The sequence below is a fragment of the Dysosmobacter sp. genome (assembly GCF_034093755.1).
GTDB lineage: Bacteria > Bacillota > Clostridia > Oscillospirales > Oscillospiraceae > Oscillibacter.
The window spans coordinates 1-57,251 of record NZ_JAXEBZ010000070.1; the positions used below are offsets into that span (position 1 = coordinate 1).

The 57,251-nt window shown below is 64.1% G+C and carries 50 protein-coding genes, 1 tRNA gene and 1 riboswitch (1 of these 52 running past the window's edge); of the genes, 16 read left to right on the top strand and 35 right to left on the bottom strand.

Annotated elements, in window-relative coordinates:
- From SOX55_RS09220 to SOX55_RS09225, 3 genes are all read left to right on the top strand, one after another.
- Positions 1-296: hypothetical protein (locus tag SOX55_RS09220; RefSeq protein ID WP_325287153.1), on the top strand; the 296-nt coding region annotated here is incomplete at its 5' end.
- Positions 297-321: 25 nt separating this feature from the next.
- The gene (locus SOX55_RS11110; protein WP_442873620.1) at positions 322-552 is read left to right on the top strand and encodes a helix-turn-helix domain-containing protein; all 231 of its coding nucleotides are present in this window, start codon (positions 322-324) and stop codon (positions 550-552) included.
- Between the two features lie 52 nt (positions 553-604).
- Positions 605-1,738: a tyrosine-type recombinase/integrase gene (locus SOX55_RS09225; RefSeq protein ID WP_325287154.1), complete on the top strand. Its 1,134-nt coding sequence runs from the start codon at positions 605-607 to the stop codon at positions 1,736-1,738.
- Between the two features lie 159 nt (positions 1,739-1,897).
- On the opposite strand, the gene SOX55_RS09230 is transcribed toward SOX55_RS09225, so the two are convergent.
- Together SOX55_RS09230 and thiC are read right to left on the bottom strand one after the other, a co-directional pair.
- Positions 1,898-1,974, bottom strand: a tRNA-Arg gene (locus tag SOX55_RS09230).
- Positions 1,975-2,178: 204 nt separating this feature from the next.
- Positions 2,179-3,429: a phosphomethylpyrimidine synthase ThiC gene (thiC, locus tag SOX55_RS09235; RefSeq protein ID WP_325287155.1), complete on the bottom strand. Its 1,251-nt coding sequence runs from the start codon at positions 3,427-3,429 to the stop codon at positions 2,179-2,181.
- Positions 3,430-3,772: 343 nt separating this feature from the next.
- Positions 3,773-3,880: riboswitch (TPP riboswitch) on the bottom strand.
- Positions 3,881-4,030: 150 nt separating this feature from the next.
- Here thiC and SOX55_RS09240 point away from each other — a divergent pair.
- Positions 4,031-4,636 carry a hypothetical protein gene (locus tag SOX55_RS09240; RefSeq protein WP_325287156.1) on the top strand — a complete coding sequence of 202 codons (606 nt, stop codon included), beginning with the start codon at positions 4,031-4,033 and terminating at the stop codon, positions 4,634-4,636.
- A 116-nt stretch (positions 4,637-4,752) separates the two neighbouring features.
- On the opposite strand, the gene carB is transcribed toward SOX55_RS09240, so the two are convergent.
- The 8 genes from carB to SOX55_RS09280 form a co-directional block, all read right to left on the bottom strand.
- Positions 4,753-7,932, bottom strand: a complete 3,180-nt coding sequence (carB, locus tag SOX55_RS09245) for a carbamoyl-phosphate synthase large subunit (RefSeq protein ID WP_325287157.1) — start codon at positions 7,930-7,932, stop codon at positions 4,753-4,755.
- Positions 7,925-9,019, bottom strand: a complete 1,095-nt coding sequence (gene carA, locus SOX55_RS09250; RefSeq protein WP_325287158.1) for a glutamine-hydrolyzing carbamoyl-phosphate synthase small subunit — start codon at positions 9,017-9,019, stop codon at positions 7,925-7,927. Before carA ends, carB begins: the two co-directional genes overlap by 8 nt.
- 6 nt (positions 9,020-9,025) lie before the next feature.
- Entirely contained in the window at positions 9,026-10,639 is a 1,614-nt protein-coding gene (locus SOX55_RS09255) for a CTP synthase (RefSeq protein ID WP_325287159.1), read from the bottom strand.
- Positions 10,640-10,660: 21 nt separating this feature from the next.
- Positions 10,661-12,187 carry a glutamine-hydrolyzing GMP synthase gene (gene guaA / locus SOX55_RS09260; protein ID WP_325287160.1) on the bottom strand — a complete coding sequence of 509 codons (1,527 nt, stop codon included), beginning with the start codon at positions 12,185-12,187 and terminating at the stop codon, positions 10,661-10,663.
- A gap of 21 nt (positions 12,188-12,208) precedes the next feature.
- Complete coding sequence (purF, locus tag SOX55_RS09265) at positions 12,209-13,669, bottom strand: amidophosphoribosyltransferase (protein WP_325287161.1); 1,461 nt, start codon at positions 13,667-13,669, stop codon at positions 12,209-12,211.
- Positions 13,662-14,378 carry a phosphoribosylaminoimidazolesuccinocarboxamide synthase gene (gene purC, locus SOX55_RS09270; RefSeq protein ID WP_325287162.1) on the bottom strand — a complete coding sequence of 239 codons (717 nt, stop codon included), beginning with the start codon at positions 14,376-14,378 and terminating at the stop codon, positions 13,662-13,664. The genes purF and purC overlap by 8 nt, the downstream gene beginning before the upstream one ends.
- A 49-nt stretch (positions 14,379-14,427) precedes the next feature.
- Positions 14,428-16,011, bottom strand: coding sequence for an asparagine synthase B (gene asnB, locus SOX55_RS09275; protein WP_325287163.1), 1,584 nt, complete (start codon positions 16,009-16,011; stop codon positions 14,428-14,430).
- A gap of 156 nt (positions 16,012-16,167) precedes the next feature.
- Positions 16,168-18,264, bottom strand: coding sequence for a glutamine synthetase III family protein (locus SOX55_RS09280; RefSeq protein ID WP_325287164.1), 2,097 nt, complete (start codon positions 18,262-18,264; stop codon positions 16,168-16,170).
- Between the two features lie 454 nt (positions 18,265-18,718).
- Here SOX55_RS09280 and SOX55_RS09285 point away from each other — a divergent pair, with 454 nt between their 5' ends.
- Both SOX55_RS09285 and SOX55_RS09290 read left to right on the top strand, forming a co-directional pair.
- On the top strand, positions 18,719-19,924 hold the full coding sequence (locus SOX55_RS09285; RefSeq protein WP_325287165.1) for a glutamine synthetase family protein: 1,206 nt from the start codon (positions 18,719-18,721) through the stop codon (positions 19,922-19,924).
- Positions 19,925-19,961: 37 nt separating this feature from the next.
- On the top strand, positions 19,962-20,549 hold the full coding sequence (locus tag SOX55_RS09290; RefSeq protein WP_325287166.1) for an ANTAR domain-containing response regulator: 588 nt from the start codon (positions 19,962-19,964) through the stop codon (positions 20,547-20,549).
- Between the two features lie 109 nt (positions 20,550-20,658).
- On the opposite strand, the gene SOX55_RS09295 is transcribed toward SOX55_RS09290, so the two are convergent.
- From SOX55_RS09295 to SOX55_RS09325, 7 genes are all read right to left on the bottom strand, one after another.
- Positions 20,659-20,970, bottom strand: coding sequence for a hypothetical protein (locus SOX55_RS09295; RefSeq protein ID WP_325287167.1), 312 nt, complete (start codon positions 20,968-20,970; stop codon positions 20,659-20,661).
- 144 nt (positions 20,971-21,114) lie between these two features.
- Positions 21,115-21,753 carry a YigZ family protein gene (locus tag SOX55_RS09300; protein WP_325287168.1) on the bottom strand — a complete coding sequence of 213 codons (639 nt, stop codon included), beginning with the start codon at positions 21,751-21,753 and terminating at the stop codon, positions 21,115-21,117.
- Entirely contained in the window at positions 21,728-22,288 is a 561-nt protein-coding gene (locus SOX55_RS09305; protein ID WP_325287169.1) for a GNAT family N-acetyltransferase, read from the bottom strand. Before SOX55_RS09305 ends, SOX55_RS09300 begins: the two co-directional genes overlap by 26 nt.
- A 17-nt stretch (positions 22,289-22,305) precedes the next feature.
- Entirely contained in the window at positions 22,306-23,577 is a 1,272-nt protein-coding gene (hflX, locus tag SOX55_RS09310) for a GTPase HflX (protein WP_325287170.1), read from the bottom strand.
- Positions 23,578-23,595: 18 nt separating this feature from the next.
- Positions 23,596-24,099 (bottom strand): flavin reductase family protein, encoded by a 504-nt coding sequence (locus SOX55_RS09315; protein ID WP_325287171.1) that lies wholly within the window; start codon positions 24,097-24,099, stop codon positions 23,596-23,598.
- A gap of 137 nt (positions 24,100-24,236) precedes the next feature.
- Positions 24,237-24,440, bottom strand: a complete 204-nt coding sequence (gene rpmE / locus SOX55_RS09320) for a 50S ribosomal protein L31 (RefSeq protein WP_325287172.1) — start codon at positions 24,438-24,440, stop codon at positions 24,237-24,239.
- Positions 24,382-24,660, bottom strand: a complete 279-nt coding sequence (locus SOX55_RS09325) for a hypothetical protein (RefSeq protein WP_325287203.1) — start codon at positions 24,658-24,660, stop codon at positions 24,382-24,384. The genes rpmE and SOX55_RS09325 overlap by 59 nt, the downstream gene beginning before the upstream one ends.
- 120 nt (positions 24,661-24,780) lie before the next feature.
- Between SOX55_RS09325 and SOX55_RS09330 the strand changes: the two genes are divergently transcribed.
- A complete protein-coding gene (locus SOX55_RS09330; RefSeq protein WP_325287173.1) occupies positions 24,781-26,712 on the top strand; it encodes a putative bifunctional diguanylate cyclase/phosphodiesterase in 1,932 nt (643 codons plus the stop codon).
- Between the two features lie 61 nt (positions 26,713-26,773).
- Here the strand turns inward: SOX55_RS09330 and addA are convergent, their stop codons facing one another.
- Positions 26,774-30,346, bottom strand: coding sequence for a helicase-exonuclease AddAB subunit AddA (addA, locus tag SOX55_RS09335; protein WP_325287174.1), 3,573 nt, complete (start codon positions 30,344-30,346; stop codon positions 26,774-26,776).
- Positions 30,339-33,668 (bottom strand): PD-(D/E)XK nuclease family protein, encoded by a 3,330-nt coding sequence (locus tag SOX55_RS09340; RefSeq protein ID WP_325287175.1) that lies wholly within the window; start codon positions 33,666-33,668, stop codon positions 30,339-30,341. Before SOX55_RS09340 ends, addA begins: the two co-directional genes overlap by 8 nt.
- A 152-nt stretch (positions 33,669-33,820) precedes the next feature.
- Here SOX55_RS09340 and SOX55_RS09345 point away from each other — a divergent pair, with 152 nt between their 5' ends.
- Positions 33,821-34,471: a CatA-like O-acetyltransferase gene (locus SOX55_RS09345; protein ID WP_325287176.1), complete on the top strand. Its 651-nt coding sequence runs from the start codon at positions 33,821-33,823 to the stop codon at positions 34,469-34,471.
- Between the two features lie 33 nt (positions 34,472-34,504).
- Here the strand turns inward: SOX55_RS09345 and SOX55_RS09350 are convergent, their stop codons facing one another.
- A complete protein-coding gene (locus SOX55_RS09350) occupies positions 34,505-34,999 on the bottom strand; it encodes a GNAT family N-acetyltransferase (RefSeq protein WP_325287177.1) in 495 nt (164 codons plus the stop codon).
- Between the two features lie 128 nt (positions 35,000-35,127).
- On the opposite strand from SOX55_RS09350, the gene SOX55_RS09355 reads away from it, so the two are divergent.
- Positions 35,128-35,775 carry a DUF1643 domain-containing protein gene (locus SOX55_RS09355; protein WP_325287178.1) on the top strand — a complete coding sequence of 216 codons (648 nt, stop codon included), beginning with the start codon at positions 35,128-35,130 and terminating at the stop codon, positions 35,773-35,775.
- A gap of 18 nt (positions 35,776-35,793) precedes the next feature.
- On the opposite strand, the gene SOX55_RS09360 is transcribed toward SOX55_RS09355, so the two are convergent.
- The 9 genes from SOX55_RS09360 to thrH form a co-directional block, all read right to left on the bottom strand.
- A complete protein-coding gene (locus tag SOX55_RS09360; RefSeq protein WP_325287179.1) occupies positions 35,794-36,243 on the bottom strand; it encodes a GNAT family N-acetyltransferase in 450 nt (149 codons plus the stop codon).
- 109 nt (positions 36,244-36,352) lie between these two features.
- The gene (locus SOX55_RS09365) at positions 36,353-37,309 is read right to left on the bottom strand and encodes a carbohydrate kinase family protein (protein ID WP_325287180.1); all 957 of its coding nucleotides are present in this window, start codon (positions 37,307-37,309) and stop codon (positions 36,353-36,355) included.
- 199 nt (positions 37,310-37,508) lie between these two features.
- Positions 37,509-38,138, bottom strand: coding sequence for a stage II sporulation protein R (gene spoIIR / locus SOX55_RS09370; protein WP_325287181.1), 630 nt, complete (start codon positions 38,136-38,138; stop codon positions 37,509-37,511).
- A 66-nt stretch (positions 38,139-38,204) separates the two neighbouring features.
- Positions 38,205-39,062: a 4-(cytidine 5'-diphospho)-2-C-methyl-D-erythritol kinase gene (ispE, locus tag SOX55_RS09375; RefSeq protein ID WP_325287182.1), complete on the bottom strand. Its 858-nt coding sequence runs from the start codon at positions 39,060-39,062 to the stop codon at positions 38,205-38,207.
- Between the two features lie 10 nt (positions 39,063-39,072).
- On the bottom strand, positions 39,073-39,876 hold the full coding sequence (locus SOX55_RS09380; RefSeq protein WP_325287183.1) for an NYN domain-containing protein: 804 nt from the start codon (positions 39,874-39,876) through the stop codon (positions 39,073-39,075).
- A gap of 124 nt (positions 39,877-40,000) precedes the next feature.
- The gene (locus SOX55_RS09385; protein WP_325287184.1) at positions 40,001-40,153 is read right to left on the bottom strand and encodes a hypothetical protein; all 153 of its coding nucleotides are present in this window, start codon (positions 40,151-40,153) and stop codon (positions 40,001-40,003) included.
- A 142-nt stretch (positions 40,154-40,295) separates the two neighbouring features.
- Positions 40,296-41,573 carry a DUF1015 domain-containing protein gene (locus tag SOX55_RS09390; RefSeq protein WP_325287185.1) on the bottom strand — a complete coding sequence of 426 codons (1,278 nt, stop codon included), beginning with the start codon at positions 41,571-41,573 and terminating at the stop codon, positions 40,296-40,298.
- 22 nt (positions 41,574-41,595) lie between these two features.
- The gene (locus SOX55_RS09395; RefSeq protein WP_325287186.1) at positions 41,596-41,754 is read right to left on the bottom strand and encodes a hypothetical protein; all 159 of its coding nucleotides are present in this window, start codon (positions 41,752-41,754) and stop codon (positions 41,596-41,598) included.
- A 9-nt stretch (positions 41,755-41,763) separates the two neighbouring features.
- On the bottom strand, positions 41,764-42,363 hold the full coding sequence (gene thrH, locus SOX55_RS09400; RefSeq protein ID WP_325287187.1) for a bifunctional phosphoserine phosphatase/homoserine phosphotransferase ThrH: 600 nt from the start codon (positions 42,361-42,363) through the stop codon (positions 41,764-41,766).
- Positions 42,364-42,537: 174 nt separating this feature from the next.
- Here thrH and SOX55_RS09405 point away from each other — a divergent pair, with 174 nt between their 5' ends.
- Positions 42,538-42,762, top strand: coding sequence for a DUF378 domain-containing protein (locus SOX55_RS09405; protein ID WP_325287188.1), 225 nt, complete (start codon positions 42,538-42,540; stop codon positions 42,760-42,762).
- A gap of 44 nt (positions 42,763-42,806) precedes the next feature.
- Here the strand turns inward: SOX55_RS09405 and SOX55_RS09410 are convergent, their stop codons facing one another.
- The 5 genes from SOX55_RS09410 to SOX55_RS09430 all read right to left on the bottom strand — a co-directional run bounded on the left by SOX55_RS09410 (position 42,807) and on the right by SOX55_RS09430 (position 50,255).
- Positions 42,807-44,558: an Rqc2 family fibronectin-binding protein gene (locus SOX55_RS09410; protein ID WP_325287189.1), complete on the bottom strand. Its 1,752-nt coding sequence runs from the start codon at positions 44,556-44,558 to the stop codon at positions 42,807-42,809.
- Between the two features lie 3 nt (positions 44,559-44,561).
- Positions 44,562-44,990 (bottom strand): Mini-ribonuclease 3, encoded by a 429-nt coding sequence (locus SOX55_RS09415; RefSeq protein WP_325287190.1) that lies wholly within the window; start codon positions 44,988-44,990, stop codon positions 44,562-44,564.
- Positions 44,991-45,048: 58 nt separating this feature from the next.
- Positions 45,049-45,726, bottom strand: coding sequence for a response regulator transcription factor (locus SOX55_RS09420; RefSeq protein ID WP_325287191.1), 678 nt, complete (start codon positions 45,724-45,726; stop codon positions 45,049-45,051).
- A gap of 203 nt (positions 45,727-45,929) precedes the next feature.
- Positions 45,930-48,656, bottom strand: a complete 2,727-nt coding sequence (locus SOX55_RS09425) for an S-layer homology domain-containing protein (protein ID WP_325287192.1) — start codon at positions 48,654-48,656, stop codon at positions 45,930-45,932.
- Between the two features lie 321 nt (positions 48,657-48,977).
- Positions 48,978-50,255, bottom strand: a complete 1,278-nt coding sequence (locus SOX55_RS09430) for a DNA glycosylase AlkZ-like family protein (protein ID WP_325287193.1) — start codon at positions 50,253-50,255, stop codon at positions 48,978-48,980.
- 308 nt (positions 50,256-50,563) lie between these two features.
- Between SOX55_RS09430 and SOX55_RS09435 the strand changes: the two genes are divergently transcribed.
- Entirely contained in the window at positions 50,564-51,085 is a 522-nt protein-coding gene (locus SOX55_RS09435; RefSeq protein WP_325287194.1) for a hypothetical protein, read from the top strand.
- A gap of 315 nt (positions 51,086-51,400) precedes the next feature.
- On the opposite strand, the gene SOX55_RS09440 is transcribed toward SOX55_RS09435, so the two are convergent.
- Entirely contained in the window at positions 51,401-51,985 is a 585-nt protein-coding gene (locus SOX55_RS09440; RefSeq protein WP_325287195.1) for a manganese efflux pump MntP, read from the bottom strand.
- A gap of 459 nt (positions 51,986-52,444) precedes the next feature.
- Here SOX55_RS09440 and lpdA point away from each other — a divergent pair, with 459 nt between their 5' ends.
- The 5 genes from lpdA to SOX55_RS09465 all read left to right on the top strand — a co-directional run.
- Positions 52,445-53,869, top strand: a complete 1,425-nt coding sequence (gene lpdA / locus SOX55_RS09445; RefSeq protein WP_325287196.1) for a dihydrolipoyl dehydrogenase — start codon at positions 52,445-52,447, stop codon at positions 53,867-53,869.
- Between the two features lie 4 nt (positions 53,870-53,873).
- Positions 53,874-54,857, top strand: a complete 984-nt coding sequence (locus SOX55_RS09450; protein WP_325287197.1) for a thiamine pyrophosphate-dependent dehydrogenase E1 component subunit alpha — start codon at positions 53,874-53,876, stop codon at positions 54,855-54,857.
- Positions 54,858-54,870: 13 nt separating this feature from the next.
- Positions 54,871-55,863, top strand: coding sequence for an alpha-ketoacid dehydrogenase subunit beta (locus tag SOX55_RS09455; protein WP_325287198.1), 993 nt, complete (start codon positions 54,871-54,873; stop codon positions 55,861-55,863).
- Positions 55,856-57,118: a dihydrolipoamide acetyltransferase family protein gene (locus SOX55_RS09460; RefSeq protein WP_325287199.1), complete on the top strand. Its 1,263-nt coding sequence runs from the start codon at positions 55,856-55,858 to the stop codon at positions 57,116-57,118. The genes SOX55_RS09455 and SOX55_RS09460 overlap by 8 nt, the downstream gene beginning before the upstream one ends.
- 79 nt (positions 57,119-57,197) lie before the next feature.
- Positions 57,198-57,251, top strand: partial view of an AEC family transporter gene (locus SOX55_RS09465; protein WP_325287200.1) — the start only. The gene runs 864 nt beyond the window's last position; 54 of the gene's 918 nt are visible here — the first part of the coding sequence; the start codon lies at positions 57,198-57,200; its stop codon lies beyond the right edge, outside the window.

The window sequence follows — 57,251 nt, forward strand, 5'->3', positions numbered from 1 at the left end:
CTGCTATTCACGAGACGATTGCGGCTCTGCTGGAGGACCCCGACTTTGAATCCGCCATGATCACCTTAGAAAGAGCACGCGATTTTGCAGTTACGGACGGCGAGTCATGGAAGATAAAAAAGCGAATCGATGATATCTTACGCGGCGGTGTCAGTATCAGCACAAACGGAGAATTCGTCATATCAGGAGAAAAGACTGCGAGACTCCTCAGAGACACGATCCGGCGCCACCTCGATGCAGCAGTCGAAACAGTAATAAACAAAAGCACCGCCCCGGCAGAAGAGCCGAAGCGGTGAAAATAGAAAGGAAGGTAATGCCACTGTGGAAAACGTAAAAAACGCCGAAACCTACTATACCGTAAAAGAAGCTGCTGAAATCCTGAAAATCCATCGGGCTACCGTGTATCAACTTGTGAGGACTGGGCGTCTGAGAGCCGTACACCTTGGGCGGGCAATCCGAATACCCGAAAGCTCCTTTGATGCTCTCCTGTCCCCCGCGCCTTCACCGGCACCCGCAAAACCGACTCGCCGTATTATCACCAAGATCGTTTAATCCCCCTGCATCCTTATGTGCGCTTTGGGCGGTGCTGCATAAGGAGGACGCGATGAAAAACACACTATACACAGCAACTGTAAGGTTGCCTGACGGAACACGCAAATGGGTACGCGCCAAAACGAAGGAGGAACTGGAGCAGAAGAAGGCAGAACTGCTCGTTCAAATCGGAGCCGGTCTGGATGTGCTGGATGACTCCACATTCGGTCAGTTCGCGGCGATATGGCTGAACACCTATAAGCGACCCTATCTGCGGGAGAAGTCACTCCAGGCCATCGAGAACGCCTTGAACAACCATATCCTCCCATACCTGGATGCAGTTCCTTTGAAGAAGGTAACGCCGATACAGGTCCAACTCATCACGGCCGCGCTGTCCGGCAAAAGCAAGTCGCTGAACAATCAGGTCATCCAGACTCTGCGGAACGTCTTTGATGCAGCTGTGGATAACAATCTCCTGCTGAAGTCCCCGGTCCCGAACAGTCTCCGTGTCGGCGGTATCCCCGCAAAAGAAAAAACGGCCCTGACTCCTGAGCAGAGCCAGCGCCTCCTCGATGCCGTGAATGGGACGAGAGCATATCTGTTTTGCCTGATCGCCTTGCAGACGGGAATGCGTCGCGGCGAAATCTGCGGCCTGATGTGGTCGGACATCGACTTCCAGAACCGGATCATCCATGTGCGGCATAACGCGATCTTGAAGGACGGGGTAACCACAGTGAGTGAGAACCTGAAAACCGCTTGCGCTGAACGTGACCTCCCGATACCGGACCTGCTATACTCTACACTGAGAGACGTCTACAGGAGCACGAAGAGCGTCTATGTCGTTCCAGGAACAAAGGGAGCGCCGATGACCAAGAGCAGCTTCAAACGGATGATGGACATCATCGACAGCAGGACCGCCACCTCGGCGGATGAACTTGGCACCACGGTACGGAATACCAAGATTGTGCGGACCCTCGACTTCCCGGTTACCGCTCATCAGCTCCGGCACACCTATATCACCCGCCTGTTTGAGAGCGGTCTGGACATCAAGGAGATCCAGTACCTCGCCGGTCATTCCACTGTGGACATGACGCTCCGGGTGTACACGCATTACCAAAAGGAGAGCAGACAGGCAGAAACCGCGAAGAGGGTCACAGCGGCCTTCGGAACCGGTGTCACAGAGGTGCAACAACGGCAGAAAGCATGACATTCTGAACACGAACGGCAAAAAAAGAGCGAACACCTTGTGCCGCAATGGTTTAGCGGAGCCTCTGGATTCTGTTGCACCTGTTGCACCTACTCGCTGTTTGGACAGCATCCGCAAAAAACAAAAACCCCTCAAAGCCTTGCGGCTCTAAGGGATTTTTGGTACGCCGTGAGGGATTCGAACCCCCGGCCTTCTGGTCCGTAGCCAGACGCTCTATCCAGCTGAGCTAACGGCGCATACTGTCATGTCTCTCAGACAGCTTAGTTATAATAGCACGTCTTCCCGGAAATTGCAACCCCTTTTTTCAATTTTTTTGATTTTTTTACAGGCCGCCGGAGACGGGCCGGACGGCTCCGGCGCCGTCCGGCCTGTTCCCGGGAAATTGGTCACAGAATGTCGATGTACTCGCCGTTGAGGGCCTTGTTCATGCTCCGGACGGCTCAGAATTTGCCGCACATGGAGCAGCTGTCCTCCTGCTCCGGCTTCCGGTCGGCCCGGATGCTGCGGGCGGTCTCCGGGTCGATGGCGCACTCCCACTGCTTCTCCCAGTCGAAGGTGCGGCGGGCGTCGGCCATGGCGTCGTCCAGGTCCCGGGCGTGGGGCACCTTCTTGGCGATGTCCGCCGCGTGGGCGGCGATGCGGGAGGCGATGATGCCCTGCTTCACATCGTCCACATTGGGCAGGGCCAGGTGCTCCGCCGGGGTCACGTAGCACAAAAAGGCCGCGCCGGAGGCCGCCGCCACGGCGCCGCCGATGGCGGAGGTGATGTGGTCATAGCCGGGGGCAATGTCGGTGACGATGGGGCCCAGCACGTAGAAAGGCGCGCCCATGCAGATGCTCTGCTGCATCTTCATATTGGCCTCGATCTGGTCCAGGGGCACGTGGCCGGGGCCCTCCACCATCACCTGCACGTCCCTGGCCCAGGCCCGCTTCGTCAGCTCGCCCAGCCGCACCAGCTCCTCGATCTGGCACACGTCGCTGGCGTCCGCCAGGCAGCCGGGCCGGCAGGCGTCGCCCAGGGAGATGGTCACGTCATACTCCCGGCAGATGTCCAGAATTTCGTCAAAGTACTGGTAGAAGGGGTTCTCCTCCCCCGTCATGCTCATCCAGGCGAACACCAGGGAGCCGCCCCGGGAGACGATGTTCATCTTCCGCTTGTGGGTTTTGATCTGGTCGATGGTCTTGCGGGTGATGCCGCAGTGGAGGGTCACGAAGTCCACGCCGTCCTCCGCGTGGAGGCGGACCACGTCGATGAAGTCCCTGGCGGTGAGGGTGGCCAGGTCCCGCTGGTAGTGGATGACGCTGTCATACACCGGCACGGTGCCGATCATGGCGGGGCACTCGCTGGTGAGTTTCCGGCGGAAGGGCTGGGTGTTGCCGTGGGAGGACAGGTCCATAATGGCCTCGGCGCCCATGTCCACGGCGGCCATCACCTTCTGCATTTCAATGTCGTAGTCCTTGCAGTCCCGGGAGACGCCCAGGTTCACGTTGATCTTGGTGCGCAGCATGGAGCCGACGCCGTTGGGGTCCAGGCAGGTGTGGAGCCGGTTGGCGCAGATGGCCACCTGGCCCTTGGCCACCAGCTCCCGGATCTCCTCCGGGGTGCGGTACTCCTTTTTGGCCACGGCCTCCATCTCCGGGGTAATGATGCCGCGGCGGGCGGCATCCATCTGGGTGGTGTAATTTCTCATGTCCGTTCGTTCCTTTCTGTTTTTTTCGGATGGCTCCCGCTTCAGGGAGCGGCGGGTGTGTCTGCCGCGGTCAGCGCGGTGCCGGCTGGGCCCATAGGCGCCCTGTTCAGACAGGGGCCACGGATTCCCGTCATGGCCATCACCCTTGGATGGACACGAGTACCGGCGCCTTCGCCGCGGCCTGCGCGGGCGATGAATAATGCTGTCATGTGGTTGTCTCCTTTCCGGTGTTTCAGCATTATTTTTTGCGAGACGGCAGAGAGTGGTGCCCCCGGTCTGCCGCCGGAGAGCCGAAGCCCTCCCCAATCCAAAAACAGGAGACACCCGGTCCGGGTGTCTCCTGTAAAAAATCTGTCTGACTTCCTACGGCGGCATTATCCGCATCAGGTGTAAGGGTCGAAGCCGTCCGCTTCCTCTCAGCCTGTCTGTCCAAGCTCCCCTGTGTTTGATTGTCAAGGGTATGATACTCCCGGGCGGCGGAAATTGCAAGGGGCGGCAGAAAACTTTTTCCCGCAAAAGCGGCAATTTTCCCGTGAGGCTTGTCAATCCGGCGGTTTTATGGTAAGTTATCCTTGATAATATAGAGAAAGCGGTGGAGCGCATGGACAATCACACCTTCAAAAGCGTCGCCTTCGGCGGCTTTGACAAGCAGGACGTGGCGGCTTATATTGAGAAAATTTCCCAGGAGTATACCGCGCAGGTACAGGAGCTGGAGCGGAGCCGGGCCGCGCTGCAGGAGGACAGCGACACCCTGCGCCGGCAGCTGGAGACCCTGCGGCAGAAGGCGGCGGATCAGGAGCAGCAGATCGCCGGCCTCACCGCCCAGGTCAGTCAGCTCACCGCCCGGGCCGCGGAACTGGAGAACGCCGACAGCCGGGCCGCGGAGCTGGCCGCCCAGGTGGAGTCCCTGCGGCCTGACGCCGAGTCCTACCGCCAGTTCCGGGACCGCGTCGGCGACATTGAGTGCGACGCCCGCCGCCGGGCCGCAGAGCTGGAGAACACCACCAAGTCCCAGCTGCGCCGGTCCGCCGCCGAGTTCCGGGAGCAGTACCGGCTGCTGACCGCCGCCTTTGACACCACCTCCGCCCACGTCAACGAGGAGCTGCGGAAGATTGAGGTGAACCTGACCCAGCTGCCCCGGGCGCTGGACCAGATCGGCGTGCGCCTGCAGGAGCTGGAGGGCGTGCTGAAGGACGGGGAAAAATAAGGAAACCGGCAGCGCAGCAGACAAAAGCGAACCATTGAACACAGCGAGGGCCGCGGGATTCTTCCCGCGGCCCTCGTTTTCTTTGTTTACGGCTCCTCCGCGCCTGTCAGGCAGCCTCAGGAGTCGATGGTGGAGATGCCGATGGTCAACTCCTCCAGCACGTCCAGCAGCACTCGCACGGTGTCCAGAGAGGTGAAAATGGTCACCCGGTTCTCATTGGCACAGCGGCGGATGGCCACGCCGTCCTCATAGTGGACGCCGGACAGGATGGCCCGGGTATTGATGACGTAGCTGACGTAGCCGGCCCGGATGGCGTCCAGAATCTCCGTGCTGCCCTCGCTGAGCTTCCGGCGGACCCGGGTACGGATGCCGTGGGCCTTCAGGAAGTCGGCGGTGCCGATGGTGGCCTCGATGTTGAAGCCCATATCGTAGAACCGCCGCACCAGCGGCAGCGCCTCCTCCTTGTCCTCGTCCGCCAGGGTCACCACCACGGTGCCGTAGTTCTGGAGGGTGATGCCGGAGGCGATGAGGGCCTTGTACATGGCCCGGTGGAGCTTGTCGTCGTAGCCGATGGCCTCGCCGGTGGACTTCATCTCCGGGGAGAGGTAGGAGTCCATGCCCCGCAGCTTGGAGAAGGAGAAGGCCGGGGCCTTCACGTACCAGCGCTTCTTCTCCGGCGGGCACAGCACGGTGATGCCCTGCTCTTTCAGGCTCTTGCCCAGAATCACCAGGGTGGCGATGTCCGCCAGGGAGTAGCCGGTGGCCTTGGACAGGAAGGGCACCGTCCGGGAGGAGCGGGGATTCACCTCGATGATGTAGACGTTTTCATCCTTGTCCACAATGAACTGGATGTTGTACAGGCCCACAATGCCGATGCCCAGACCCAGCTTTTTGGCGTAGTCCAGAATGGTGGCTTTCACCTTGTCGGAGATGCTGAAGGCGGGATAGACGCTCATGGAGTCGCCGGAGTGAACGCCGGTGCGCTCCACCAGCTCCATGATGCCCGGCACAAACACGTCGGTGCCGTCGCAGATGGCGTCCACCTCCACTTCCTTGCCGCAGATGTACTTGTCCACCAGCACGGGCTTGTCCTCGTCGATCTCCACGGCGGTTTTCAGGTAGTGGCGCAGGTGCTCCTCCTTGGCCACGATCTGCATGGCCCGGCCGCCCAGCACGAAGCTGGGACGCACCAGCACGGGGTAGCCGATCTCCTCCGCCGCCGCCACGCCGGCCTCAATGCTGGTGACGGCACGGCCCTTGGGCTGGGGGATGCCCAGCTCGATGAGCAGCTTTTCAAAGGCGTCCCGGTTTTCCGCCCGCTCAATGGCCTGGCAGCCGGTGCCGATGAGCCGCACGCCCCGGTCCTCCAGGGGCTGGGCCAGGTTCACGGCGGTCTGGCCGCCCAGGGAGGCGATGACGCCCTCCGGCTGCTCCAGCCAGAGGATGTTCATTACGTCCTCCACGCACAGCGGCTCGAAATACAGCTTGTCGGAGGTGGTGTAGTCGGTGGAGACGGTCTCCGGGTTGTTGTTGATGATAATGGCCTCGAAGCCGGCGGCCCGGATGGTCTTGACGGCGTGGACGGTGGAGTAGTCGAACTCCACGCCCTGGCCGATGCGGATGGGGCCGGAGCCCAGCACCACGATCTTCCGCTTGTCGGACACCCTGGACTCGTTCTCCTCCTCGTAGGTGGAGTAGAAGTAGGGCACGTAGCTCTCAAACTCCGACGCGCAGGTGTCGATCATCTTGTACACAGGGAAGATCTTCTCCCGCTTGCGCAGCTCGAACACGTCCAGCTCCTTCACCTGCCAGCAGTCCGCCACGGCCCGGTCGGAGAAGCCCATCTTCTTGGCCTGATACAGCGCCTCCGCGTCCATGGGGGCGTCCTTCAGCTTCTGCTCCTCCGCCACAATGTTCTGCAGCTTGCGGATGAAGAAGGGGTCAATTTTCGTTCTGGCGGCCAGCTGCTCCTCCGGCACGCCCCGGCGCAGCAGCTCCGCCATGGCGTAGATGCGGTCATCTGTGCCGATGGCGATGTAGTCCAGCAGCTTCCCGGTGTCCTCGCCGTCGAACTTGGGCATGTGCAGGTGGTACACGCCGATCTCCAGGGAGCGGATGGCCTTCAGCAGGCTCTCCTCCACCGTCCGGCCCACGCTCATCACCTCGCCGGTGGCCTTCATCTGGGTACCCAGGGCGTTGCTGGCGTCGGTGAACTTGTCGAAGGGGAACCGGGGCATCTTGGTGACCACGTAGTCCAGCGCCGGCTCGAAGGAGGCGGGGGTGTTGGCCAGGGGGATTTCGTCCAGGGTCATGCCCACGCTGATCTTGGCGGACACCCGGGCGATGGGATAGCCGCTGGCCTTGGAGGCCAGGGCGGAGGAACGGGACACCCGGGGGTTCACCTCAATGAGGTAGTACTGGAAGGACTTGGGGTCCAGGGCGAACTGGACGTTGCAGCCGCCCTCAATTTTCAGCTCCCGGATGATTTTCAGGGCGCTGTCCCGCAGCATGTGGTATTCCTTGTTGGTGAGGGTCTGGGAGGGGCACACCACAATGGAGTCGCCGGTGTGGATGCCCACAGGGTCCAGGTTCTCCATATTGCAGATGGTGATGGCGGTGTCATTGGCGTCCCGCATCACCTCGTACTCAATCTCCTTGTAGCCCTTGATGCTCTTTTCCACCAGCACCTGGTGGACGGGAGACAGCGCCAGGCCGTTTTTCATCAGCTCCAGCAGCTCCTCCTCGTTGTCGGCGAAGCCGCCGCCGGTGCCGCCCAGGGTGAAGGCGGGGCGCAGCACCACGGGGTAGCCGATCTCCTCCGCCGCGGCCACGCCCTCTTCCAGGGTGTTGGCGATGATGGAGGGCAGCACCGGCTCGCCAAGGCTCTCGCACAGCTCCTTGAACAGCTCCCGGTCCTCTGCCCGCTCGATGCTGCGGCTGTCGGTACCCAGCAGCTCCACCTGGCACTCCCGAAGCACGCCCTTTTTCTCCAGCTGCATGGCCAGGTTCAGGCCCGTCTGGCCGCCGATGCCCGGCAGGATGGCGTCGGGCCGCTCCCGGCGGATGATCTTGGCGATGTATTCCAGGTTCAGAGGCTCCATGTACACTTTATCGGCGATGGAGGTGTCGGTCATGATGGTGGCGGGGTTGGAGTTGCAGAGGATGACCTCGTAGCCCTCCTCCTTCAGCGCAAGACACGCCTGGGTGCCGGCATAGTCGAACTCCGCCGCCTGACCGATGACGATGGGGCCGGAGCCGATGACCAAAATCTTTTTCAGGTCCGTTCTCTTAGGCATGCTTGTTCTCCTCCATCAACGCGAGAAATCGGTCAAACAGATGGCCGCTGTCCTGGGGGCCGGGGGCACTCTCCGGGTGGTACTGCACGCTGAAGATCTTGTCCGCCGCGCAGGCCAGGCCCTCCACCGTGCCGTCCAGCACATTCAGATGGGTGACGGTGAGGGGGGTTCCCTTCAGGCTCTCCAGCTCCACGGCGTAGGAGTGGTTCTGGGAGGTGATCTCAATCTTCCCGGTGGTCAGGTCCCGCACGGGGTGGTTGCCGCCCCGGTGGCCGAATTTCAGCTTGTAGGTCCGGGCGCCGTAGGACAGGGCGATGATCTGGTGGCCCAGGCAGATGCCGAAGATGGGAACCCTGCCCCGCAGCTGGCGCACCAGGTCAATCACCGGCGTCACGTCGGTGGGGTCGCCGGGACCGTTGGAGATGAACAGGCCGTCGGGAGCCATGTCCAGCACCTCCGCCGCCGTAATGTCACAGGGCACCACGGTGACGTCGATGCCCCGGCGGTTCATGGAGCGGACGATGTTCTCCTTCATGCCGCAGTCCACCGCCACCACCCGGTACCTGGGGTCCGCGGCCTTGGACTTGCGGATGGCCTTGGAGGTGACCCGGAACACCGCGTCATGGGGCACCGGAGTCTCCTGAATCCGCTGCAGGCCCTCCTCCAGGGGCACGTCCGCCGGCACGATGATGCCCCGGCGGCTGCCCAGGTCCCGGATGGACCGGGTCAGCTTCCGGGTGTCCACCCCGGAGATGCCGGGGATGCCGTATTCCTCCATCACCTGGCCCAGGGTCCGGTCCGCCCGGAAATTGGAGGGCAGATCGTTGTACTCCCGGACAATGAGGCCGCCGATGGTGGGGGTGGCCGTCTCGTAGTCATCGTCGGCCATGCCGTAGTTGCCGATGAGAGGATAGGTCATGACCACCGCCTGATCAGTGTAGGAGGGGTCCGACAAAATCTCCTGATAGCCCACCATGGAGGTGTTGAACACCACCTCCACTACCCGGCTGATGTTGGCGCCGAAGCCATAGCCCCGGTACTCCGTACCATCCTCCAGAATGAGCTTTCTGTCGAATTGCTTTTCCATGGGAATTTATCCGTTCTCCTTTCCCGCCTGCTCCAGCGCGGCGGAGATGAAGCCCCCGAACAGAGGATGGGGGCGGTTGGGGCGGCTCTTGAACTCCGGGTGGAACTGCACGCCCACAAAGAAGGGCTGGTCCGTCAGTTCCACCGTCTCCACCAGGTTGCCGTCGGGGGACAGGCCGCTGAGGGTCAGTCCCGCGTCGGTGAGCCGCTGGCGGTAGTCGTTATTGAACTCGTAGCGGTGGCGGTGGCGCTCGTGAATCAGCTCCGCGCCGTAGCACCGCTCCATGGTGGTGCCGCTCTGGATGCAGCAGGGATAGCTGCCCAGCCGCAGCGTGCCGCCCTTGTCGATGTCATCGCTCTGGCCGGGCATGAAGTCGATGACCTTGTGGGGGCAGTCGGCGTCAAACTCGCCGGAGTTGGCCTCCGGAAGGCCCGCCATATGCCGGGCGTACTCGATGACGGCGATCTGCATGCCCAGACAGATGCCGAAGTAGGGGATGTTCTTCTCCCGGGCGTACCGGGCCGCCAGAATCATGCCCTCGATGCCGCGGCTGCCGAAGCCGCCGGGGACGATGATGCCGTCCAGGCCCGCCAGGCCCTCGTTCACCGTCTCCTCCGTCAGCGTCTCGGAGTCAATCCAGCGGATGTTCACCACCGCGCTGCGGGCGTAGCCGGCGTGGCGCAGGGCCTCCGCCACGGAGAGGTAGGCGTCGTGCAACTGGACGTACTTGCCCACAAGGCCGATCTCCACCTTGCACTTGCGGTTTTCGATGCGCTCCACCATCTGCTTCCACTCCGTCAGGTCCGGCTCCGGGGTGCTGAGGCCCAGCTCCCGGCACACCACGCCGGAGAAGCCGGAGCGCTCCAGCATCAGCGGCGCCTCGTACAGGTTGCCCAGGGTGATGTTCTCAATGACGCAGTCGGGCTTCACGTTGCAGAACAGGGAGATCTTGCTGAAAATGGAATCCTCCAGCGGCTCGTCGCACCGCAGGACGATGATGTTGGGGTTGATGCCCATGCCCTGCAGCTCCTTGACGGAGTGCTGGGTGGGCTTGGACTTGTGCTCGTCGGAGCCCCGCAGGAAGGGCACCAGGGTCACGTGGATGAACAGGCTGTTCTCCCGGCCCACCTCCAGCGACACCTGACGCACCGCCTCCAGGAAGGGCTGGGACTCAATGTCGCCGATGGTGCCGCCGATTTCGGTGATGACCACGTCGGCCTCCGTCTGCTTGGCCACCCGGTAGACGAAATCCTTGATCTCGTTGGTGACATGGGGGATCACCTGCACCGTGGAGCCCAGGTACTCGCCCCGGCGCTCCTTGTTCAGCACATTCCAGTAGACCTTGCCGGTGGTCAGGTTGGAATAGCGGTTCAGGTCCTCATCGATGAACCGCTCATAGTGGCCCAGGTCCAGGTCCGTCTCGGCGCCGTCCTCGGTGACGTACACCTCGCCGTGCTGGTAGGGGCTCATGGTGCCGGGGTCCACATTGATATAGGGGTCCAGCTTCTGGGCCGCCACCTTCAGTCCCCGGGCCTTCAGCAGCCGGCCCAGGGAGGCGGCGGTAATGCCCTTGCCCAGGCCGGACACCACGCCGCCGGTGACGAAAATATATTTGGTCATGGCTTGTGTCCTCCCCTTGCGTTATTCCCACTCCACCGTGGCGGGGGGTTTGCTGGTGACGTCGTAAACCACCCGGGTGATGCCCTTCACCTCGTTGGTGATGCGGCTGCTGGCCCGGGCCAGCACCTCATAGGGCAGGCGGGTCCAGTCGGCGGTCATGAAATCGTCGGTGGTCACCGCCCGCAGCACCACGGTGCAGCCGTAGGTCCGGGCGTCGCCCATGACGCCCACGCTGCGGCTGTCGGTGAGGACGGCGAAGTACTGGCTGGTGGTCCGGTCCAGACCGGCGGCGGCCATCTCCTCCCGGAAAATGGCGTCCGCCTCCCGCAGGATGTCCAGCTTTTCGGCGGTGATGTCCCCCAGCACGCGGATGGCAAGGCCGGGGCCGGGGAAGGGCTGGCGCCACACCAGGTCGGCGGGGATGCCCAGCTCCAGGCCGGCGGCGCGGACCTCGTCCTTGAACAGCGTCCGCAGCGGCTCGATGATCTCGTCAAAGTCCACCACGGAGGGCAGGCCGCCCACGTTGTGGTGGCTCTTGATGACGGAGGCGTCGCCGGCGCCGGACTCGATGACGTCGGGATAGATGGTGCCCTGCACCAGGTAGTTGACCTTGCCGATCTTCCGGGCCTCCTCCTCAAAGACGCGGATGAACTCCTCGCCGATGATCTTCCGCTTCCGCTCCGGCTCCGTCACGCCGGAGAGCTTGTCCAGGAAGCGCTGCTGGGCGTTGACCCGGATGATCTCCATGTCGAAGCGCTCCCGGAAGGTGCGCTCCACCATGTCGCCCTCGTCCTTGCGCAGCAGGCCGTGGTCCACGAACACACAGGTCAGGTTCTTCCCCACCGCCTTGTGCAGCAGCACCGCCGCCACGGAGGAGTCCACGCCGCCGGACAGGGCGCACAGCACCTTCTTGCCCGTCAGCTGCTCCCGGTACTTTGCGATGGAGTTGGCCACGAAGTCCTCCATGTTCCAGTCGCCGGCGCAGCCGCAGACGTTGAACAGGAAGTTGCGCAGAATCTGCTTGCCGTACTCCGTGTGGGTGACCTCCGGGTGGAACTGGACGCCGTAGAGCTTCCGCTCCGCGTCGCACATGGCGGCGCAGGGGCAGCTGTCGGTGCGGCCCACCACGGTGAAGCCCGCCGGAGCGGTGCGCACATAGTCGGTGTGGCTCATCCAGCAGACGCTCTCTTCGGGGAGTCCCTCAAACAGAGCACAAGCGTCAGCGCGGAAAGTGACCTTTCCGTACTCGCTGACGCTGCCGGCGGAACAGATTTCGCCGCCGGCCATCCAGGCCATCAGCTGATGGCCGTAGCAGATGCCCAGCACGGGCACCCCTTGGTTCAGAATTGCCGGGTCATAATGGGGAGATTTCTCGTCATAGACGCTGTTGGGGCCGCCGGTGAAAATGACGCCGGCGTAATCCCGGATCTCCTCCAGCGGAACCTTGCTGAAAGGCCGTACCTCGGCGTATACGTGATTTTCCCGGACACGGCGGGCGATCAGTTGGTTATACTGGCCGCCGAAATCCAGCACAAGAATCTTTTCCATGATTCTCCTCCTCAATTGGTCTCAGCCGCGGCTGGCGCGGTGGATCTTCTGTTCAAACCGGTCCTTCTCTCCGCTGTTGGGAATGGACGTGGGATACTCCCCGCCGAAGCAGGCGGTGCAGAAGCCCGTGTCCTCCCCCGTCAGGCGCACCAGGTGCTCCACGCTCAGATAGCCCAGGGAGTCCACGCCGATGATGTCCGCGATCTCCTGCACCGTGTGGTGGTTGGCGATCAGGTTCTCGGCGCTGTCAATGTCCGTGCCGTAGAAGCAGGGGGCCACGAAGGGCGGCGCGCTGACCCGCATGTGGATCTCTCTGGCGCCGGCCCGGCGCAGCATGTCGATGGTCCGGCGGCAGGTGGTGCCCCGGACGATGGAGTCATCGATGAGGACCACCCGCTTCCCCTCCACCACCGGGCGGATGGGGTTGAGCTTAATGTCCACGCCGGTCTCCCGCTGGCCCTGGGTGGGGGCGATGAAGGTGCGGCCGATATACTTGTTCTTGGTGAAGCCGATGGCGTAGGGGATGCCGGAGGCCCGGGCATAGCCCAGGGCGGCGTCCAGACCGGAGTCGGGCACGCCCACCACCACATCCGCTTCCACCGGATGCTCCTCCGCCAGAAACTCTCCCGCTCTCTGCCGGGCCAGGCTGACGCTGGCGCCCTCGATGACGGAGTCCGGACGGGAGAAGTAGATATACTCAAACACGCAGAACCGGCGGGGGGCAGTGTTGCAGCGGCGCTTGTCGCTGCGCATGCCGTTTTCGTCCACAATGACGATCTCGCCGGGCAGCACGTCCCGCTCAAAGGCGGCGCCCACCGCGTCCAGCGCGCAGGACTCGGAGGCAAACACAATGCTGCCGTCGCCGCGGCGTCCGATGCACAGGGGCCGGAAGCCGTTGGGGTCCCGGGCGGCGATGAGCTTGGTGGGAGAGGAGATCACCAGGGAGTAGGCGCCCTCGATGCGGTCCATGGCGGCGGCCACCGCCTCCTCAATGGAGCCGCAGCGCAGCCGCTCCTGCACAATGATATAGGCGATGACCTCGGAGTCGGTGGTGGTGTGGAACACGGAGCCCTGTTCCTCCAGCATGTCCCGCAGCTGAAAGGCGTTGGTGAGGTTGCCGTTGTGGGCCAGGGCCATGCGGCCCTTGTGGTGGTTGATCACCAGAGGCTGCAGGTTCCGCTTGTGGTCGGAGCCGGTGGTGGCGTAGCGCACGTGGCCCACCACAATGTTGCCCTCCCCCAAAGTGTTCAGCCGGTCGGTGTCAAACACCTCGTTCACCAGTCCCACTTCCCGGTAAGCGGAGAACAGGCCGTCATCATTCACCACGATGCCGGCGCTCTCCTGCCCCCGGTGCTGCAGGGCATACAGGCCGTAATAGGCCAGGGCGGCCACATCCGTCCGCTCCGGAGCGTACACGCCGAACACGCCGCATTCCTCGTGAATGTGGCGGTCTGCGGAGAGATTCGCCGGGCCGTTACGCATCGTGCTCGGTGAGCCGCTTCATGATCTCGGTATAGGCGTCCTCCACGCCGCCCAGATCCCGGCGGAAACGGTCCTTGTCCAGCTTTTCGCCGGTCTTGGTATCCCACAGGCGGCAGGTATCGGGGCTGATCTCGTCGGCCAGCACGATGGTGCCGTCGGACAGGCGGCCGAACTCCAGCTTGAAGTCCACCAGGGTGACGCCGCACTCCGCCCAGAAGGCCTTCAGGAACTCGTCCACCCGGAAGGCGTAGTCGGTGATGGTGTCGATCTCGGCCTGGGTGGCCAGCTTCAGGGCCAGGGCGTGATAGGTGTTGAGCAGGGGATCGCCCAGCTCGTCGTTCTTGTAGGAGAACTCAATGGTGGGCCGGTCAAACACCACGCCCTCCACCACGCCGTAGCGCTTGGAGAAGGAGCCGGCGGCGATGTTCCGGATAATGACCTCCAGGGGAACGATGGAAACCTTCTTCACCAGAGTCTCCCGCTCGCTCAGTTCCTTCACAAAATGGGTGGGGATGCCGGCCTTCTCCAGCTTCTGCATCAGCCGGTTGCTCATCTGGTTGTTGATGACGCCCTTGCCGCGGATGGTGCCCTTTTTCAGGCCGTTGAACGCCGTGGCGTCATCCTTGTAGTCCACGATCAGCAGTTCCGGATCGTCCGTCGCGTAAACCTTCTTCGCTTTTCCCTCGTAGAGTTGTTCCAGCTTTTCCATGATGATAACCTCCAATTTTTCTATTTGCCGCTGATTGATTGACGGCGATTTATTTGCCGCTGTCGCCGTAGTTGGAAAGCACACGGGCACTGGGGTCATCGACGTCGCAGCCCTCCCACTCCTTGTTGGGCATCCAGAAGCCTGCGATCATCTGGGCCTGGCCGGGGTAATACTTCTCAAAGATCTCCCGGTACAGCAGGGATTCTTTGGTGAAAGGCTGCGCGTAGTCATACTTCGCCTTCTTCGCCTCGAATTCGGCATTAGTATAATACTGTTCGGCGTAATCTTTCAAGTCATCCACCAAAGAATGTCCCACCGCGTCGGAAAATGCCGCCTTCTCACGCCACAGAATGCCGTCCGGCAGATAGCCCAGACCCTCGAAGGCGTGGCGCAGCAGATACTTACCCTTGTTGTAGCGGTTCATCTTCATCTCCGGGTCCACGGACATGACATACTGCACGAAATCCAGGTCGCCGAAGGGCACCCGGGCCTCCAGGGAGTTGACGGAGATGCAGCGGTCCGCCCGCAGCACATCGTACATGTGCAGCTCCCGGATGCGCTTCACCGCCTCCTTCTGGAACTCGGCGGCGGAGGGGGCGAAGTCGGTGTACTTGTAGCCGAACAGCTCGTCGGAGATCTCGCCGGTCAGCAGCACCCGGATGTCCGTGGTCTCATGAATGGCCTTACACACCAGATACATGCCCATGCTGGCCCGGATGGTGGTGATGTCGAAGGTGCCCAGCAGGGCCACCACCGTCTCCAGGGCGTCAATCACGTCCTGCCGGGTGATGATGACCTCCGTATGGTCGCTGCCGATGAACTCGGCGGCCTCCTTGGCGTACTTCAAGTCGATGGCGTCCTCGCTCATGCCGATGGCGAAGGTGCGGATGGGCTTGTCGGACTTCTTCTGGGCGATGGCGCACACCAGGGAGGAGTCCAGGCCGCCGCTGAGCAGGAAGCCCACCTTGGCGTCGGCCACCAGACGCTTTTCCACGCCGGCAATCAGCTTTTCCCGGATGTTGCGGCACACGGTCTCCAGGTCGTCATGGCACACCTGGTCCACGGCGGCGATGTCCCGGTAGCAGATGAACTTGCCGTCTTTATAATAGTGGCCCGGCGGGAAGGGCATCACCCGGCCGCAGATGCCCACCAGGTTCTTGGGCTCGCTGGCGAACACGATGGCGCCGGCCTTGTCATAGCCGTAGTACAGGGGCCGGATGCCGATGGGGTCCCGGGCAGCAAGAAACTCCCCACTCTCTCCGTCAAAGAGAATGAGGGCGTATTCCGCATCCAGCATTCTGAACATTTCCACGCCGTACTCCCGGTACAGCGGCAGCAGGATCTCGCAGTCGGAGTCGCTCTGGAAGGTGTAGCCTTTGGCCCGCAGGTCCCGGCGCAGCGCCTCAAAGCCGTAGATCTCGCCGTTGCAGACCACATAGTCCTTACCCAGTTGGAAGGGCTGCATTCCCTCGGGATGCAGGCCCATGATGGCCAGACGGTGGAAGCCCAGCAGACCCATGCCGGTGTCCACAACGCGGCTGTCGTCAGGCCCCCGGGACACGGTTTGGTCGAAGCCCGCCAGGAACGCCTGTTGGTCCGCGGCGGTGGAGCAATATCCCATAATGGAACACATAACTGTTTCCTCCTTATTCTCTCTTTCCGAAAAGCGCTCCCCTTCCGGAACCGCTCCGCGGTCCGGAAGCGAAGGCGCCGAATATACCGTTCAATACGTCCTCCGCCGCCGGAGGGCGGCAGGGAACGTATTGAAGGAATGCTATCAATTGCAGTGTTACCGGACGCCGAACAGCAGCTCGCCGTAGGTGGGGAAGGGCCAGTAGGACTCGGCGGTGACGGTCTCAGCCTCGTCGCAGACCTCACGCAGCTCCCGCATCTTGGGCAGGATCTCGTCCCGGATGCCGGCGGCCTCGCCGGTGATGTCGCTGACGGCGGACAGCTTCACCATGGCCAGCTCCAGGGCGTCGGTGCGGGCGTCGATCTGCTCCACCAGGGCGGACAGACGGCTGATGACCTTCTGCTCGTAGCTGCTGGACAGGGCGGGGTCCACGGCCTTCTTGGCAGCGGCGGTGGAAGCCACGGCGGTCAGGTAGGACTCCACGGCGGGCAGAATCTCCTTGCGGGCCATGTCCACCATGGTCAGGGCCTCGATGCGGACGGTCTTGCAGTAGTTCTCCAGCTGAATCTCATAGCGGGAACGCAGCTCCACCTCGCTGAACACCTTGTGGGCGGTGAGCATATCCACGTTCTTCTTCTCCATCAGAACGCCCAGGGCGTCGGGAGTGGTCTTCAGGTTCAGCAGGCCCCGCTGCTCGGTGGCCTCCTTGATCCAGGCATCGTCATAGCCATTGCCGTTGAAGATGATGCGCTTGTGGGCGATGATGGTCTCCCGCAGCAGGGCGTGGAGTTCGGCGTCAAAGTCGGCGGCGCCCTCCAGGCGGTCGGCGAACTGGCGCAGGGACTCGGCCACGGCGCTGTTGAGCATGATGTTGGCGCAGGCGATGGAGTCGCTGGAGCCCACCATGCGGAACTCGAACTTGTTGCCGGTGAAGGCGAAGGGGGAGGTGCGGTTGCGGTCGGTGGTGTCCCGGAAGAAGCGGGGCAGGGCGTCCACGCCCAGCTTCATCTTCCTCTTCTCGGTGCCGTTGTAGGGGGCGTCCGTCTCGATGGCGTCCAGCACGGCGGAGATCTCGTCGCCCAGGAACATGGAGATGACGGCGGGAGGAGCCTCGTTGGCGCCCAGACGGTGATCGTTGCCGGCGGTGGCCACGCTCAGCCGCAGCAGGCCCTGATAGTCATCCACAGCCTGAATGACCGCGGTAAGGAACACCAGGAACTGGGCGTTTTCATAGGGGGTCTCGCCGGGGGACAGCAGGTTCACGCCGGTGTCGGTGGCGATGGACCAGTTGTTGTGCTTGCCGGAGCCGTTGACGCCGGCGAAGGGCTTCTCATGCAGCAGGCACACCAGGCCGTGCTTGGAGGCCACCTTCTGCATGATCTCCATGGTCAGCTGGTTGTGGTCGGTGGCGATGTTGGCGGTGGTGTAGATGGGAGCCAGCTCATGCTGGGCGGGGGCCACCTCGTTGTGCTCGGTCTTGGCCAGAATGCCCAGCTTCCACAGCTCGTCGTTCAGGTCCTCCATGAAGGCGGCCACCCGGGGCTTGATGGAGCCGAAGTAATGGTCGTCCAGCTCCTGGCCCTTGGGGGGCTTGGCGCCGAAGAGGGTGCGGCCGGTGTAGATCAGGTCCTTGCGCTTGTCATACATGGCCCGGTCCACCAGGAAGTACTCCTGCTCGGGGCCGACGCTGGCGGTGACCCGGCGGACATCCTCGTTGCCGAACAGTTTCAGAACCCGCAGGGCCTGCCGGTTCAGGGCCTCCATGGACCGCAGCAGGGGGGTCTTCTTGTCCAGCGCCTCGCCGCCGTAGGAGCAGAAGGCGGTGGGGATGCACAGCGTCTTGCCCTTGATGAAGGCGTAGCTGGTGGGGTCCCAGGCGGTGTAGCCGCGGGCCTCAAAGGTGGCGCGCAGGCCGCCGGAGGGGAAGGAGGAGGCGTCGGGTTCGCCCTTGATCAGCTCCTTGCCGGAGAACTCCATAATGACCCGGCCGTCGGGAGAGGGGGTGATAAAGCTGTCATGCTTCTCCGCGGTGACGCCGGTGAGGGGCTGGAACCAGTGGGTGAAGTGGGTGGCGCCCTTTTCCACCGCCCAGTCCCGCATGGCAGCCGCCACGGCGTTGGCCACGGACAGGTCCAGCTTCTTGCCGGTCTCCATGGTTTCCTTCAGGGAAAAATAGACATTGGCGGACAGTCTCGCCTTCATTACGCGGTCGTCAAACACCAAGCTGCCAAAATACTCAGGAACGTTCGTCATTTTTTCTTCACCCTTTCAAAATTATAAACCTCCATGCCCCCGGACCCGGCCGCCGCAGCGGCAGCGGACCCGGCACATGAATTTTTCCATTTCACTTCCGCCCGCCCCGCGGAGACGGGAAAAGATGACCGGAGATTTTACCGTGGTTTTCACGGTAAAAAAAGAGACACTGATGCCCACAGGGTTTTCCCCTGAGACATCAATGTCTCTCAACTGCGCATACTATACCGCGGTAAAGTCCCAATGTCAATGGGCATTTTGCCCAAACTGAGCTTCTTCCCCACCGTCCGCGCAGGACAAACAGCCATTGACAAGGTTCCCTTTCCCGCGTAAAATAGAAAACAGAACGAGGAGGTTCCAGGGGTTTTTGTGCCCATTTTTCAGGAACGCCCCGTTTTTTGCTTTTCCGCGGACCCCCGTCCGCCATCCTGACGAAAGGAAATCAGGTAACGCCATGAAATACTCAGCCGAAGAAGTGATGCAGTATGTCATCGAGGAGGACGTAAAATTCATCCGTCTGGCCTTCTGTGACGTTTACGGACGGCAGAAAAATATCGCCATCATGCCCACCGAGCTGCGCCGCGCCTTCACCTACGGCATCGCCATCGACGCCTCCGCCATCGCCGGCTTCGGCGGCGAGGTGCGCTCCGACCTGCTGCTGCACCCGGACCCCTCCACCCTGGTCCACCTGCCCTGGTGGTCCGAAAGCGGCCGGGTGATCCGGATGTTCTGCGACATCCGCTACCCCGACGGCCGTCCTTTTGAGGCGGACACCCGCTATATTCTGAAGACCGCCGCGGCGGAGGCCGCCGAGGAGGGATTCTCCTTTGCCTTCGGCTCGGAGATGGAGTTCTATCTCTTCCAGACGGACGAAAACGGCGAGCCCACCAGAAAGCCCTATGACCGGGCCGGGTACATGGACATCGCCCCCGACGACCGGGGCGAGCACATCCGCCGGGAAATCTGCATGACGCTGGAGCAGATGGGCATTCAGCCGGAAAGCTCCCACCACGAGAGCGGCCCGGGTCAGAACGAGATCGACTTCCGCTACTCCGATCCCCTCTCCGCCGCCGACAACGCCGTCACCTTCCGGGCGGTGGTGCAGACCATTGTGGCCCGCAACGGCCTGTGCGCCGACTTCTCCCCCAAGCCCCTTTCCGGGGAGGCCGGCAGCGGCCTGCACATCAACATCTCCGCCAAGGGCGGCGGCTTCGACCCCCTTCCCCATGTGATTGCCGGCATTCTGGACAAGGCCCGGGAGATGACCGTGTTCCTGAACCCCTGCGACAACTCCTATGACCGGCTGGGCAGCGACAAGGCCCCCAGCTACGTCACCTGGTCCGGGGAGAACCGGTCCCAGCTGATCCGCATCCCCGCCGCCGTGGGCGAGTACCGCCGGGCGGAGCTGCGGTCCGCCGACCCCACCGCCAACCCCTATCTGGCCTTCTCCCTGCTGATCCGGGCGGGCCTGTACGGCATCCGCAGCCGCATGGAGCTGCCCACCGCCACGGATTTCAACATTTACACCGCCCCCGCCGACGTTCTGGCCCACTATGAGAAGCTGCCCTCCAGCCTGCGGGAGGCCAAGGCCATCGCCGGCGCCAGCGAGTTCATCCAACGGCAGCTTCCCGCCACGGTGATCGCCGCCTACTGCCGGTGAACCGCCGGCCATCCTCAAACGAAGGGAGGGGAGCGCCATGATCTTTCAGGAACGCACGTACAGCGTGCTGCTGGTCTCCGCATCCGACAAGTTCAACAACACCATCATGCCTCTGCTCCCCATGACGGACTACTGGCCCGTCACCACGGTGAAAACGGTGGGAGCGGCCCAGCGCCACATGCTGGAGACGGCCTATGACATTGTGATCATCAACGCGCCGCTGCCGGACGATTTCGGCATGCGGCTGGCCATAGACACCTGCGCCGCCAGCGGCGCCGGCGTGCTGCTGCTGGTGAAAAGCGAGCTGTATGACGAGGTGTACTCCAAGGTGGTGAGCCACGGCGTCATGACCCTGTCCAAGCCCACCAGCCTGCAGATGGTGTCCCAGACCCTGCGGGTGCTGTGCGCCACCCGGGAGCGGCTGCGGCAGGTGGAGGCCAAGCAGGTCACCGTGGAGGAGAAGATCGACGAGATCCGCCTGGTGAACCGAGCCAAGTGGCTGCTGATTGAGTGCCTCAGCATGACGGAGTCCGACGCTCACCGCTACATCGAAAAGCAGGCCATGGATCTGCGGCTTTCCAAGCGGGAAGTGGCGGAGAACATCATCAAAACGTACAAATCGTAAAAAAGGACGGCCTGCCGGATGCCCGGCGGCCGCTGACAGCGCGATCTGATTTTCCGGAACCGGCATGACGGATGTCACGCCGGTTCCGCTTTTTTACCGTTTCCGCCGGTCACCAGTTCCACCATCTTCTGCCGCTCCGCCGGTCCTCGTAGCGCGACCAGACGAAGGAGATCAGGATTGCCAGAACGCCGGCGCCGGAAAACACACGCTCCCAGAGGTCAGGGAAGAACAGCCTGGTGATCAGGAAGAACAGCACATATCCCCCGTTCAGAATCAGGAAGGCCCACTGCCCCGCCGGCAGCCGTTCCCCCTTCCGGAGCCGTCCGGCCAGCGCGGCCGCGCAAAACACCGCAGCCAGCAGGTACAGCCACGCCAGCAGCAGCGGGAGGGTGTGGAACAGGAACTCCATCAGCTTCAGCATATTCTCCCCGCCTTACTCCAAGATGATTTCCCGGCAGAAGCCCCCCGCGCCCCACTCCCGGGCCATGGAGCGGCAGATGTCCTGAAAGGCCGTTTCTGTCGGATGTACACTCGCTCCCCCGGTTCCGGGCGGAGCCGTTTTTGTCTATTTTGCCGTCTCCCGGGGGCCGGGCAGGAACTCCTCCCCCGCCGGGAGCATCTCCAGGCTGCCGGCGGACAGCTCCCGCAGCCGGGGAGCGAACCGCTCCGCGCCGCCGGCGGGAAACGCGCTGCGGAGCAGGATGTCCGCGCCGTACTCCGTGTCCCGGATGACGCCGCCGCAGCCCTCGATCTCCAGCTTCATCCGCTCCAGCAGCGGGTAGGTGCAGGGCACCTCCCACAGCGTCCACAGGCTCATGCGGCTGATGCCGGCGGCGTCCAGGCCGTCCTTGGCCCCCCGGGTGTAGGCCCGGGTCAGGCCGCCGGCCCCCAGCAGCACGCCGCCGAAGTACCGGGTCACCACGCAGCACACGTTGGTGACCTGCTCCCGCTGAAACACCGCCAGCATGGGCTGGCCCGCGGTGCCCTGGGGCTCGCCGTCGTCGGAGTAGCGCACCACGCCCCCCTCCCGCAGCAGATAGCACCAGCAGTTGTGGCGGGCGTCGTAATACTTCTTCCTCATCTCCTCCACCCGGGCGCGGGCCTCCGTCTCCGTCTCCACCCGCCAGACATGGGTAATGAAGCGGGACCGCTTCTCGGTGAATTCGCTTTCCGCCGCTTCAAAGGGCACCAGATACTCGTTCACGCCACCGCTCCTCCGTCAGTTCATAAAAGTAGGTCTGCCGGACCTCGTGCATCAGTTCCACATCCGTGGGCCGGGCGAACCGGAACCGGAAGCCCCGCTTCTCCATCACCCGGCGGGACCGCCAGTTGCCGGCGTAGTGGGCGCACCAGACGCGGCGCAGCCCCAGCGTCTCAAAACCGTACCGCTCCACCGCGGCCATGGCCTCCGCCGTCAGCCCCCGACCCCAGAAGGGGCGGCTGAGGGCATAGCCGATCTCGTCATCGGGGCAGTCCGGGTGCTCTCCCGCCGGGTGTCCCCCCACGAAGCCGATGGAGCCGATGACCTTCCGGTTCTCCTTCAGCTCCATGGCGAACACATGGGGCTGGGAGAACACCGTCTGGACGATATACCAGCTCTCCATGTAGCTTTCGTGGGGCGGCCAGCCCGCCGGAGGCCCCACCGCCGGGTCCCGGGCGTAGGCGTACACATCGGCGCTGTCCTCCGCCGTGAAGGGCCGCAGCCGCAGCCGGGGCGTCTCCAGAATCACTGTTTCCACGGGGCTTTCCCCCTTTCTCACGGATGGATATACGGCTCCACCAGCCCCAGAACCCGGGGGGTGCACACCGCAGTCACGTCAATGGTTTCGGAATAGGCCACGTTCTCCACCTTTGCCTCCCGGTACAGCATGTCCAGCAGGCCTCCCTTGTCATAGGGGATATGGAGGGTCACCCGGCGGGTGCCCTTGTCCAGCCGCCGGTCAATCTTCTCCAGCAGCTCCGCCATGCCGGCACCGGTGCGGGCGGAGACGGACACAATATCCTCCCCGTGGGGCAGAATCTCCCCGGCGGGCAGGCAGTCGCACTTGTTGAACACGTCGATGCGGGGCAGCCGGTCCGCCCCCAACTCCGTGATGAGGCGCTCCACCACCTCGGATTGCTGCTGCCAGTCCGGGTTGGACACGTCGATGACGTGCAGCAGCAGATCCGCGTATTCCAGCTCCTCCAGCGTGGCCTTGAAGGCCTCCACCAGCTGGTGGGGCAGCTTGCGGATGAAGCCCACGGTGTCGGAAATCACCACGTCCAGCGTGTCGCTGACGGTCAGCAGGCGGCTGGTGGTGTCCAGGGTGTCGAACAGGCGGTTGTTGGCGGGGATGGCCGCGCCGGTGAGCTGGTTTAAGAGGGTGGACTTGCCGGCGTTGGTATAGCCCACGATGGCCACCACCGGAATTTCGTTTTTCCGGCGGCGCTCCCGCTGGGTGCCCCGCACCCGGCGCACCTCCTCCAGGTCATCCCGCAGCTTGTCGATCTTCTTGTGAATCAGGCGGCGGTCCGTCTCCAGCTGGGTCTCGCCGGGGCCTTTGGATCCGATGGGGCCGCTGCCGCTGGTGCCGGCCTGCCGCTCCAGGTGGGTCCACATGCCCGTCAGACGGGGCAGCAGGTACTTGTACTGGGCCAGCTCCACCTGCAATCGGCCCTCCTTGGTCCGGGCCCGCTGGGCGAAAATGTCCAGAATCAGTCCGCAGCGGTCCAGCACCTGCACCCCCAGCATGTCCGTCAGCACCCGCTGCTGGGAGGGGGACAGGTCATTGTCGAAAATCACCATGGTGGCCCCCACGTTTTCGCAGTACAGCTGAATCTCCGCCACCTTTCCCTCTCCCACGAAGGTGCGGGGGTCCGGGGAGGTCCGGTTCTGCAGCACGGTGCCCACCGTCTCGGCACCGGCGGTCTCCACCAGCGCCGCCAGTTCCTCCATGGACTGCTCGTCAGCCCGCTCGTTTTTGTCCAGCACCGGGGAGTTCAGCCCCACCAGCACCACTTTATCCCGAATTTCTTCCGTTTCCCGCATGGTTCCTCTCCGTTCGTCTTATCTGGCATAGGCCTCCACGACCTGGCCGATGTACATTCTGTGCCAGTTCTCCCCCTGATAGTGCCGCAGGGGCAGATCGTCGGTCAGGCACTCCGGCTTCAGGTCCTGGGCGTACAGCTTGCGGCACACCAGCACCCACTGGCTTTCGGCGATGTAGGGCACGCCGGACTCCGTATACGCAACGCTCATGCCGGACTGGGCCAGCTTGTCGGTGTCCCGGCCGCTCCTGGTGCCGAACACCCGGATGCGGTCGTGGTCCTCCAGCGCAGGCACGGACACGGTGAAATACTCCTGGGCCTCCATGAATGCATAGGTATACCGCTCCGGCCGCACGTAAACGGTGCAGGCCGGCTCGTTCCACATGCGGCCCAGGCCGCACCAGCCGATGGTCATGGTGTTGCTGCGCGCCCGCTCTCCCGCGGTGAGCAGCGCGTTCTGGGTTCCGAACACCCGGAATACCTCCGGGGAAAGCTCTTTCAGATCAACAGCATGCAGTGCCATGGTTTTTGTCTCCTTTTTCCGCCCCGTGGGCATTTTTCTGATTCCTCATTTTTTATTATAGTCCATTTTCCCGGAAAAACAAAGAAAAACCCGCATCCTTACGGATACGGGTTTCGGGTGACGTGTCAGCGGCAGGCTTACTTGCCCAGGCCGAACTTCTTGTTGAACTTGGCAACGCGTCCGCCGGTATCCACCAGCTTCTGCTTACCAGTGAAGAAGGGGTGACACTTAGAGCAGACTTCCACCTTGATATCCTTCTTGGTAGAACCTGTCTCAATCACATTACCGCAGGCGCAAGTAATCGTAGTCTGCTGATAATTGGGATGGATTCCTTCTTTCATTGCTCTCGTTCACCTCTTTCTGAACCCTATTACCTCTCCACAAGGCGTTGTTTAGTATATCATGCCGTTTTTTCTTTTGCAAGTCTTTTTTCAGATTTTTTTCTGCCCCGCCCTGTTTTCGGCGAAAACGCCCCGCCGGACCCGTTTCCGTTTCCGGACAGTCCCGGGTCAGCGGAAAAAAGGTAATACTTTTTTCCGTTTTTTCGCCATAATCTGTCAATTTCCTCTTGTGCTTTCCAAATATTATGATATACTAATGTAAAACTACCGCAAAACGCGCATTTTCAGTTGTTTTTTGTAACTGTTTACCACTTCACCATGGAATCAGGGGGTGAGCCGTATGATCCGATGGTCGCTGATGCCCGAGATTTTTTCCCTGTTCATCATCACCATTATTTTTATCCGATACTACTGCTACGAGTGGAAGGTGGCCTTCACGCCCCGGCGGAAGCTGTTTCTGGCCTGCCTGATCTGCTCCGGCGCCTCCATTGTGCTCAACGGCCTGTGCGTCTGGATGCTGTCCCAGCCGGGCCGGTTCCCGGTATGGCTGAACCTGGTGCTGAACACCGCCTACTTCCTGCTGAGCATAGCCATGTGCTCCCTGTTCGCCCTGCTGCTGTTCATTCTGCTGCTGGAGCACGTCTATGATCTCCACTGTCTCCGCCGGGCCCGGGTCGCCCTCATCGCGCTGACGGCGGCCTACTGGGTTCTCATCCTCACCAATCCCTTTACCCGGGTGTTGTTCCGGATCGACGAGACGGGGCTTTACCAGCGGGGACCGCTGAACCGCATCTGCTACGCCCTGCCGGTGCTGGAGATTCTTCTGCTGGTGTACTGCTACTTCCGCAACCGGGACAGCGTCTCCACCTCCATGGTTTACGTCATGCGGAGCCTGCCGCCGCTGGTGATGCTGGTGGCCTTCTTCCAGGTGCTCTATCCGGAGGTGCTGCTCAACGGCACCCTCAGCTCCTGCGCCAGCCTGCTGCTGTTTCTCAGCTTCCAGACCCACACCGGCGACCGGGACAGCCTCACCGGCATCCGCAGCCGGGAGAATTTCATGACCGAACTGACCATCCGCCTGCGGGAAAAGCGGGAGCTGCACATCATGGTGGTGTCCCTCCAGTCCTTCTCCGACGTGAACCTCCGCCTGGGCCACACTCTGGGCGATGCCGTGCTCTATGAGGTGGCCCGGTATCTGAACCGGTTCCACTCCGCCTGCCACGCCTTCCGCATCAGCAACGTCACCTTCGCCCTGGTGCTGCCCTGGACCGGCGAGGCGGAGGCGGACCGGCAGATGCAGGAGATCCGGGACCGCTTTCAGCAGCCCTGGGTGCTGGGAGAGGTGTGCTGCAGCCTCACCGCCGCCCTGGCGGACCTGCGCTGCGCGGAGCAGCAGTCCGTCAACGAGGTCATGGAGCAGATGGAGTTCATTCTCACCCAGGCCCGGGAGCGGGGCACGATGCTGCGGTTCAACGAGGACGCCCGCCGCCGGATGCAGGAGCGGAAGGACCTGATCGGCATTCTCCGCCGCTCCGTCCGGGAGCAGCGGTTCCAGGTGTGGTATCAGCCCATCTACTGCTGCCACCACAGCGAGTTCTGCTCCGCTGAGGCGCTGCTGCGGCTGTGGGATGACAGCGGCCGCCCCATCTCCCCGGAGGTGTTCATCCCTCTGGCGGAGGAGACGGGGCTGATCTCCGAGCTGACGTGGATTGTGCTGGAGGACGTGTGCCGCCTGCTGAGCAGCGGGCGGGTGCCGGGGCTGAAAAGCGTGTCGCTGAACCTGTCCATGCAGCAGCTGCTGGACCCCCGGCTCACGGAGCAAATCGCCCGGAAGCTGGAGGAATACCGGCTGACGCCGGACCAGCTGAAAATCGAGATCACGGAGCGGTTTCTGCTGCAGGACGCCCAGTATGCCCGCCGCCAGCTGGACTCCCTGCTGGCCCTGGGGCTGGAGATTTACATGGACGATTTCGGCACCGGCTACTCCAACCTGACCAGTGTGCTGAACTTCCCCTTTACCTTCATCAAGCTGGACCGCAGCCTGATATACCGGGTTCCGGAGGACCGGCAGGCGGAGCTGATGATCCGGACGCTGATGTCCCTGTTCCACGACATGGGCAAGCGCCTGGTGGCGGAGGGCGTGGAAACGGAGGTGCAGGCCCTGCGGCTGCAGGACCTGGGGGCCGACATGATTCAGGGCTTCTATTACGCCAAGCCCATGCCGCCGGAGCAGCTTTCCGCCTTCTTCCACCAGACCCGTCTCAACCCCTGAACACGAAAAACCGTCCCGCTGCCAAGGCAGCGGGACGGTTTTTCATATTCTTTGCCGCCGGTCACAGCTCCACCGTCTCCCCGGGGTACAGGAAGTACAGCACCCGGCGGGTGACGGGCCGCTCCAGCACCCGCTCCAACGCGCGGCTGTAGGCCTCGATCTGGGGGCGGTACCGCTCCGCCCGGGGGCGCACCTCGTCGCCGGACACCCGGTCCGTCTTGAAGTCCACCACCGTCAGCCCCTCCGCCGCGGCGAAGCAGCAGTCCACCACGCCCTGCAGCAGCACCTTGTCTCCCGCCGCGGCCTCCGGGTCCACCTCCGACGCGTCCAGCAGCACCGTGAAGGGATACTCCCGCCAGATCTCCTTCGCCTGCCGCAGCTCCTGTGCCAGAGGGGAGGCCAGCAATTGCCGCAGTGCCTTCACATTCACGGCTTCAGCCTGTTCGTCGCTCAGCAGCCGGCGCCGGCGCAGAGCCTCCACCTGCTCCGCCGGGTCCGGGCCGGAGAAGTCCAGATACTGCAGCGCCAGGTGGACGGCGGTGCCCCGCTCGGCGGGGGTCAGGCCCGCCCGCTCCTGGCGGAAGCGAGGACGGGTCAACGGCCGCAGGGCCGGATGGATTTCCGTCTGCTCCGCCGCCTCCCGGTCCAGCTCCCGGCCCTTCAGCTCCGTGGCGGTGAGCTTGGCGGGCAGCGACGTCTCCCGCTGCCAGGGGTAGACGAATTCCAGCAGCGACGGGTCGAAGGCGGTCTCCGCCTCCCGTTCCGCCGCCGGAGACCGCCGCCCCGTGCCGGGTTGGCGGAAGTCCTCCGCGTCATGGACCGCCACCTGCCAGGGCAGGGTGTCCCCGGTGTCCAGGGCGGACACCTCCATCTCCGCCAGCTGCCGCAGGGGCGCGGCCTCCGGGCGGCACAGCAGCGGCAGCAAAATCCAGTCGGCAAAGCACTTCCCCGCCCCCACCGACTCCGGCATGGCCGGGCAGGCCGCCAGGGGAATCAGCCGCTTCAGCTTCGTCTCCGTGTGGTAGGCAGCGTCCACCAGAATCAGCTTCTCCTTGGGCCGGGTCATGGCCACGTACAGAATCCGCTGCTCCTCCGCCTTGTTCTCCCGGGTCAGCGCCTCCTCCAGGCACTGGCGGGCCATGGTGGGGTACTTGATCCGCCGGTTCAGGTCCACGCAGGTGGGACCCACCCCCAGCGCCGGATGCACCAGCACCGGGGTGGTGAAGTCCTGGCGGGAGAAGGCGTGCTCCAGGTCCGTCAGAAGGACGATGGGAAACTCCAGGCCCTTGGACCGGTGGATGCTCATGATGCGCACGCCGCCCCCCTGGTCGCCGGTGCGGGTCTGGGGGGCACGGTCCGTCTCCAGGAGCCGCCGCAGCTGGTTCACAAAGGCGAACACGCCGCAGTAGCCGCCGGCCTCCATCCGCTCCGCCTGCTCCGTCAGGGCGATGAGGTTCTCCCGCCGCTGCGCTCCGCCGTCCATGGCGCCGAAGACGCCCAGCACGTTCAGCCGGTTGTAGATGTGCCACAGCAGCCGGTGGACGGTGACGTCCCGGCTCAGCAGCCGCAGCTCCTCCAGCACCGCCAGGAACTCCCGGCAGTCCTCCCCGCCGTCAGCGGCCACCGCGTCGTAAAAGTCCCCGTCGGCGGCAGAGCGGATCTCCGCCAGACGGTCCGGCACGAAGCCGAACACCGGCGAGCGCAGCACGGAAATCAGGGGCACGTCCTGCCGGGGGTTGTCGATGATCTCCAGCAGGGACAGCATGGTGGCCACCTCCATGGAGGCGAAGAAATCCCCCGTCTTCTGCTGGGCACAGGGAATGCCCTCCTCCGCCAGGGCCTGGGCGTAGGCCTCCGTGCGGCTGCCGGGAGAGCGCATGAGGATGACGATATCCTCCGGCCGGCACCGGCGCAGGGTGCCGTCCCCCTCCGTCACCGGGAAGCCCTCGTCCAGCAGCTGCCGGATGCGCCGGGCTGTGAACCGGGCCTCCGCCGTCAGCCGCTTCACCGGCGGCTCCTCCCCGTTCCGCCGCTGGCGGGCGCGGATCAGGTGAAACTCCACGGCGCAGTCCTGCCGGGGCGGATAGTACTCCGCGCCGAAGTGAAGGGCCTCGTCCTCGCCGTAGTCCATCTCCCCCATTTCTTTGGAGAGGATGTTGGAAAACAGGAAGTTGGCGGCGTCCAGCACCTCCCGCCGGGAGCGGAAGTTTCTGGACAGCAGGATTTTCCGGGGGCCCCCCTCCTCCGCCCGGGTGTACAGGGGATAGCGGCCGTACTTGTCCAGAAAGATGGTGGGATCCGCCAGCCGGAAGCGGTAGATGCTCTGCTTCACGTCGCCCACAGTAAAGAGGTTTTGCCCCTCCCGGGACACCGCCTGAAAGATGGCGTTCTGCACCTCGTTGGTGTCCTGGTACTCGTCCACCAGCACCTCCCGGTACCGGGCGGCCACCTGCCGCCCCAGCTCCGTGGGCCCTCCCGCCTCATCCGTCAGGATGGACAGGGCCAGGTGCTCCTGGTCGGAGAAATCCGCCGCGTTCTGCCGCAGCTTCTCCGTCCGGTAGGCCCGGGAGAACCGCTCCGTCAGCCGCAGCAGCGCCGTCATGGCGGGGGCGGAGGCGGACAGGTCCGCCATGGCCTCCTGCCCGCTGACGGACAGCAATCCGTTCCACTTTCCTGCCGCGGTTTTGCAGCCGTCCCACAGCTGCCTGGCCCGGACCTTCAGGTCGCCGCCGTCGGCGTCCTTCACCGCCCCCAGCCGGGGGAACACCAGGGCCGACGCCGCCTGGCGGCTTCTCTCCCAGCCACCCTGGGCGGCGGTGTCCGCCAGGGCGTCCAGGGTGTCGGCCACCGCCAGGAAGCGGCCGGCGTAGCCCTTTTCCATGGGGGCACAGCCCACCATCTCCCCCGCCGCCTGCCGCAGCAGACCCGCCCAGTGGCGGCCGCGGCGGCTTACCCCCGCCAGCAGCGCGGCAGCGTAGGGGGTATCGTCAAAATCGCCGTTCCCCGCCCGGAAGGCGGCCCAGCGGTCCTGCTCCGACGCCAGCCACCGCTCCGGGTAGGCGTGGCTCTGGAGCTTTTCGTAGACCTCCAGCACCAGCGCCTCCAATGCCCGGTCATCCCGGCCGAAGCCCAGCTCGTCCGCCAGGGCCTTGTCATCGCCGTCCATGGCGTCGTAGAACTCCTCCAGCACCCGGCCCAGCACCCGCTCCCGCAGCAGCTTCGCCTCGTTCTCGTCCAGCACCCGGAAGTCCGGGGACAGGCTGTGGCGGTCCTCCTCCCGGGACAGAAGATGGGTGTTCTCCCGAAGCAGCGCCGTGCAGAAGGCGTCCACCGTGCGGATGTCCGCCTGGTAGACCCGCAGCAGCTGCCGGCGCAGGTGGCCGTCCGCCGGGTTGGCCGCCACCCGGCGGCTCAGCTCCGCGGCGATCTTGCTCCGCAGCTCCGCCGCCGCGGCCCGGGTGTAGGTGATGATGAGGAAGTCATCCACGCTGCAGCCTTCCTCCGTCACATAGCGGAACAGCCGCTCCACCAGCACCTTGGTCTTGCCGGAGCCGGCGGCGGCGGACACCAGCAGGCTCCCGCCCCGGTTCTCCACCACCGCCTGCTGCTCGGCGGTCAAACGCAGCTCAGCCATGGTTGTCTCCTCCTTCCTCATCCAGCTCCGCCCAGAATTCCTCCGCCTTTACCGGCGTGATGTAGTGCAGGTGGTCGCCGCCCCGCCCGTCCTCAAAGTGGCAGGCGGAGGCCCACTTGCACCAGCGGCACTGGACGTCCTCCTCGCTGTGGCAGCAGGGATCGGCGTCGATGTTGCCGTCCCGCACCTCCCGGGCGATCTGGTGGAGCAGCCGCTCCACGTAATTGCCCAGCTTTCCCAGCCGGGCCGCCGAGGCAACGCCGCCGCTGACGCTGCCGTCCTTTCCCACCCGCAGCGGCAGGTAGTGAGGCTCCGTCAGCGCCTCGTGCTCCATGGCCCGCAGCACCTCCGGGTCCTCCAGCAGCAGTCCGCTGCGGCGGAGGGTCTTCTCCCGCATGGCCGCCAATCTTTCCGGCGTCACGTTCCGCTCCGCTGTCAGCACCTCGTCCCGGGCGGGGAAGTACAGCACCCCCGCCGGCTCCACATCGTGGCCGAAGTAGGGCTTCCCCTCGTCCCGCAGGGTGAAGAGGTACAGCAGCATCTGCAGGTCCAGACCCATGCGGACCTCCGCCAGGTCGAAGCTCTTGCGGCCGGTCTTGTAGTCCACCACCCGCAGGTAGAGCCGCCCGCCCTTCAGCCAGCCGTCCACCCGGTCCACCTTTCCGTTGATCCGCAGCTCCCCGCCGGGCTCGGAGATGGTCACCGCCGGCAGCTTTCCCCTGTCGCCGAAGCCCAGCTCAAACTCCAGGGGCACAAAGTCGGAGTGGCGCAGCTCCTCCGCCGTCTCCCGCACCACCTCCACGGCGGTGTTCCGCAGGCGGCGGAAGAGGTAGCGGAACCGGGGGCTGCGCTCCCGGAAGTTCTGGAACTCCTGTTCCTCGTATTGGGCGATGTACCGCTCCGTCAGCTCCTCCAGCTCCCTGTCCGTCACCCGGGCAAAGCCTCCCCGGGCCATGGCGTCCCGGGTGACGTTCTCCAGCAGGAAGTGGAGGAAGGTACCGATCTGGGGGGCGTCAAAGTCCGCCCTGGCCCGCTCCTTCGCCCGCAGGCCGTACTCCATGAAGTAGGCGAAGTGGCAGGAGTTCAGCCGCTCCACCCGGGAGGCGGACATGCTGAACCGGTCGCCGTACAGCCGCCGCACCGCCGCCGGGGACAGCCGTCCCCGGCCCAGCCGGGCCGCCCGCTCCATGGCCTGCAGCCGCCCGGCGTAGGGCTGCCGCGCGGCGAAATACTGCCACACCGCTCCGCCGGGGTGGTCCCACGCCGCCTCCAGCGCCGGAATGGGGGCCGCCAGCCGCTCAGCGCGGCAGCCCGTCTCCCGCTCCGGCCGCAGCCCGGGAAACAGGCCCTGAATGCGGTCCATGACAAAGGCGGGCCGCAGCTCCGCCCCCGTCACGTCGGACACCGGGCAGCTGACCCACAGCCGCTCCGTGGGCTGGCACAGCGCCGCGTACAGGTTCTGCAGCTCGATGCTCAGCTGCTCCATGCCCCGGGGGGCCAGGCGGATGCCGGAGGCCACCAGCTGGTCCCGGTCATCGTCGTTGAGGATGCCGCCGCCGGTGCCGGGAGAGGGCAGCACGTGGTCATTGGCCCCCAGCAGGAACAGCACCTTCACGTTGTGGCGGTCATTCCGGGTGATCTCGCTGACGTTCACCTGGTCCAGCGCCACCGGGATGGTGCCCACGCTGTACTGGGTCAGCACCTGCCGCAGCAGCCGGACAAACTCGTCGGTGTCCATCTGCTCTCCCCGGAGAATCTCCACAAACTGGTCCAGCACACCGCAGAGGATGTCCCACAGCTGGGCCGTCTCCTCCGCCCGCTGCAGCTGCCCCGCCTGCGCCAGGCGCTCCATCTGCTCCTCCAGGGACTGCTGCAGCCCCACCTGCTCCAGAAAGCCGTACAGGGCGTCCACCTTTCCGTCGGCGGTGTCCGCCGCCTTCAGCCCCTCCGAGAGGGCCAGCAGCGGCTCCCGCACCCGCCGGCGCAGACTGTTGATCTCCGCCAGGCGCTCCTGCTGCCGCTCATCCCGGAAGGCGCCGTAGCCGTCGGGATCGGCGGTCCAGTCCGTCTCCTTCAGCCACATGGAGCCGTGGATGTCCCAGGTCAGGGCGTAGTTTTCCAGCCGGTCGCACTCCTCCGGCGTCAGGCCCGCCAGGCCGGTTTTCAGGTACCGGAACATGTCCTCATACTCATACCCGCCGGTAACCGCCGCCAGCACCCCGGTGATGAGGGCAATAGCGGGAGTCAGGAGGATGTCGCTGCGGCGGCTCATGTACACCGGGATGCCGTACCGCTCAAACACGCTCTCGATGATGGGCTCGTAGTCCCCCATGTTCCGGGCGGAGACGGTAATGTCCCGGTAGCGGTATTGGCCGGAGGCCGCCAGACGCCGGATGTCCGCCGCCGTCTGCTCCACCTCGGCAAAGGCGTCGGCGGAGTAGCGCAGCCGGACGGCGTCCGTCTCCCCCTCCCAGGGCCGGTTCTCCCCGAAAAAGCAGCGCTCCAGATGGTGCAGGGGCGCATCGTCCTCCGGGGCGGTGAGATACACGATCTCACAGGGGCAGCCCGCCTCCGCCGCCAGCCGCGTCAGGGCGTCCCGGGTGCGGTAGGAGGCCTCGAACAGCTCGCTGCGGACACCCTTCGCCTCCCCCAGCAGCGTCACGGTGACGGACTTCGCCCGCCGCAGAAACACCGCCAGCGCCCGCTGCTCCTGGCCGTTGAAGTAGGTGAATCCGTCCAGGAACAGGTCCTTGCCGTCGATGTAGCCGGACTCCTCCAGCCGGTCGCACAGCTTGCTCATCCGGTCCCGGGCGTCCAGGCCGGGGCGGTGGAGCCGGGCTTCGTAGGCGGCGTACAGCAGGCTCAGGTCCTGAATCTTCTCCCGGGTGGCCCCGGTGACCTGGTCCGCCTTCCCCGCCAGCTCCTCCGGCGTCACCTCGTAGCTGCGCAGCTCGTCAAACAGGGCCAGCATCTCCTCCAGGAAGGCGGCCTTCCGGGAGGGGCGGCGGTACAGCTTCAGCTCCGGTGCCGTCTCGCACAGGGCCTTCTGCAGCGTCAGCAGCTTGCCGCCGCTGTCCAGCGTCACGTCGGACAGCCCGCCGGCCCGGCTCAGCACCCGGGTGGCCAGCCGGGAGAAGCTCAGCACCTCCGCGTGGCGGCTGGCCGTGTCGCCGCAGACGGCGCACAGGTCCATCTCCGCCGCGTGGGACGCGTGCTCCGGCACCAGCAGAATCTGCCGGCTTCCGTCTCCCAGGGTTTTGATTGTCTCCAGCACCCGGGCGGATTTTCCCGTCCCGGCCCGGCCCATCAGGATTGTCAGCATACTCCCGCCTCCCGCGATTGTCGTTTCCCCCATTGTACAGAATCCCGGCCCCGATTACAAGGGGCGGCTCTGCGGAGCGTAGAGTCTCCGGAGCGCAGGTGGCCTTTTTCCCCGCCTTCCGGTATGCTGGAAGCAGAAAGGAGGCATCCCCCATGTTCACACCCATCGACCTTGCCCAATGGCCCCGGGGCCAGATGTTTTATTATTTCTCCCATATGGCCCCCACCGGCTACTCCCTCACCGTCTCCCTGGACGTGACCGGACTGCACAGAACGGTGAAAGCGCACGGCGTGAAGTTCTTCCCCGCCTACGTGTGGCTGGTGACGAAAAATCTGAACCGGCAGGTGGAGTTCAAGTGCGCCGTGCAGGACGGGCAGCTGGGGTACTTCGACACCCTGACGCCCCTGTACGCCGCCATGCACCCGGATGACCGCACCATCTCCCTCATGTGGACGGAGTATCAGGAGGACTTCCCCGCCTTTTACCGGCAGTATCTGGAAAACCAGCGGCGATTCGGTGCCCAGCACGGCGTCCTCGCCCAGCCCCAGACGCCCCCGCCCCCCAACGCCTACACCGTCTCCTGCCTGCCCTGGGTGCCGTTTCAGCACTTCGCCGTCCACAGCTACGAGAACAAGCCCTACTACTTCCCCAGCGTGGAGGCCGGGAAGTTCGAGGAGCGGGACGGCCGGCTCCTCATGCCCCTGTCCCTCACCTGCCACCACGCCACCACCGACGGCTGGCACGTCAACCGGTTTCTGGAGGACCTGCAGCGGGACATGGACGATTTTGCCCGGTACCTGTGAAAAAGCGGCCCGGCAATTGCCGGGCCGCTTTGGTTAGATCTTTTCATAGGCCAGCCGGGGGTCGTCATCCTCCTCCACGTGGATGGTCCCGCAGTGGGTGAAGCCCAGCTTCCCCAGCAGGTTCTGCATCACCCTGTTGTCCCCGTGGGTGTCGATCCGCAGGTGGCCGCACTGCTCCAGCGCCCAGGAAATGCAGAATTCCCCGATGCCCTTCACGGAGCCGTCCCCCGCCAGGCGGTGGACCACGCCGTAGGCGCTGCCGTCCAGCCAGGCGCCGTCCTCAATATGGCGGTAGGTGGGCTCGATGTCCTCCCCCGCCGTGAAGAAGAAGGTGCCCACCACCCGGCCCCCGTGGAGGCACACATAGCTGTTCCCCCCAGCGATGTCCCTGCGGAGCAGCTGCTCCGGCGGCCAGTGGGTGGCGCCCCACTGGTTGGGGTTGCCGTGGTCCGCCATGAAGCGGCGGGCGTATTCGTAAATTTCCAGCATCCTGGGCAGGTCCTGCTCTTTGGAAGGTCTGATCTCCATGGGAACCTCATTTCCCGCGCGGCGCGCATTTTTCCCCATCATAACAGCTTTTCTCCGGATTTGCAATCCGTTGCCTTTTTCCCCCGCCCGTGGTACACTGGGGAAAACCGTCGAAAAGGAGGCCCGCCATGGCAAGACACATTCCCTCCGGCACCACCGGCGATCTGACGCTGTGCCGGTTCCGCCCGGCGCTGGAGGAGGCTCTGTGCCCCTCCCCGGACTATGACGTGGACCGCTGGCTCTACGTCCCCAACGTCTACTCGGAATACCGTTACATCCTGGGCACCCGGGGCAGCCGCCCCCTCATCTGCGTGGGCATCAACCCCTCCACCGCCGCGCCGGACGCGTTGGACCCCACCCTCCAGTCCGCCCAGCGCATCGCCCTGGCCAACGGCTATGACAGCTTCCTCATGTTCAACGTGTACGCCCAGCGGGCCACCTGCCCCGATGACATGGAGCCGGAAATGAACCCGGAGCTCCACGCCGAGAACAAGGAGGCCTTCGCCTACCTGCTGTCCCTGTCGGACCGGCCGGCGGTGTGGGCCGCCTGGGGCAACATCATCGACAAGCGGGACTACCTGCCCCGGTGTGTCCGGGACTTCGCCGCCCTGGCAAAGGACGCGGGGGCGGTGTGGTACACCGCCGGGCCGCCCCTGAAATCGGGGCACCCCCACCACCCCCTGTATCTGAAGGGGGACACGGCCCTGCTGCCCTTCGACATCGACGCCTACCTGGACAGCCGCACCCCGCCGAAACGGCGGCGGACCCGGGCCTGATGCCCCCGGCGGGGCCTGTCAGACCAGCTCCATCCACCCGTCTGCCTCCGCAAAGCCAAACCGCCTGTAGACCGGCTTTCCCATCTGCGACGCCGCAAGAAGCACGGTACGTACCCCCCTCGCCCCGGCCCCATCCACCAGTTTTTCAAGCAGGGCGGCCGCGATCCCTCTTCTTCTGTGGGAGGGCGCCGTATACATGTTGGTGACGTAGCCTCTGATGCCCGTCCGGTTGTTGAACGCCGGGGGAAAGTCCATGAACACGATTGCCGCCGTGGCGACAATCCTGTCTCCGTCCTCCGCCACCCATTCCACCAGGGAACGGTCGGCAAAGTGCCTTTCGAAGTACTGTCTGAGCTCCCCGTCGATTTCCATATCCGGTGACTGTCCCTCATCGATCAGCTGCCGTTTCCGGAGCTGCGCAAGCACCGGGATATCGTCCCTGTCCGCCATTCTGTATGTGATGGACATGGTCCCACCTCCATTGGATTTTCGGGCAGCGGGGATCCGGCGCAGCCCTTCCTGCGCGGATGCTCCCCCCTTGCCAAAAGCCCACCGGCCATGCCGGTGGGCTTGTCTTTTATGTACGCGCAATCCGGTCCAGCACCGTCTTCAGGTCCGGGATGCTGGAGATGCCGCCGAAGTGCTCGGTGGACAGGCTGGCCGCCGTGGTTGCGAACCGGGCCACCGACGTCAGTTCTTCCTCGTTCAGGTCCTCCGGCGCTTTCCCCAGGGCCAGCAGGCGGCTCACCGCCGCGCCGCCGAAAATGTCCCCCGCGCCGGTGGTGTCCACCGGACGGACCTCCGGAATGTGGACCCGGCAGGCGGCTTTGGCGTTTTCCAGGTAGCAGCCCTCCGGCCCCATGCTGACCATGGCCAGCCGGACGCCGAAGTCCCGCAGCAGGCGGTCCGCTCCCTCCTGGGGGGTGCAGTCCCACAGGAACCGGACCTCCTCGTCGCTGAGCTTCACCACGTCCGCCTGGTGCAGCCCCCAGAGAATCTGCTCCCGGGCCGCCGCCTCCGACGGCCACAGGGGCATCCGCAGGTTGGGATCGTAGGTAATGAGCTTTCCCCGCTGCCGGGCGCAGGCCACCGCCTTCCGGGTGGCGGTACGGGCAGGCTCGTCGGTAAGGCTCAACGTGCCGAAGTGGAACACCTTCGCCCCGTCGATGAGGGACAGGTCCACCTCCTCAAACCGCAGGCAGGTGTCCGCCCCCGGCTTCCGGGCGAAGCTGAAGGACCGCTCCCCCCGCTCATCCACGGTGACAAAGGCCAGAGTGGTGAACACGGACCGGTCCCGCAGAACGCCCCGGGTATCCACGCCGGACTTCTCCAGCGTGGCGCAGAGCATGGCGCCGAAATCGTCGTCTCCCACCTTGCCCAGCAGGGCCGTGGAGACACCGTAGCGGCTCAGGGCCGCCAGAAAGTTACTGGGCGCGCCGCCGGGATGGGCCGCCATGGTGGGGTAGCCGTCGCTGTCGGTTTCGCGGGCGGTGAAATCAATGAGCAGTTCCCCCAGTGCCACAACGTCAAACATGCAGTTCCTCCTTGTTTGGCCGCTGGACACGAGTGCTCGGGCGGCGCTGTCTTTCCGAAAACGTTTGCTTTGGTGCGTATTGTTGGTTATTATACTACACTTTTTCCGGAATTTCCACTGCACACAGAAGAAAAACGTTTTCTTTTTTGAAAATCTTTTCTCCCGCGCACCATTTGGGGTGTGCATTTTGACGGGAGCGTCACGAAAGCCGCTGACGCAGGGCGTTCCACAGCTCCACGGACTTGAATTTCAGCACATAGCCCTCCTGCTCCGTGATGAGGCCCACCTCCGCCTCCCCCAGTCCCGCCGCCATGGCGGTCTGCGCCACGTCGGTGGTGGTCTGGGCGCACAGGGGCGGGAACACCACGCACCACCAGTTCTGGCCCTCCCCGGCGCCGATCACCAGCCGCAGCGCCAGGTATTCCCCCGCCGGGAGGGTGAAGCCGTCATACGCCCGGGTGGGAAAGGCGGTGTCCGTCAGCTCCACCGTCACGCCGTAGTCATAGCCCGCAGAGCGGACGGTGTCCTCCGCCAGACGCCGCAGCTCCGGCAGCGCCAGGCGCAGCCGCCGCGCCGCCTCCGCCCGGTCCGGCGCCGGGCGCAGAATCCCCTCCGCCCGGTCCAGCACCGCGTCCCGCACCTGCAGCTTCAGGGCCTGGTCCTCCTCACTGTCGGAATTGGCCAGGATGTGAAGCCGCACCACCTTGTCCGCCAGCTCCTGCTGGGCGTGGAGGGACCACATGCCCCACACCAGCGCCGCCAGCAGTCCCGTCAGCAGCGCCAGCTCCAGCGGGCGCCAGCTGATTTTCCGTTTCAATAAAAAATCCATCTCATATGTCCTTTCTGCGGAAGTCTTTTCCAACAGTCTGGACAAATGAGATGGATTTTATTCCGTTCATACCGGCTGCGCCGTAAAAACCTGGCGGTCCGGCCGGCGGAGGGCCGCCGCCGCTTCCTCCGCCTGCGTCTGTTCCGAAAACAGGCCAAACACGGTGGGGCCGGAGCCAGTCATGACGGCCCCCAGGGCGCCCCGGGACAGCAGCGTCTCCTGAATGGCCCGGATCTCCCGGGCCTCCTCCGCCGTCAGTACCTCTTCAAACACGTTGGCCAGCTGCCGGGCCACGGCGGTCAGCTCCCCGGCCCGCAGCGCCTGCTCCATGGCGCCGTGGTCCGGGCGGCGCTTCAGCTCCGCCGTCCGCACCCGGCCGAACAGGGCCGGGGTGGACAGGCCGAAGGCGGGCTTGCACAGGGCCAGCCAGCACGCCGGCATGGGGGGCAGGTCCTGCAGCCGCTCTCCCCGGCCCTCCGCCAGCACCGTGCCGCCCCGGACGCAGAAGGGCACGTCGCTGCCCACCGCGGCGGCCATGTCCTCCAGCTCCGCCATGGGCAGGTCCGGCGCGTACAGACGCCGCAGCACCCGCAGCACCGCCGCGCCGTCGGCGCTGCCGCCGGCCATGCCCGCCTGGGCGGGAATCCGCTTCTGAAGGGCGATGGCCAGCCCCCGGCGGGGCAGGCCGGTGCGGCGGAAAAACACATCCGCCGCCTTCCAGGCGATGTTGTCCGGCCCCGCGGGCAGGTCTCCCCGGTCCACGGACACAGACACGGACTCCCCCGCCGTCTCCGTCACCGTCACCGTGTCGTACAGCGACACGGTCTGCATCACCATTTTCAGGTCATGGTAGCCGTCGGGCCGCTTGCCCAGAATGTCCAGCGTCAGGTTTACCTTGGCTGGCGCCTGTTCCGTGATGGTCATGTCCGTCCCCTCACTTCAGCTTGAAATAGATGCGCTTGGAGGTCTCGCTCTCGTCATCCGCCAGCTCCTTCGTCTGGAAGCAGTTCAGGGACCGGACAAAGGAGGCAAACTTCTTGAACCCGAAGTTCCGCACGTCGAAGTCCGGGAACCGCTTGCTCAGCAGGAAGCCCAGCTTGCCGGAGTAGATCCAGCCGTCGTCGTTGGAGTTCTCCTCCGTCAGCTCCCGCAGCGCCGCCCGGACGCTGTCCAGGTTGGAGCCGTTCTCCTCCTTCTTGGGAGGCTTGGCGGCGGGCTGCTTCTTCCCGCCCTTGTTCTTCTTCCCGCCGGAAGCCGCCGGCTGCTCCGCCGGAGCCGGCGGGGCCGCCTCCTCCAGGCTGGCGGCGTACAGCAGGTCCAGGTAGGAGAACTTGTTGCAGGCGGAGATGAAGGAGCGGGGCGTCTTCTGCTCCCCCATGCCCAGCACAAACATCTCCGACTCCCGCAGCCGGGAGGCCAGACGGGTGAAGTCGCTGTCGGAGGAGACGATGCAGAAGGCCCCCACCCGGCCCTGATACAACAGGTCCATGGCGTCGATGATCAGGGAGGAATCGGAGGAGTTCTTGCCGCTGACGTTCCGGTACTGCTGAATGGGCTGGATGGAGTTGTCCAGCACCACGGTCTTCCAGTTTCCCATCTGGGAGGAGGTCCAGTCGCCGTAGATGCGCTTGTAGGTCACGTTGCCCAGGCTGTTGGCCTCGCTGAGGATCACGTTCACGTATTTCCCCGAGATGTTTTCGGCGTCGATGAGGACCGCCACTTTCATTTCCTTTTCCATAGGCTTCTCCCAACTTCAATATTCTCAGGGATAGTATACCGGATATTTTCCGAAAAGTACAGGGCCGCGGCAAAAGCCGCGGCCCTGTACTTTGAATTTTCTTTGGTGAGACGGCGTGCCGTCCTCAGAGGATTCTCCGGGAGCGGATTCTCCAGAAGGTGTCCGCCAGGAAGTACACCCCGCTGACACCCGCCAGGAACACCACAGGCAGGAGCAGCAGTACAATGAACGTCCATGCCCCACCCAGCAAAAACGCAGTTGTCAGATAGTTCAACATACAGATGCTCCTTTCTGAAATTGTGGATTTTGTATAAATTCTCTGCTTCGTTTTTTCTTTTGTTGGTTTAATTTTAACACATCCTGAACAAAAAGGGAAGCCCCTGAAGAAAATTTTCTTCAGGGGCTTTTCAGCTTCACTTTCAGCGGATGCGCCGGGCCTCCACGTAGTACCGCTTGTCCTGGGCGTGGCCCATGGAGAAGGTCTTGCGGGGCAGCACGCCGTCGGCCATGACGGTTTTGAACAGCTGCTCCTTGCCCATGGCCGGCAGCAGGAAGGCCATGTTGCCCGCCTTCCGGCCCAGCTCCCGGGCCACATCGTCGCCGTGGATGTAGTCCACCTCGCCGCCGTGGGCCTGGACGTACTCGTCCAGAAAGCTCTGGAGGGTGCCCACCGCCAGCTGCATTTTGGGGTCCGGCACGGTGAGATATCCGTCATGACCGGCCCACACCACCTCAATGGTGTGGCCCTCGCCCTTCCCCTCACAGGCGTTGGGGAACTGCCTGCGGAACTCCGCCAGGAAGGTCTCCGGGTCGGCGCCGAACAGCACCCGGTGGATGGGCTCAAACTGCAGCGCCTCATCGTGGTTGTTCACCACCTCCACCAGGGCGTACCGGGCGGGCAGGTCCGCACACTGCTCCGGCGGTGTCACCGCCTTCAGATCCTCGTAGCACCGCTTGGCGGTGGCCAGGGAGTGGTTGCCGTCGCCCACGGCGAACAGCAGCGGCGCTGCGCCGCCCATGCCATACTTCCGCTCCATGGCCTCCGGAGCGGCCAGGGCCGTCAGCGCCGCCGCCACGGCCTCCACCTGCTGCTCCGTCAGCTTCCAGCCGGTGATGTGGCCGCCGCCCTGCTGGAGGTCGAAGTCATACAGCCGCTCCATGGCAGGCTCCCCCGCCAGCGGCCCGATGACCGTCCGGTCCGGATCGTCGATCAGCAGCATCACGTGGGGTAGCTCAATGGGGGCGTCCTTCCGCACCCGTACCCGGGGCGGGATGCGGGAGAGCACCGTGCCCTCCGTGGCCCGGATCAGTGCGCCGGAGCCGGGGGTGAAATCGTACTGCTCCAGGTCCACCATGCCCACAAGGCCGTGGCGCACCCGGCCGTCAGACTGGACCCGCTCCACGTAGATCAGGGAATCCGGCAGCGTCCGGAACAGTCCGCCCTCCAGGTATTCTCCCATGGTGCGGTTGATGGCGGCGATGTCCGATTCCACGGTGGGGCTGCCCAGCCGGGCCTCCGGCAGAATCAGCCGCAGGGCGGAGGGAGCGTCCCCCACGGTGTCCTCCACCGCCTGCCAGTACTCCGGCTGGGAGGTGAACTGGTCGCAGGCCACCACCGCCCATTTGGTCATGTCGGTGTCCCTGGGCAGCAGGATGTCAGCGGGATAGAACCCCAGATTCTTGAATCTCTCGTCCATATGATGTCTCCCTTGTCAGATATTACTTTTTCAGTTCCCGAAGGATCATAACAGCAAGAATCCCCCCGCCGGCCAGCAGGGCCGCCGCGGCAGGCAGGAAAAAGGCACCCGCCAGCAATCCGCCCACGGTTTCCATGAAAAAACCAGCCAACAGATTCAGGTCCCCTATCAGCTGTTCCATGGCATCTCCTTACAGCGCCACCTTGATGGCGTTCAGCAGATCGTCAAACTCCTCGTAGGCCGGAATGTCCGGGTAGTCCGCCTTGATTTTGTCGGTGCTCTTGAACAGGAAGCCCGCCTTGCTGGCCTGAATCATGCCCAGGTCGTTGAAGCTGTCACCGCTGGCGATGGTGTCATACCCGATGGACTGCAGGGCCTTGACGGTGGTGTACTTGGACTTCTGGCAGCGCATCTGATAGCCGGTGATCTCGCCGCTCTCCGCCACCTCCAGGGTGTTGCAGAAGATGGTGGGCCAGCCCAGCTTCTCCATCAGGGGCTTGGCGAACTGCTCGAAGGTGTCGCTGAGAATGATGACCTGGGTCAGCGTCCGCAGCTCGTCCAGAAAGGCCTTGGCGCCGGGCAGGGGGTCGATTCCGGCGATGGTTTCCTGAATCTCCTTCAGGCCCAGGCCGTGCTCCTTCAGGATGGCCAGCCGGAACTGCATCAGCTTGTCGTAATCCGGCTCGTCCCGGGTGGTGCGCTTCAGCTCCGGGATGCCGCTGGCCTCGGCGAACGCGATCCAGATTTCCGGCACCAGCACGCCTTCCATGTCCAAACAAACGATATTCATGTGATCTCTCCTTATCTGTTCTCTGTTTCCGCCTCCGCGGCGAGTTTCCGATGGTCTGATTATACCAGACTCTTTTCCCCGATGCAACGTGAAAGCGGCGGCACGTATACTTTTGCCGGGAAACGGGCAGGATAAGCCACAAATGCCGCCCCCGGCGGCGGAATGGAGGTTGCTATGGAGTTTTTCAACAAACTGGCTCTGGTTCTGGTGATCATCGGCGCCCTGAACTGGGGCAGCATCGGCCTGTTCGGTCTGGATGTGGTGGCGTTTCTGTGCGGCGGCGCCGCGTCGCTGCTGAGCCGCGTCATCTACACGCTGGTGGGCCTGGCGGGCATCTGGTGCGTCACGATGCTGTTCCGGGGCGAGGAGGACACCGGCCACGCCCCCCACACCACCTGAAAAGAATCAGCCGGAAAAGGCACTGGCCCTTTCCGGCTGATTTTTTATTTCACCAGACGCGCCCGGACAAAGTCCTCCTCCGGCGTCACGTACACCGTGCGGTACGTGGGGTAGATCACCATGCCGGGCCGGGCGCCCGCCGGCTTTTTCACGTTTTTCACCGGCGTGTAGTCCACCGGCACGTTGCCGCTGTCCTTCGCCTGGGAGTAGTAGGCGGCGATGACGGCGGCCTCCCGGATGTCCTCCTCCGATGCTTCGGCGCCGCCGGTGCAGAGGATGACGTGGGAGCCGTGGATTTTCTGGGTGTGGAGCCAGATGTCCCGGTAGTCCGCGTCCTTCAGGGTCAGCCTGTCGTTCTGGCGGTTGTTGCGGCCCACCAGAACCCGCAGTCCGCCGGTGGTGCGGAACTCCCGGGGCTTTGCGGCCCGTTTGGGCTCCTTCTTCTCCCGGCCGCCGCGGCGCAGGAACCCCGCGTCCCGCAGCTCCGCCCGGATGTCCAGAAAGTCCTGCTCCGTCTCCGCCCGGCTGATCTCCTCCAGCACGCTGTCCAGATACGCCTCGTCCCGCCGGGCGATGTCCATCTGCTCCCGCAGGTACTTCTCCGCCGTTTTCGCCTTGTTATACCGCTTGTAGTATTTGGCGGCGTTCTGCTGGGGCGTCAGCAGGGGGTCCAGGGGGATGGTGACGGTGCCGCCGTCGGGGTCATAGTAGTTCTCCGCCGTGAAGCTGGAAAGGCCCCGCTCCATGCGGTAGAGGTTGGCGGTCAGCAGCTCGCCGCAGATCCGCAGCTGCTCCCGGTCCTGGGTGGCGGCGTAGTCCTTCTCCTGCTGGGCCAACTTCCGGCGCATCCGGTCCCGGGCGGTGGTGGCGGTGCGGATCAGGTCCGCGCCCCGCTGGCGGATGCGCTCCTGCCGCTCCCGGCTCTCGTAGAACCCGTCCATCAGCGTGGAGAAATCCGGGTACGTCTCCTGCTCCACCGCGCCGCCGTACTGGCCGATGGGCAGGTAGGTGTAATCCGAGAACTTCCCGTCCTTTTTCAGGCACACGGGGCGGAAGTCCCCCGTCTCCACCAGCGTCCGGAGGCTCTCCATCACCTGCCAGAACCGCTGCCGCCCCGCATCGTCCAGGCCGAAGAGCCGGGCGTCGGTGGCGCCGGCGGCGCGGAAGGCCGCCTCCCGGGCAATGAGGGGGGAGAGGCCGAAAAACCGGTCCAGCAGGAAGTCATCCAGCCGCTTTTCCGGGTTGCATTCCTCCAGCTCGGCGAAGAAATCCGCCTCCTGAATGTCCGTCAGGAACCGCTTTCCGTGGGTGGGGGGCAGCTCGTAGAACAGCCCCGGCAGCACCTGCCGCTGGGGGGACATCTCCGCGTCCACCCGGCGCATGCAGTCGATGATCCGCCGCTCCCCGTCCAGCAGGATCAGGTTGGAGTGGCGGCCCATGGCCTCCAGCACCAGCGTCCGCCGGCCCGGCTGGCCGAAATCGTCGGTGACGTCCAGCTCCAGCTCAATGAGCCGCTCCAGGCCCGGCTGGTTCACCGCCGCCACCCGGCCGCCCACCAGGTGCTTGCGCAGCAGCATGCAGAACATGGGCGGCTCCGCCGGGTTGTCCCGGCTCAGCTTCGTCAGCTGGATGCGGGGGGAGTTGGCTCCCGCGTTCAGCAGCAGCCGCTTGCTGCCCCGCAGCAGCAGAATTACCTGGTCCCGGGCGGGCTGGAGCACCTTGTCCACCCGCAGGCCCAGAATCTCAGGCCGCAGCTCCGCCGCCACCGCCTGCAGACAGATCGCGTCCAATGGCATGGTTCATCCCTCCGCCTTCATCATTTCCAGAAACAGCGCGTTGATCCGCTCCTTCCGGCCGCTGAGATACAGCCAGCCCAGCAGGGCCTCCAGCGCCGTGGCCTCGCTGTACTGGGCGCGGCTGGCGTGGGCGGGAACGGAGTGGACCTGGGCGTTGCGGCCCCGGCGGAACACCGCCGCCTCCTCCTCCGTCAGCAGCGGGAGGATGGCCTCCGCCCGTCTGGCCTGGGCCTCCGCCCGCACCAGCTCAATGGTGGCCCGGTGCAGCCCCTTTCCGGTGGCCTTTCCCTCCGCGCACAGGTAGCTGCGCACCAGCAGCTCATACACCGCGTCTCCCAGATGGGCCAGACCAATGCTGCTGATGCCCCGCAGCTCGTCCGGCGTCAGGGTCATGTTCCACAGATCGTCCATGGCCGCGCACCTCTCAAACATGGCCCCTCCGGGGCCGGATTGTCGAATGGAGGTATTGTATCACATCCCGCCGGGTTTGTCACCCATCCTTTTCCGGGTATTCCAGCCGGTAGCCCATGCCCCGGACGGAGCAGACGCTGACCACGGACCCCAGCTCCGAGAGCTTGCGCCGCAGGAATGACACGTAGACCTCCACGCCGTTGTACTCAATGTCGCTGAGCAGGCCCCAGGCCTGCTCGTACAGCCGGCGGCGGGAGCAGACCCGGCCCTGGGCCTCCATCAGGCACTCCATCAGCAGAAACTCCTTGCTGCCCAGGCACACGCCCTCCCCGCCCCGGCACAGGCACAGCCGCTCCCGCCGGAGGGTCAGGTCTCCGTAACACAATACGGAGTCCCGCCTGCCGCGGGACTCCCTCCGGGTCAGGGCCCTGACCCGGGCCAGAAACTCCCGGCTGTCCGGCTCGGGGCCCATGCAGTCATCGGCGCCCGCCTCCAGCCCCGCCGCCCGGCAGGCGGGGGTGTCCTCCGCCGAAAGCAGCAGCACCGGCACGGCGGCCCCGGCGGCCCGCAGCCGCTCCACCACCGTCCGGCCCGTCAGCCGCTCCGCAAACACCGCCAGCTCATATCCCCCGGCCTGCACATAGTCCGCGGCGGCGGTGCCGTCGCTGATCAGGTCCACGCCGTATCCGTTTTTCTCCAGCAGCTGCCGCCGCCTGTTGGAACAGGAATTGTCCCCTTCCACCAACAATATCCGCAAATTCTTCCGCCTCCTGCATATTGTCCAAGCCACGAATCGCGCAAAGCGCGAGGCTATTATACAGCACTTTGGAAAATCATACCTGAACAAATTGAAAACTCTGGGCCACGCCGCAAGAAACAGCAAAAAAACAGGACCCGCTCCCGGATGGGAGCGGGTCCTGGGCGCAGGCCTTGCGGCCTGCAGAATCAAATGGGGAATGCTTACTCCTCGTCCATTCTCAGGATGGAGACCATCAGGACTTCCTCATCATCGAAGTAGACGTTGGCAACAACGTTCCAACCGTCCTTCTCGATGGCCTTCTCCAGCTGAGAAGCAGTGGTGATCTTATTCTTGTAACCATCCAGATCGCGGGCGGCAGCGGAGCGCTCGTCGATGATGATCACGTTGTCGGACAGATCCACGTCATCAGCGGTGAACCGGTAGTCCGCGGTGTAGACAGACAGAGCGCCGCTCTTCAGGGTATCCAGGTAAGCAGATAGGACGAAGCCGGTCTCACTGTCATACTCGTACTTGCCGGAAGCGTTCGCGGTAATCAGCTTGCCGCCTTCCAGATTGTACTCATTGTTGGACTGGACAGAAGTCAGGTCGTAGATGTCGTCCTCATCGATGTCGAAGGTGTAGAAGGTGGAGTCAGCGTTGGCCTTCTTGGTGGTCACGGTCTCGATGGTGCCGCTGCCATCCAGGAAGTACAGTTTCTGCACGTAACCGTCGGCGTTCTCGGTTTCGGACTTATCCTCGACGTAGACCACGTCATCAGAACCAGCGGTGAACTTGTCGGAAGCGAACACGGTGTACTCCACAGTGTAGGTGCTGCCGGACTTGGAAGCCACGGTGATGGCGAAGGTGCCCCTGGCGATGGAGACGGAACCGGTAGCGGTCTTGACCTCGATGTCATCGCCGTCCTTCTTGACCTTCAGGAAGGAGGAGTCATCGTCGATGTAGACCTTCTGGCCCTTCTCGTCAGCGCGGAAGGTGCTGTCGCCCTTGTCCAGGTTGTCGGCCAGGCCGGACTTGGTGAAGACGTACAGATCCTTGTCCTTGTCACCGGTGTAGAGCTCGGCGTCATACTTGCCGCCGTCCTTGTCGAAGGAGTACAGGGCCTGAACAGCAACGGTGTTCGTGTTGCCGTTCTTGATCTCATTGATGTAGCTGTACAGATCGTTGTCATCAGCGTCATCATTGGGATCGTCGGTCAGCTTGAACTCGGTCACAGTGCCGTCCTTCAGGGCAACGGCCTGGGCATAGTAGGTGTCGGAATACTTGCCGGTATCCTTGGCAACCAGAGTGACATAGTACACGTCATCCAGGTTGGCAATGGTGTCGCCGGTCCAGCCGATCACATAGCCGTTGGAATCCAGGTAAGCAACGTACTCGGAATCGTCGAAGTCAACGGAGACACCGGCGGACTTGGTGGTGGCATAACCGGTCAGGGGATAAGCGGTGCCGGCCACGGTCAGAGCGGCCTTGTTGCCGGTCTTGAAGGAAGCGACAGTGCCGGAAACCTCAGTGGCAACATAGGAATCCAGAACCTGAGCGTTGCTCTCCTTCACGGCCACGGCCAGAACGGCGTCCTCAACATAGGTGTCGGGGTCGAAGCCGGGCAGCTCCTTGGTGGAGTCATTGTCATACTGATCGTACAGGGTGGAGGTGTCGGCCTCAATGCCGAAGGTCTCGGACAGCTTCTTCAGCTCGATGCCGTAGGAAGCGCCCTTCTTGGTGTAGGTGCTGGTCAGCTCGTCATCGACGGAGTCGATCTTGGCCACAGAGTAACGGATAACCACGATGGTATCATAATCATCGTCGCCGTTCTCATAGAGGTTGATCTGGTCGCCGGCCATCAGCAGCTCGTTGGCATACTTGTCGCCGCTCTTCTCAACACTGTAATCCTTCAGGTCATAGATGTCATCAAACTCCTTGACCTTGCCGGCAGCAGCGCCCACAGAGTCGCCGTTGATGAACATCTTGATGCCATCGACATCATTCTTGTCATCCTTCACAGCGAAGTCGTCCTCGTCCAGCTGCCAGAAGTCAACATGGTCGAACAGGACGTCAGCGATGGTCTGGTTGCTCTTGTTCAGGACATAGGTCTCATCGGGGCTGTCGGAATAGGTGCCGACCTCGTCGCTCTTATAGGTCCACTTGGTGGCGGGAGCGCCGAAATCATCGGTGGTATCCTTGCCCTTCAGGTCCTCGAAGTACTTCTCAGCGAACTGCATGTAGCCATCCTTGTCGATGTTGCCATCGGTGCTGGTCTTGTTCTCCATGTCCTTCGCCTTGGAGGTGGTGTTGATGACCACATCACCAACGGTGATCTGGGTGTTCTCATCATACTCCACCATGGTGGCCTTCATGGTGTTGAAGGCGTACAGGCAGGCCTCTTCACGGGTGACAGCCTTGGTTCCGACGAACTCGTCATTGCCGTCGTCCAGCTCCAGGTTCTTGGCCAGCTTGGCCACGTTGATGGACCAGTTGGCGCCGGTGAAGCCCTCGTACTTGCCCTCATAGCCCAAGGCGCCCAGCAGCATCTTCATGAACTGATAACCAGTCAGAGTGCCGGCGGGCTTGAAGGTACCATCAGCGTAGCCGTTGATGATGCCCTGGTTGGCGCAGTAGGCGATGTAGCCGGCAAACACGTGGTTGGCGGGCACATCCTTGAAGGGAGCGGCGTCGGCGCTGAGAGCGTCGGCGGTGGTGGGGCCAAGGATCAGGTTGCAGATGATCTTGGCGGCGGCACCACGGGTCAGGGTACCGGTGGGATTGAAGGAACCATCGGTGTAGCCATCGATGATACCAGCGGCAGACGTCACGGCAACGGCTTCATCATAGACGATCTTGCCATTGTCGGTGAACGTTTTGGCGCCGGCGCCGACAACAACCAGAGACATGGTCATCACCAGAGCCAGAGCCAGGGACAGGAACTTTTTCATGGACATTACCTCCTTTTTAAATTTGCCGGATACCCGGCAGTCCAAAGTTCCGAACAGCAGCCGGTGAAGTCCGCCTTTCGCACGATACACATACCGTGGCATGCCAGACCCGTATCTGCACCGGGCGGGCGGCAGGCTCCCACGCCTTCTGTTCGCCTGCATCTTAACAGAGGATTTTGGGCTTTTCAATGGATCGGGCGGCTTTGTAAGGCAACTGAAAAAATGGGTATTTTTCGTCCTTTTTGCTTGTTACACCGGGATAACCATGCAAAATTGTAACAGTGCGGACAAAGGGCGCGGGATGCTTCCCGCGCCCTTGCTTCAAGCCTCCCTGGCCCCCGTTCCGGCGGGCGGCAGGCAGTATTTCTGGCCCCGGCGGACCAGCTCTCCCGCCGTCACCATCCGCTTGAGAATCAGGGAACACTGGCGCTCCCCGATGCCCAGCAGCCGGGCCACGTCCTGGCGGTAGGCGAAGCCCGCCCCGACCAGATACTCCCGGATGACGGCCTCGTGCCGCTCCGGCGGCACCACATCCCCCGCCGCGTAATACTTGGCGCCGATGAGGACCAGCTTTTTCGTCTCCGTCAGCCGCCGCAGCCGGGTGTAGGCCACCCGGGGAGTGACCCCCAGCAGCTCCGCCGCCTCCCGGCGGCTGACAGCCCCCCGGCGGCGGATCTCCTCCAGCACCAGGCGCTCCTCATGCACCCGCAGGGCGTCCCGCTGCAGGTCCTTCAACGTCAGGTTTTCCATGCCGCCCCGGATCAGCGCCGAGCGCACCATGCGGGACAGCCGGGCCATGTCCACCGGCTTTCTGGCCCGCTCCGACAGCAGCACGTTCCCCGTACCGCCGTCCCGCTGCCGCCGGGACTCCAGCATCCGGCTGACGGCGCTGGTGAGGGGCACCTCCCGGTCCGGCAGGCGGATGACGTTGGCCCCCATGTCCACCTGCTCCCATCGCAGCGACACAATCTCGCTGCCGGACAGGCCCATCTGCCACGTGAGCCACAGCGCCAGCCCCGCCGGGGTGTCCCGCTCCGCCTGCAGGATTTTCCAGAGGCGGAACTCGTCGATCTCCGCCGCCTCCCCCTCCCGGCGGGCCTTTCCGGACCCGGCGGCGATATACGGGCCGAAGTGCAGCTGCAGCGACCGGATTTCCACGCCGCTGACCCGGGAGACATAGCCGCAGTCGTGGTCCGCCAGCTGGCGGATGATGTACTCGTTCCGCAGGTCCACCAGGCGCACCTTCGTCAGCCCCGCCCGGTCCAGCTCCCGCCGGGCAACGCGGGACACCGCCTCCGGCTGCATCCGCCGCCGGTAGCGCTCCGACACCACCACGTAGGGGGACAGGAGAACTCCCTCCGCCCGCCGCGGCTCCAGATACGCCCGGAAGGCCCCGTCCATGGGCACCTCCCGGTCCGGCAGCCGCAGCACCCCGTCCAGAAAGGACACCCGGTCCCAGGTCAGGAAGGTGATCTCCTCCCGCTGCAGCCCCTGTAAAAAAGCCAGCCGCAGGATCATTCCCGCGGCATTCCCCTGATTCGCCGCCAGCACAGCGGCCATGGCCTGCTCCTCCGGCCGGTTGATCTGGTACGTACCCACGCTTTCCGAGTCCCCCACCTCGGTTACACTTTTGCAGCAACGGACGGTAACGCCGGATTTTTCAGGGGATTTTTTGTCGGAAGAACCCCTCTTTTTGCCGCAAAAACGTAACTCTTCAAGTCAATTTCAATGTACGCGGGTTATAATAAAGGTTACTTCCTTTTCCGGATGGCCCGCGCGCCCCTTCGGTTGACCCCATTGTAGGGACACGGCATCCCGGGAACTATAAACAATTCTGCCGGAACTGTCCGGTTTTGGACAGTTTTCCCGTGATTGGAGTACATTTTCAGCGTCAACAAGGAGGAACTATGAACAGGCCCGAGAAAGGTTTCCGCACCAAGCGGAGAATGGCGGAGGCATTGAAAACGCTGCTGCGGAAAAAGCCGCTGGACCGCATCCGCGTCCATGAGATCACCGACCTGTGCGAGCTGAACCGCCAGACGTTCTACTATCACTTCCCCGATGTGTACGCCCTGTTCTCCTGGGCGCTGCGGCAGACGGTGGAGGAAACCAGGGAGCATATGGATTTTTCCCTCCCCTGGCGGGAGCAGCTGCTGTTGCTGCTGCGGCTGATGGAGGCGGACCGCTCCTTTTTCCTGACGGCGCTGGACCCCCGGTTTGAACCGGAGTTCCGCCCCTTCTTCATTGAGCAGCTGACAAAGAACCAGGACTGTCCCCTGACGCCCCTCCAGACCGCCGCCCTGGCCTCCATCCTCCTCCACTGGCTCCAGCGGGAAAACCGGGAGACGCCGGAGAATCTGCTGGCCATCTTTGAGCAGCTGATGCGGGACTCCTCCTGGAAGCCGGAGATGCTGGACCTGCTGTCCTGAGCCGCCTGCCCATACATATAAAAAAGAAGCGTGGGACCTTTTGGTCCCGCACTCAGGCTGTCGGAAAAGTCCGGAGGACTTTTCCGACAGCCCTCACAATGCCTCGCTTTTTTGTCTGCTGCGCAGTCCAAAAAGCTGCCGCTATGCGGCGCAAACGCTTGCTGCGCAAGCTTTTTGCAGGCATTTGATTCAATTCGAGGTGGGCTCTGCCCCCTCGAGCTCCCCCGGCTTTTTGAAAGTAAACTGTTCAGCACAGGTTTTTCGACAAGCTGAAAGCGCGGGACCTTTAAAAGGTCCCGCGCTTTTTCCGTCCTCTCAGATCAGCACGCCGGTGACGAAAATCTCCAGCCCGATGAAAATCAGGATGACGCCTCCCAGAATGGAGGCCTTCCCCGCCAGCCGGGTGCCGAAGGTCTTGCCCAGCAGCAGCCCGCCCACGCAGATGGCAAAGGTCACCACGGCGATGATCAGGCAGCACACCAGCGCCGTCACCGCGCCGTAGCCGGCGATGGTGAAGCCCACCGACAGCGCGTCAATGGAGGTGGCCACCCCCTGCACCAGCAGGGCCGCCAGCCCTACCGCGGGGGCCTCCTCCCCCTCGCCGCCCCGGATTCCCTCCAGCAGCATCTGCCCGCCGATGAAGGCCAGCAGCGCCAGGGCAATGTAGGGGATGAACCGGGAAAAGGCGGTGAAGTGCTGGCTGATCGTATGCACGCAGACCCAGCCCACCACCGGCATCAGAAACTGGAAAAAGGCAAACACCCCGGCGATGGCGCAGATCCGCGGCCCCTTCATGTCCGGCTCGTGAAGGCCGTTGGCCAGGGACACGGAAAAGGCGTCCATGGCCAAGCCCACGCCCAGCAGAATGCTGTTGAGAATAAATACAATGCTCCACTCCATTTGACAATCCTCCCGCTTTCCATGAAAAAGCCCGGGTATGGCTGCGGGCCATACCCGGGACGACGTCTCCGGAAAACAGACCCATGCACAGCTTCACAGTCATACATGAGTCTCACAATTTAAAGCAAGCCAGACCTGACGGTCAGTATGTTGACTTGCTGCGCGGCTGCCGCGCCTGCTACTCCCTCATCGGTTGGGAAAAATTGTAGCACCCGCCCCGGAGGTTAGTCAATGCAAATTCGCTCCCCCCCATCCGCCTGATTTCTGCCCTGTCTGCCGTCCCCGCGTTCCGTCTCCCCGCCCCGTTTTTACTGCTCATAATTTGAACTTCTGCTCATATTTTCAGCACATCCGTCAGTGTCCGAAGGCCGGAACCGCCTGCGGGGTCAGGTTTTTTGCAGTTGGCACGGATTTTGCTACAGATGTCAGCAGAACTCTCAAACTTACGGAGGTGCAACTATGGAAAATGAAAACAGCCGGCGCAGCGTCGTCGTCATCGGCGGCGGCCCCGGCGGTTATGTGGCAGCGATCCGCGCCGCGCAGCTGGGCGCCGCTGTCACGCTGGTGGAAAAGGAACAGGTGGGCGGCACCTGCCTGAATCGGGGCTGCATCCCCACCAAGGCGCTGCTGCATCCGGCGGAAATCGTCCGGAGCATTCACTCCGGCGGGGAGTGCGGCGTCCACGCGGCGCTGGATTCCGTCTGCTGGCCGGAGGTGGTGGCCTACAAGGACGGCATCGTCCGGAAGCTCACCGGCGGCGTGGCGGGCCTGCTGCGGAGCAGCGGCGTCACCGTCATCAGCGGCACCGCCTGCTTTGTGAAGCCCAAGGCCATCGAAATCACCGCCGCCGACGGCTCCCGGCAGATTCTGGAGGCGGACCGGTTCCTCATCGCCACCGGCTCCGTGCCGGTGATGCCCCCCATTGACGGCCTGCGGGAGAGCCGGTACGTGGTGGATTCCACCGGCGCGCTGTCCATGGAAACCCTGCCCGGGTCCATGATGATCATCGGCGGCGGCGTCATCGGCGTGGAAATGGCCGCCGCCCTCAACGGCCTGGGCTGCCGCGTCACCATTGTGGAGGCCCTGCCCGGGCTGGTTCCCACCATGGACGGCGAGCTGGCGGGCCTGCTGGCCAAAAATCTGGAGCAGCAGGGCATCGAGGTGCTGCTGGAGCACAAGGTGGTGCAGGTGGCGGACGATTCCGCCGCCGCTCAGGTCACCGTGGAGCACCACGGAGAGCGGAAGGTGCTGCAGGCGGAGCGGGTGCTGTGCGCCGTGGGCCGCCGCCCCTTCATCGACGGGCTCAACGCCGAGGGCGTGGGCATCCGCTGCGAAAAGGGCCGCATCCTCACCGACGAATATCTGGAAACCAGCATCCCCGGGGTCTACGCCATCGGCGACTGCCTGGGGCAGGTGATGCTGGCCCACACCGCCTCCGCCCAGGGCGAAATCGCCGCCGCCAACGCGCTGGGAGAGCGGATCGCCTACCGGCCCGCCTGCGTACCCTCCGGCATCTACGGCTTCCCGGAGCTGGCCGGCGTGGGCATGACGGAGGAGCAGCTCCGGGCATCGGGCATCCCCTTCCACACCGGGCGCTTCCCCCTGGCCGCCAACGGCCGGGCGCTGATCGCCAACGGCGGCAGCGGCATGGTGAAGGTCCTCATCGGCGACGAGCTGAACGAGGTGCTGGGCGTCCACATTCTTGGCCCCGGCGCCACGGAGATCATCGGCGAGGCCGCCGCGGCCATCAGCCTGGAGGCCACCGCGGAGGACATCATCGCCGCCATCCACGCCCATCCCACCGTCACGGAGTCGCTGCGGGAGGCGGTTCTGGCGGCGGAGCAGCGCCCCATTCACATTCCCGGCAAATTCAAGAAAGGATGACATCATGTTGGACTATCAGACACTGAATCTCACCCGGCAGGACCTGGCGGACATGTACCGCACCATGCGGCTGATCCGCCGGTTTGAGGAAACCGCCGTGGACTATTTCAAGCAGGGCATCGTCATCGGCAACATGCACATGTACGTGGGCGAGGAGGCCGTGGCCACCGGCGTGTGCAAGGCCCTGACCCGGGAGGACTACATCGCCTCCTCCCACCGCTGCGACGGCCACCTGATTGCCAAGGGCGCCGACATCAACGCCATGATGGCGGAGCTGATGGGCAAGGAGAACGGCTGCTGCGGCGGCCGGGCGGGAAAAATGCACCAGACCGCCCCGGAGGTGGGCTTCATGAGCGCCAACGGCATCGTGGGCGCCTCCCAGACCCTGGGTGCCGGCCACGCCCTGTACTGCTCCCTGTTCGCGCCGGAGCGCATCGCCGTCTCCTTCTTCGGCGACGGCGGCGGCAACCAGGGCGGCTTCCACGAGTCCATGAACCTGGCCGCCGTGTGGAAGCTGCCGGTGGTGTTTGTGTGCGAAAACAACCACTACGCCATCTCCACCCGGGTGGACACCTCCACCGCCCTGAGCTCCTTCTACCAGCGGGCGGCGGGATACGGGATTCCCGGCGTCCGGGTCAACGGCAATGACGCCCTGGAGGTCTACGCCGCCGCCAAAGAGGCGGTGGACCGGGCCCGCCGGGGTGAGGGTCCCTCCCTCATCGAGTGCGACACCTACCGCTACCGGGGCCACCACGAGGGTGACGAGCAGACCTACCGCACCCGGGAGGAAGTGGAGGCCGTCCGGAAGCAGAACGACTGCATCCAGCGGATGCTGAAGGTGCTGACGGAAGACTTCGGCTGGACGGAGGAAGAGGACCAGGCGCTGATCCAGTCCGTGGAGCAGCAGATCGCCGGGGCCGTGGAGTTCGGCCTGCAGGGCGCCCCCATGAAGGTGGAAGACATGGAAAAGAATCTCTTTGCGGAATAAGGAGGCTGTGGCCGTGAAACGAATCATGTATCGGGAGGCCATTGCCTCCGCCCTGGCGGAAGAAATGCGCCGGGATGAAAAAGTGTTTGTCATGGGTGAGGACGTGGCCATCATCGGCGGCGTGTACAAGGCCACCCGGGGACTGCTGGAGGAATTCGGCCCCGCCCGGGTCCGGAACACCCCCCTGTCGGAGCTGGCCATTGCCGGTGTGGCCACCGGCGCCGCCATGTGCGGTGCCCGGCCGGTGGCGGAGATCATGCACATTGACTTTGTGGGCTGCGGATTTGACATTATGCTGAACCAGATGTCCAAGATGTGCTACAAAACCAACGGAAGGCTCCACGTGCCCCTGGTGCTGCGGACCCAGGAGGGCCGGGGCCACTCCAACGGCTGCACCCAGTCCCAGAGCCTGGAGGCTCTGTTCACCCACATTCCGGGCCTGAAGGTTGTGCTGCCCTCCACCCCCTACGACGCCAAGGGCCTGCTGAAAACCGCCATCCGGGACAACAACCCCGTCATCTTCATTGAGCACAAGGGCCTGTATCAGACCCGGGGCGAGGTGCCCGAGGAGGAGTATCTCATCCCCCTGGGGAAGGCGGACGTGAAGCGCTACGGAAAGGACGTCACCTTCATCACCTACTCCAAAACCGTCCTCACCGCCCTGGAGGCCGCCAAGGAGCTGGAGGCCCAGGGCATCGACGCCGAGGTGCTGGACCTGCGGTCCCTGGTGCCCCTGGACTTTGACGCCATCGCGGAGTCCGTGCGGAAGACCGGCCGGGTCATCATCACCCACGAGGCCTGCGAGCGGGGCGGCTACGGCGCCGAAATCGCCGCCGAAATCGCCGACCGGCTGTTCGACGAGCTGGACGCCCCCATTCTCCGGGTCTGCGGCGCCAACATCCCGGTGCCCAACGCCACGCTGCCGGAGCAGGAGTCCGCCCCCACCGTGGAAAAGCTGGTGCAGGCGGCCCGAAACATTTGCCAGGGAGGGAACCACAATGGCTGAGTTTTTCAAAATTCCGAAGCTCGGTATGGACATGGAGGAAGGTTCTATTGTAAAATGGTTAAAGTCTGAGGGCGATTCCGTCGAAAAAGGCGAGCCTCTGGCCGAGGTGGAAACCGACAAATCCTCGGTGGAAGTGGAGTCTCCCGCCAGCGGCGTCGTCCTGAAGCTGTACTGTGAAGAGGGGGTTGTTCTGCCCTGCGGCACGCCGGCGGCCTTCATCGGCGCCCCCGGCGACGCCATTCCCGACGTCTCCGCCCAGTCCGGCCAGTCCGACCAGCCTGCCCCGGCGGCCCAGCCCGCTCCGGCGGCGGCTGCCCCGGCAGCGCCCGCACCCGTACCGGCCCCTGTAGTCCCGGCTGCGCCTGCGGTCCCCCTGCCCCCGGTCACCGCCTCCGTCACCCCCGGCGGACGGCTGCGGGCAACGCCCCGTGCCCGCCGTCTGGCGGAAAAGAACCAGGTGGACCTCCGTGCCGTGGCCGGCAGCGGCCCCGCCGGCCGCATCGTTGAGGCGGACGTCCGGGCGTATCTCGCCCGGGGCGGCGCGGCCCGTCCGGCGCGCCGGATCCGCTCCGAAACCGTGCAGCCCCTCACCGGCGTCCGGAAGATCACCGCCCGGAGAATGCGCCAGAGCCTCAGCGAAACCGCCCAGACCAACCACCGGGTGGACGTGGACGTGTCCAACCTGCTGGCCTTCCGCAAACAGGTCAACGCCCGGCTGGAGAGCCAGGGCGTCAAGGTCTCCATTGTGGATATTCTGGCGGCGGCCTGCGCCAGAACCCTGATGGAGTTCCCGGAGGCCAACGCCGCCCTGCAGGCGGACGGTCTCCATGTGCGGAATTATGTCAACATCGGCATCGCCGCCGACACCCCCCGGGGGCTGGTGGTGCCGGTGATTCAGGACGCCGACACCCTGAGCCTGCCGGATCTGGCCCGCCGCAGCCGCGCCCTCATTGAGAAGGCCCGCACCGGCGCCCTGCTGCCGGACGACATGAGCGGCGGCACCTTCACCATCTCCAACCTGGGCATGTATGAGCTGGATTCCTTCACCGCGGTTCTGAACCCGCCGGAGACCTGCATTCTGGCGGTGGGCCGCATTGCCGACCGGGTGGTGGCGGAAAACGGACAGGCCGTCATCCGTCCCATGATGAATCTCTGCCTCACCTACGATCACCAGGTTCTGGACGGCGCCCCCGCCGCCCGGATGCTGCAAACCATCAAGCACTATATCGAAAACCCGGTGTGGCTCCTCCTGTAAGGACCAGCCGGCAGGCGGGCTGTCCGGGAAACCGGCGCCCGCCTCCCCGGGCGTTCCGGAGGAAAGAGGAAATACTGTTATGCGCGATGTCTACTACAAAACCCTGATCATGATTGTCATTATCTGCCTGGGG

Coding starts and splice junctions, on each gene's coding strand:
- SOX55_RS09240 (WP_325287156.1), top strand. CDS start 4,031: ATGGACAATCACACCTTCAAAAGCGTCGCCTTCGGCGGCTTTGACAAG.
- SOX55_RS09390 (WP_325287185.1), bottom strand. CDS start 41,573: ATGGACGAGAGATTCAAGAATCTGGGGTTCTATCCCGCTGACATCCTG.
- SOX55_RS09380 (WP_325287183.1), bottom strand. CDS start 39,876: ATGGAAAAGGAAATGAAAGTGGCGGTCCTCATCGACGCCGAAAACATC.
- SOX55_RS09345 (WP_325287176.1), top strand. CDS start 33,821: ATGTTCACACCCATCGACCTTGCCCAATGGCCCCGGGGCCAGATGTTT.
- guaA (WP_325287160.1), bottom strand. CDS start 12,187: ATGGAAAAGATTCTTGTGCTGGATTTCGGCGGCCAGTATAACCAACTG.
- SOX55_RS09435 (WP_325287194.1), top strand. CDS start 50,564: ATGAACAGGCCCGAGAAAGGTTTCCGCACCAAGCGGAGAATGGCGGAG.
- asnB (WP_325287163.1), bottom strand. CDS start 16,011: ATGTGTTCCATTATGGGATATTGCTCCACCGCCGCGGACCAACAGGCG.
- ispE (WP_325287182.1), bottom strand. CDS start 39,062: ATGACCATCACGGAACAGGCGCCAGCCAAGGTAAACCTGACGCTGGAC.
- rpmE (WP_325287172.1), bottom strand. CDS start 24,440: ATGAAAGAAGGAATCCATCCCAATTATCAGCAGACTACGATTACTTGC.
- SOX55_RS09385 (WP_325287184.1), bottom strand. CDS start 40,153: ATGTTGAACTATCTGACAACTGCGTTTTTGCTGGGTGGGGCATGGACG.
- SOX55_RS09285 (WP_325287165.1), top strand. CDS start 18,719: ATGAAATACTCAGCCGAAGAAGTGATGCAGTATGTCATCGAGGAGGAC.
- carA (WP_325287158.1), bottom strand. CDS start 9,019: ATGGAAAAGCAATTCGACAGAAAGCTCATTCTGGAGGATGGTACGGAG.
- thiC (WP_325287155.1), bottom strand. CDS start 3,429: ATGAGAAATTACACCACCCAGATGGATGCCGCCCGCCGCGGCATCATT.
- hflX (WP_325287170.1), bottom strand. CDS start 23,577: ATGCGGGAAACGGAAGAAATTCGGGATAAAGTGGTGCTGGTGGGGCTG.
- lpdA (WP_325287196.1), top strand. CDS start 52,445: ATGGAAAATGAAAACAGCCGGCGCAGCGTCGTCGTCATCGGCGGCGGC.
- SOX55_RS09360 (WP_325287179.1), bottom strand. CDS start 36,243: ATGTCCATCACATACAGAATGGCGGACAGGGACGATATCCCGGTGCTT.
- SOX55_RS09365 (WP_325287180.1), bottom strand. CDS start 37,309: ATGTTTGACGTTGTGGCACTGGGGGAACTGCTCATTGATTTCACCGCC.
- SOX55_RS09450 (WP_325287197.1), top strand. CDS start 53,874: ATGTTGGACTATCAGACACTGAATCTCACCCGGCAGGACCTGGCGGAC.
- SOX55_RS09405 (WP_325287188.1), top strand. CDS start 42,538: ATGGAGTTTTTCAACAAACTGGCTCTGGTTCTGGTGATCATCGGCGCC.
- SOX55_RS09350 (WP_325287177.1), bottom strand. CDS start 34,999: ATGGAGATCAGACCTTCCAAAGAGCAGGACCTGCCCAGGATGCTGGAA.
- SOX55_RS09340 (WP_325287175.1), bottom strand. CDS start 33,668: ATGCTGACAATCCTGATGGGCCGGGCCGGGACGGGAAAATCCGCCCGG.
- purF (WP_325287161.1), bottom strand. CDS start 13,669: ATGCGTAACGGCCCGGCGAATCTCTCCGCAGACCGCCACATTCACGAG.
- SOX55_RS09295 (WP_325287167.1), bottom strand. CDS start 20,970: ATGCTGAAGCTGATGGAGTTCCTGTTCCACACCCTCCCGCTGCTGCTG.
- SOX55_RS09415 (WP_325287190.1), bottom strand. CDS start 44,990: ATGTTTGAGAGGTGCGCGGCCATGGACGATCTGTGGAACATGACCCTG.
- spoIIR (WP_325287181.1), bottom strand. CDS start 38,138: ATGGATTTTTTATTGAAACGGAAAATCAGCTGGCGCCCGCTGGAGCTG.
- SOX55_RS09410 (WP_325287189.1), bottom strand. CDS start 44,558: ATGCCATTGGACGCGATCTGTCTGCAGGCGGTGGCGGCGGAGCTGCGG.
- SOX55_RS09425 (WP_325287192.1), bottom strand. CDS start 48,656: ATGAAAAAGTTCCTGTCCCTGGCTCTGGCTCTGGTGATGACCATGTCT.
- SOX55_RS09330 (WP_325287173.1), top strand. CDS start 24,781: ATGATCCGATGGTCGCTGATGCCCGAGATTTTTTCCCTGTTCATCATC.
- SOX55_RS09460 (WP_325287199.1), top strand. CDS start 55,856: ATGGCTGAGTTTTTCAAAATTCCGAAGCTCGGTATGGACATGGAGGAA.
- purC (WP_325287162.1), bottom strand. CDS start 14,378: ATGGAAAAGCTGGAACAACTCTACGAGGGAAAAGCGAAGAAGGTTTAC.
- SOX55_RS09315 (WP_325287171.1), bottom strand. CDS start 24,099: ATGGCACTGCATGCTGTTGATCTGAAAGAGCTTTCCCCGGAGGTATTC.
- thrH (WP_325287187.1), bottom strand. CDS start 42,363: ATGAATATCGTTTGTTTGGACATGGAAGGCGTGCTGGTGCCGGAAATC.
- SOX55_RS09280 (WP_325287164.1), bottom strand. CDS start 18,264: ATGACGAACGTTCCTGAGTATTTTGGCAGCTTGGTGTTTGACGACCGC.
- SOX55_RS09255 (WP_325287159.1), bottom strand. CDS start 10,639: ATGACCAAATATATTTTCGTCACCGGCGGCGTGGTGTCCGGCCTGGGC.
- SOX55_RS09395 (WP_325287186.1), bottom strand. CDS start 41,754: ATGGAACAGCTGATAGGGGACCTGAATCTGTTGGCTGGTTTTTTCATG.
- SOX55_RS09355 (WP_325287178.1), top strand. CDS start 35,128: ATGGCAAGACACATTCCCTCCGGCACCACCGGCGATCTGACGCTGTGC.
- SOX55_RS09440 (WP_325287195.1), bottom strand. CDS start 51,985: ATGGAGTGGAGCATTGTATTTATTCTCAACAGCATTCTGCTGGGCGTG.
- addA (WP_325287174.1), bottom strand. CDS start 30,346: ATGGCTGAGCTGCGTTTGACCGCCGAGCAGCAGGCGGTGGTGGAGAAC.
- SOX55_RS09225 (WP_325287154.1), top strand. CDS start 605: ATGAAAAACACACTATACACAGCAACTGTAAGGTTGCCTGACGGAACA.
- SOX55_RS09290 (WP_325287166.1), top strand. CDS start 19,962: ATGATCTTTCAGGAACGCACGTACAGCGTGCTGCTGGTCTCCGCATCC.
- carB (WP_325287157.1), bottom strand. CDS start 7,932: ATGCCTAAGAGAACGGACCTGAAAAAGATTTTGGTCATCGGCTCCGGC.